The sequence below is a fragment of the Nonomuraea composti genome (assembly GCF_012034275.1).
Taxonomy (GTDB): Bacteria; Actinomycetota; Actinomycetes; order Streptosporangiales; family Streptosporangiaceae; genus Nonomuraea; species Nonomuraea composti.
The window spans coordinates 54,779-111,284 of sequence record NZ_JAATEP010000003.1; the positions used below are offsets into that span (position 1 = coordinate 54,779).

Sequence of the window (56,506 nt, forward strand, 5' to 3'; positions counted from 1 at the left end):
GGCGCACAGGATGTCGCGCAGGTCGTCGCCGGTGCGCAGCCGCTCGTTCATGGCGCGCATGGTCTGGCCCAGCGCCTGTTCGAGCGCGTCGCTCACCACTTCGGTGAACAGCTCCTCCTTGCTGGCGAAGTGGTTGTAGACGGTCACCTTGGACACGTCGGCCTCGGCGGCGATGTGGTCCATGCCGGCGCCGAAGCCGTGCTCCAGGAACTGGCGGCGGGCCGCCCGCACGATGGCGGCCCGCTTGCGTGCCGCGCGCTCTCCCGTCGGGACGCGCCTGCTCGTTGTCGTCACGCCCCCATCCTAGCTGAACTGTACTGTTGAGTTCATATGAACTGTGCTGTACAGTTCAGGTCGCTTAGCAAGAGAAGGGACCGGAGATGATGAGGCAAACCGGCTTGATGACCAGCCACGAGATCGTCCACGGCACGGTCGCCGCAGGGTTCGAGGACGTCCGGCGGGCGTTCGCGGACGTCGCCGCCGGCGAGCCCGGCCTCGGCGCGCAGCTCGCCGTCCGGCACCACGGCCGCCCGGTCGTGGACCTGTGGACCGGCCCGGACGTGCGCGGCGACTCCCTGCTGGCCCTGTACTCCTCGGGCAAGGGCGCGGCCCACCTGGTCGTGGCGTTGCTGGTGCAGGACGGCACGCTGGAGCTCGACCGGCGCGTCGCCCACTACTGGCCGGAGTTCGCCGCCGCGGGCAAGGGCGAGATCACCCTGCGCGACCTGCTGGCCCACCGCGCGGGCCTGATCGGCGTGCCGGGCGGGTTCAGCACGGCGGAGCTGGCCGACGACCGGCTGCTGGCCCGGCGCCTGGCCGGGCAGGCGCCGTACTGGCGGCCGGGCAGCGGCTACGGCTACCACGCCTTCGTCATCGGGGCACTGACGGGTGAGGTGGTCCGCCGCGTCACCGGGCGTTCGCTCCAGGAGGTGTACGACGAACGGGTGCGCGTCCCGTACCGGCTGGACTTCTTCCTCGGCCTGCCCGAGGACGAGGAGCCCCGCTACCTCCCCGTCCAGCCGCTCGCGCCGGAGCAGCGGAGCGCATCCGCCTCGCCCGCGCCGGACAGCCTGCTCGGCATCGCCTTCAACCTCAACGCGGCCCGGCCCACCGATCTGGTGGAGTTCGCCAACGACCGGCACGTACGCGCCCTGGGCCCGGCCTCGTCCGGAAGCGTGGGCAACGCCCGCGGGCTGGCCAAGCTGTACGCCGCCGCCATCGGCCCGATCGACGGGCGGACGGCGCTGCTGGAGCCGGCCACGCTGATCGAGTTCACCCGGCCGCACACGCCGGGCGTGGACCTGGTGACCGGGGAACGCGATCACTTCCTGCTCGGTTTCGAGGCCCTGGGCGCGCGCTACCCGGGCCTGGGCGCCGACGCCTTCGGCCACAGCGGCGCCGTGGGCGCCCAGTCGTTCGCCGACCCGGGCAGCGGCATCGCCTACGGCTACGCCCGCCGGCGCTTCACCGCCGGTGGGGGCGGCGCTCCGGAGAACCGCCTCCTGATCGACGCCGTCATGCGCGCGGCGGCGGCGTCCGACGGCCGCCCGTAGCCCGGCGCGGGCCGCGTCCTCCGACGAGCGCCCGTAGCCGTGTTCAGCGGACCCGGACCGGCAGGGTGTGCAGCCCGCGGATGAGGGTGCTGGCGCGCCGCTGCAGGACGGGCGAGCCCAGCTCGATGCTGGAGAAGCGGCCGAGCAACCTCCCCATGGCGGCGCCCGGCAGCGGGGAGGGGGCGGCCCGCAGCGCGGCCAGCTGGGCGGGCGCGACGATCAGGGCGAGCACGCTGCTGGCGATCAGGTTGACCGTCGTCTCGTGGCCCGCCACGAGGAGCAGGAACGCCATGGACACCACTTCGTCCCGCGACAGCCGGTCGCCCTCGTCGGAGACGCGCACCAGCTCCGACAGCAGGTCCTCGCCGGGCGCGGCCCGCTTGGCGGCGACGAGATCGGTCAGGTAGGCGTGGCATCCACGCGTGCGCCTCGCGCATCTCCTCCGCACGAGGCCGCCACGAACGGGGCGGTCCAGGTCCTGAACGCGTCGTGGTCGGCGATCTGCTCGCTGCGCGGGCGCGGCCGCGACAGCCGGCCGGGGATCGTCGAGCAGCTCCCTGGCCTCGGCGTACCTGGTGACCAGCCAGACCCTGAGCCGCCGGTTCGCCGTGCTGCACCGTTCACCTCTGCCTGGCTCAGCGGCACCCGCCGAGCTGTCTCATCCGCGGGCGGGCAGAGCCGCCGCCACCTCGTCGACGAGGCCGGCCAGCTCGCCCGGCCGCGACAAGAACGGAGAATGGTCCCCCGGCAGGTGCCTGACCACCTCGGTCATCGTGAGCTGCCGCTTGATGAACAGCTCGGGCATGATCCGGTCATCGTCGCAGACGATGAGCGCGGACGGCAGCGCCCGCCACGAGGCCCGCGTCTGCCGCTCGGTGAACGCCCGCGCGCTCTGCGGCCTGAGCCGGGCGACGGCCGCCTGCGCCCACTCGGCGGGCACGTCGTGGTAGAGCGTCTCGATCGGCTGGTCGGGAGCCGGCAGCAGCTCGGCGTCCTGGGGGAACCACGGCCCGCCGAGCGGCGTGATCACCGCCTCCCCTGTCTGCAGCATGTGGGCCGCGAGGTAGACGAGCCGCCGCACGTTCGGCACGGTCTCGGCCACCTCGCTGACGGGGACGCCGCCGTAGGAGTGCGCGAGCACGGTGACCGGCGCCTCCAGGGCAAGCAGCCGTTCCCGTACGGCCCGCGCGTCGTCGTACATCCCCACCTGCGGATCCCCCCACGTGCTCGGCAGGTCCACCGTGGACGTGCGCCAGCCGCGTTCCTCCAGCTCGGGCACGAGCCGATCCCAGCACGACGGACTGTGCCAGGCGCCGTGCACGAGCAGCAGCGTCCCCTTGTTCACCATGTTCTCCTCCGTTTTCGCAAGTCGCCCTGTCAGGGTGGTGAGCCGGTGTGAGGTCAGCGGCCCGGCGCCCGTACCGTGATCTCCTGGAGGATCCAGCCGTTGCCGTCAGGGTCGGCGAACGCGGCGAAGGACCCGTAACTGGCCCGCTGCGGGTGCGCGCCCGAGACCCGCTCGCGGCCGCCGGCGTGGTGGAAGGCGCCGGTGGCGTCGTGAAACGGCTCGGTGACCTCGACGCCCCGGCCGGCCAGCTCCTTCACGGCCTGCTCGATGTCCGCCACGATCAGGTGCAGCCCCTCGGCCGAGCCGGGCGCGGAGTCCGAGACACCGTCGCCGAAGATGATCGAGCACGCCGAGCCGGGCGGGGTGACCTGCACGATCCGGTAGCCGTCGTTGATCGGGAAGTCGGCGTCGAGGCGGAAGCCGAGCTGCCGGGTGTAGAAGTCCTTGGCGCGGTCGACGTCGGAGACGGGCAGGACGACGACTTCGAGCTTCATGTCCATGTGCTTCTCGCTTTCTGCGTGAGTGGGCCGGTGGGCGACGCGCCCGGTGAGGGGTTTTCGGGGCACCCGGTCTTGGCCGGGCCGGCGACCGCGCGCTGGGTGGTCTCGTACGCGGATCCCGGCGGTTCTCCTGACGTGAACACTCTCGGCCGCGAGGGCGTCCGTCACATCCGTCATTTGACGGTCATCCACGGCAGCCCCGAGACGGGTGGCGGCGGACTCGGCTAGGCGCGGACGAGAGGGTGGGTGTGGAGGCCGTCCGGGGTGCGGAAGACGGTGGCCCGGTGGCGGTGGCGGGCGGTGCCGCGGCAGCGGGCGGCGACCCGGATGGGCCAGGCGTCCACCCGGAGACGGGGACGGCCCAGGGGGGCGCCGCATCGCGTGCAGCGGTCCTCGGCGGCGACCGTCTCGTAGGCGGTCTCGATCATCCACTTTTCCGCGGGGCCGGGCGGCTCGTACCAGTGCCGTCCGGTCCGGGGCGGGGCGGCCGGGTCGAAGCCTGCGGTCAGGTAGGCCATGAAGGTCCAGTGCAGGAAGAACCACTCCATGTTCGTGCTCCCGTTCTCAGCGCCCGCTGCGCAGGGGTACGGCGGTGTCCCGGTGGGTTTCGAGGAGGCGGAGCCAGACCTCGCTGAGCGTCGGGAAGGCCGGGACGGCGTGCCAGAGGCGCTCCAACGGGATCTCGCCGGTGATGGCGAACGTCGCCGACTGCAGCAGCTCGGCGACGCCGCGGCCGGCGAAGGTGGCGCCCAGGAGGGTGCCGCGGGCGGGGTCGAGGAGGATGCGGGCCCGGCCCCGGTAGCCGGGGCTGTGCTGGTGGGCGCCGGCGACGAGGCCGAGGTCGTAGTCGACGACGTCCACCTCCCTGCCCAGCCGCGCGGCGTCGGCGGTGGTGAGGCCGACGCAGGCGATCTCGGGGTCGGCGAAGAGGACCTGGGGCACGGCGACCTGGTCGGCCGTTCCGGTGTGCCGGCTCCACGGGCCGCGGTCGAGGGGATGGTCGCGGGCGCGGTCGGCGATGACCGTACCGGCGATCCTCGCCTGGTACTTGCCCTGGTGGGTGAGGAGGGCGCGCTCGTTGACGTCGCCGACGGCGTACAGCCAGTCGCCGGGGACGCCGGGCACGGTGTAGGTGTCGTCGCAGGGCAGCCGGCTGCCGGGGCGCAGGCCGACGGTCTCCAGGCCGAGGTCGTCGGTGCGCGGAGCCCGGCCGGTCGCGAGCAGGAGCTCGTCGGCATGCAGCACCTCCCCGTCCGACAACGTGAGCCGGACGTCGGTGTCGCGGGTCGCGGCCGTGAGGGTCGTGTCGAGGCGCAGGTCGACGCCCGAGGCGCGGAGCGCGTCGGCGACGAGGTCGGCGGCGAAGCGTTCCATCCGGGGAAGCAGCCCGGACTCCCGGACGAGGAGGGTGACCTGTGAGCCGAGGGCCTGCCAGGCGGTGGCCATCTCAACGGCGACCACGCCCCCGCCGACGATGGCCAGCCGGGGCGGGACCCGGGTCGCGCTGGTGGCTTCGCGGCTGGTCCAGGGCCGCAGGGCGGCGAGGCCGGGCAGCGGGGGCACGGCGGGGCGGCTTCCGGTGCAGACGGCCACGGCGTGCCGGGCCGCCAGACGCAGGGTCTCGCGGTCCGCACCGGTCACCTCCACCATCCGGGGCCCGGACAGCCGCGCGTGCCCGCGGATCAGGGTGATGCCCGCCTGCTCCAGCCACCGCACCTGCGGTTGGTCGTCCCAGTCGCTGGACATCCGGTCGCGGTGCCGCAGGACGGCTTCGACGTCCAGCGGACCCGGGTCGATGCCGGGCATGTCGCGGGCCTCGGCGTGCAGCAGGACCGGCCGGAGCAGCGCCTTGCTGGGCTCGCACGCCCAATAGGAGCACTCTCCGCCGACCAGCTCGGCCTCCACGATGACGGTGTTCAGCCCGGCGGCGGCCGTCCGGTCGGCGACGTTCTCGCCGACCGGTCCGGCGCCGATGACGACGACGTCGAAAATGCGCACAGGATCTCCAATGTGGACGGGAAGGCGGCGGTCCGCCGTCCCCCATGGGGCGCTCCCACTGTCGGCCGCGCTCCTGATCGCGCACATCCGTCATCTGACGGTGAGTCGGGCGACGCCCGGCGGAGGTGGGGCCGCGCCTGACCGGCGAGCACCGCACCCGGCACAGGCCCGCGAGCGCCCCACCCGGCACAGGCCCGTGTCTCCCGGGGTGCGGCCAGGGACACTCCCTGGGGCTTCGAGGCCCCCTGCCGGGTGAAGCTGATCACCATGCAGGCCGGGGAGGAGAACGGGGAGTCAGCGATGGTGATCATCGGCAGGGATCGTGAGCGGGCGGAGCTCTCCGGAATGGTGCGGTCCACCGCCGGCCGGGTGCTCGTCGTGCGGGGCGGGGCGGGAGTGGGCAAGAGCGCGCTGCTGGAGGAAGCGGCTGAGCTGGCCGTCCGGGACGGCCACCTCGTCATCCGGATCACCGGCGGTGGAGGTCGAGTCGGAGCTGGAGCATTCCGGGCTGCACCAGTTGCTCCCGCTGAGGGACGACGACGGCCACTGGCTCGGCGGCTCCAGCGTCGACGTGCCGGGCTTCGTCGGGCGCCGGATCAGGGGCGTCCCGATGAAGCTGCAGGTCGCCGTCCGGGACGAGGTCGTCTCCCGCTTCGACACGGCGGTGCTGCCCGAGATGACGGTCGGCCCGCGCACCGGCGCGGACGCGGTGCGCCTGCTCGACGAGCGCCACCCCGCCCTGGACGGGCGGGTCCGCCGATGGGTGCTGGACCAGGCTCTCGCCAACCCCTTCGCGCTGCTGGAGCTGCCGTCCCAGGCCGGCGACGCGGGGCTGCCGCGCAGGCTGCACCAGCTGTACGGCGCCCGCATCGTCGCGCTCAGCGACCCGGTACCGGCCTCATCTGGAACGCGTCGTGGATCGCGAGCCGGCGACCGGCACCGTGGTCACCGGCCTGGTCATGCTGACCATGATCACGCTGGATCAGCCGGGGTCCGGTGACTGGGACGCCGCCGTACGGACCGGCGAACGGGCTCTGGCGCTGGAGGTCGAGCACGGCCCGCATCTGCTCGCCCACCAGACGCGTGGCCATCTGGCGCAACTCGCGGCACTGCGCGGGCAGACCCCGCCCTCGCCGCCTGTGACGCGGGCTTCGCCGAGCTCTTTCCGCGCCTGGCCCTGACCTGCTACGGGGCGCTCGCCATGACCGCGGACTCCAAGCAGGAGGCCGCCGGCATGTTCGCCCGGGCCACCTCCCATCCGGCGGCGGCGCGGTTCCCGTTCGAAACGGCACTTATCCGGCCGGCCCACGAGATCCGCCTGCGCCACGCGCGCGAACGCGCCACCGCCCAGGCGCTCCTCGCCCGCGCCGCCGAGACCTTCGAACGGCTCGGCGCCGCCGGATGGGCCGAGCGGGCCGGCGCCGAGCTGCGGATCCTCGGGGCGGCCCCGTCGGCCTCCGCCCCGTACACGTCGCTGACCTGGCAGGAGCAGCGCATCGCCGACCTGGCCGCCGCCTGGCCAGCTCAGCAAACCTCCCTCCTGACCAGAGACACAGAGATCATGGACTAGAGGCATCCTCGACAGGGCCATGGGCGCTCATGATCCACAGGGTCGGCTGCATCTGCAAAAACGTTGCCGCAAGCCCCACCAACCCAAAACCCCCAACAGTGGCGAAACGCCGCCATCGGTGCCTGACGATCCGCCGCCACGAACTGTGGCGCAAAGATTGTCCGGGTTTCCGCGAAGTCGACGCCTCCCTGGTCAGGCGTGCCGGGTGTCCTTGTAGCCACATCACAGCGGAACCGTATTATCGTCCTGAGAAATGATCGCGGCACTACGCGAGAAGGATCGTAACCGGCTAAGATTTGAGCTACCCTAACCCCCATGGCCAACGAGGGCAACGACATCGACTCAGACTTGCCCGATCTGGGCGATATAGACCTTAAGCAACTGCTGTCGCTGGACAGCACCGTGCTTGCGCACTCGATCGCGCGGATCATTGCCGAGGCAGAGGATCCGCGCGGCGCAATCGCGGGTTTCGACTCGAGTATCTAGCGACTCGCTGCCCCGGCGGCGGCCTCGGAAAGGCCGGAAAATGCTCTCCGCTGACGACGGCACGGAAGACCACGCCACAGAATGGCCGTTGCGCGGGCTCGATGTGGCGAATCTGCGACGAAGCGGTTGGGCTTCCACTCCTTTTCGGCAATTCATACTCAAGGTGCACGGTCGCTGCAATCTGAGCTGTCAATACTGCTACATCTACGCCATGGCCGACCGGAGCTGGTCGGACAAACCGGCGGCCATGTCCGCGGCCGTCGCCGGGCAGGCGGTGCGACGCATTGCGGACCACGTTTCGAAACACGGCTTAGAGCGCATCGAAGTGGTCTTTCATGGCGGTGAGCCGTTGCTGAGCGGCCCCGCGCCACTCGTGCGCATCCAAGGGGCCTTGCAGGAGTTGCTGCCGGCTCACGTAACCGTCGACTACACCCTGCAGACGAATGGCGTCCTACTGCCGGCCGCCCTGAATGTCCTGGCCGAGCACGGCTTCCGCATCGGCGTCAGCATCGACGGCACGGCGCGGACCCATGACCGCAACCGGGTGTATGCCAACGGACGCGGCAGCCACGATCAGGTGCGGCAGGCACTGACGCGGCTGCGGGAGGAACGTTACCGTCACCTCTTCGCCGGCCTGTTGTGTGTGGTGGATCTCGATGCGGATCCGATGCTCACCTATGCAGCACTTCTCGAGTTCGAGCCGCCTGCCATCGATTTCCTGCTGCCACTGGGTAACTGGGAGCACCCTCCACCGCGGCCAGTGGCTCCGGATTCGGGCACCGCATACGGCAGTTGGCTGGTACCGATCTTCGAACGCTGGTACGACGCTCCGCGCAGGGAGACCAGGATCCGTCTCTTCGAGGAGATCATCAACATGATCCTGGGCGGTGGCAGTACCGTCGAAACCGTGGGGCTGAGCCCTGTGGGCCTGGTCGTCATCGACACCGACGGCTCGATCGAACAGGTGGACACCCTCAAATCCGCTTTCCCAGGCGCTCCCCAGACCACGCTCAACGTGCTGGAGCACGACCTGGACCTGGCGCTTGAGCATCCTGCCGTGGCCGCACGGCAAATCGGGGAACTCGCCCTCTCTGATGTCTGCAAGGCGTGCCCGATCCATCATGTCTGCGGTGCCGGCTATTACCCGCACCGCTATCGCCCCGGATCCGGCTTCCGCAATCCTTCCGTCTACTGCGCCGATCTCGGTCATCTCATCCGGCACATAGCAACACGAGTGATCCGAGACCTCGCCACCCTCAGAAGCTCACAGGTATGACTGCCGACCACAATCCCATGCACGTGATCCCCGCCCGCCACTTCGCCGCCTTGGCTGCGGGAGTCGGTGGCGCCGAAACGATCGCGTTCCTCAAGAGTGCTCAGCTCAGCAAGCGGCTGCTGATGATCCGGGCAGTGCTGGAGCTGGCGCCAGAGTCACCCGGCTTGACCGCTGGCTACGCGCTTCTGGTCCGCGCGCAGGAGCGGGACCACCTTGCGGTGGCGGAGACACTCGTACGCCCCGACGTGGGAACGTGGGCCGCCCACTGTCTGAGGCGCCTGCGCGGCACCACGACCAGCTCCCAGTCTCTGGAGAAGGACCTCGGGCAATTCGCCGCCATCGCGGCCGTCGCCGCATCCATCGCAGGCCTGGATTTCAGCATTCAGGTGCCGACGCACGACGGCGTGGTCATTCTCCCGGGGCTCGGGCGGGCGGTCGTCGGCAGCGGCTGCGCCGGCGACACAGCGACGGTCAGCCGGATCGACGGGTCGATGGAGATGAGCACGGCCACGGGCTCCATCTCCGTCCCCGGCCCGGCCTGGACCGCAGCTCACCGCGTCAGAGCCACGTGTGATGACCTGGTCCTGGATCTGCTGCTGGACGACAACGATCCCTACCGGGATCCGTACAGCCTGCACGCCCAGCACCAACTCGTCGAGAGCGACGCCATCGTCTGGGCCGACATGGTGCATGAGGCCTGGCGCATTTTGGTATGTCACCACCGCCCATTCGCCGAAGGCATGTCGGCCGGCCTGCGGACCGTCGTACCGCTGCAGCGGCGGGCGAACGGTGGGGTGAACGCCACGACCACCGAAGCCTTCGGCAGCTGCGCGATCAGTTTGCCCGGGGATGCCGAAGCCCTCGCTGTCGCCCTGCTCCACGAGTTCCAGCATGGAAAACTCGGGGCGCTGCTCGATCTGGTTCCGCTCTACCAGGAGCTCCCGGGCGAACGCTTCTATGCGCCTTGGCGCGACGACCCTCGTCCTCTCGGCGGACTCATCCAGGGTACGTACGCCCATCTAGGCGTGACAAAGTTCTGGTCACAGCAGCGGCACGCCGGGCAGAACAGCGACTTCGGGCACGTCGAGTACGCGCGCTGGCTGGAGCAGACTCGCGCGGCCATGCGCACCCTGCTGGAGTCGCAGCGACTGACCCCTACGGGACAACGCTTTGTGCGCATCATGCAGAATCAGCTCACCTGCACGAACGGTGAGGACACCGACATTCCAGAAGCCGCGCGTTCGCTGGCCAGACTCGCGGCGTTCGATCACTATCTCAGCTGGCGGGCCCGCAACCTGGCACCCGACGAGTCCTTGGTGCAGAAAGCCGCGGCCGCCTGGCTGGAGGGAGCGGACGACGACCGCGGCGGCATGGGGGAAGCGACGCCGGTAGCGGCCGGCCGGGCTGCAGAGCCGAATGACCGGATCAAGCTCATGTATCTGCGGCTGCGTAAGCCGGACGACTTCGCGGCGGTGCTGGCATCGCCGGGCGACGCCGATGCCGGCGATGTGGCCTTCGCCTGCGGTGACACCGCCACCGCAGCAGCGGCGTACAACGAGCGGCTACGTCACGATCCTGACGATCGGGCGGCGTGGGCGGGCTTGATCGCCAGCATGCTGGAGCCGGGGGACGAATGGGCGCGCCCGGAATTCGCCCGCGCCGTCTACAAGCATCTTCAGGGGCTGGTTCGGGAGATGCCGGTGCCGCAGGCGTTGGTGGGCTGGCTGGCGAGGCTCGACGCCCATTAGAGATCCGACGGCTCCAGGTCGAACTCGTGTAACCGGCCCTCGCGTAACCGCCCCACCTCCGTGTGGTCCTCGCCCAGCAGAGCGGAGATGAGGTGGAGATCGTTCTCCCAGGCGAGTGAGGCCTCCTCGTCGCCCATGGCCCTGCGGATGGACAGCAGGTTCAGCGCTGAGGCAACGTGCAGCGGATGTCGTTCTCCGCGCAACGGCTTGGAGCGGGCGACGACCTTCGCGGCCGTTTCGGCGGCCTTGGGCAAGTCGCCCAGCAGGAAGTACGTGTTGGACAGCCCGCTCAGCACGCAGAGATAGTGCCGGTGTTCCTCACCTACCGTCGTCCGCATTCCCTCCAGCGCCGTCTTCTCGAGCTCCAGCGCGTGGTCGAGGAATCCAAGCTCGCGTTCTTTTATGGCCAGGTTGTGAGCGATGACCTGCGTGTAGTGATGGTTCTCCCCGTACAGTTGCCGAGCTATGACATGGGCACGGCTCTCAAGCTCCTGGGCTTCTTCCAGGTCATCGGTCAGCCGCTTGCAGTCGGCGAGCACGGTCATGGCCACGACGGTCTGCACATGCTGCTCGCCGAAACGCCTGAGGTCGGCATTCAGACAGTGCTCCACCTTCGCTGTCGCCAGCGACATTCGGCCGACTCTTCGCAGGGTGATGGCGTAGCTCGTGGTCGCCTCGATGATGACCGGATGCTCCGGGCCGAGCAGCGCCTCATATGCCGGGAGCGTGTCCTCCTGCAGACTCAGTGCCTCGAAGTAGAGACCGCAGCCCCGCAGACTGCGCGCCAGATTCGTGGCACTGAACAGGCTCGGGCGGCTCTCAGGACCGTAGAGGCGTTGCCGCCGGGCATAGGTGTCGCGGTCAAGCTCGGCGGCTCGCTCGTAGTGGCCGAGCAGGCGGTAATCCACCGCCAGGTTGTTGGCACTGCGCAGCGTGGGCCGCTCGTTCTCACCGAACACCCGCTTGTGACGTTCGAGGTTGTCCTCGTCGAGTTTGCGCGCCTCGTCGAACTCGCCGGCCACCCTCAGGTCGGCGCCGTAACTGTTGGCCGCACCGAGCGTGTGCTCGTGGTCCTCCCCGTACACTCTGCGCATACGGGCGAGAGTGTCGCGGTTGAAGGCGAGCGCCGCGTCGTGTTGCCCCAAGGCACGCCAGGTGTCGGCCAGGTGCCGGCAGGCGAGCAAGGACAGCTCGTCGTCGGGCCCATAGCATTCCCACCACCGTCGCACCGCCGTCTCACCGAGTTCCCGGCTGCTCTCGTAGTCGCCGCGCGCGTACATGTAGCGAATCTGATCGATCACCGTGAGACGAGCCTCCGAGCTCTCGGCCTTGATCAGACGAGTGGGCCGAACATGGCGATTGATTTCGGCCAGACGATCCCAGTTCTGGAGATCGTCCGGTTCGCTGGGGTTGGCGGCGGCGAGGATGCGGTGCGCCATCAGCCTGTTGCGCTGCTTCTCTTCAGGAGACAGCCGGTCCCGCAACACGGCCTGAACGAGACGGTGGATCTGAAGACTCTTACTGGTGTGATCCAGCCGTGCCAGGGCGTAACGTGACACCTCGCGGAACGTTCGGTGCAAGGTGATGGGATCGCGAACAGCAGCGGCCAGTTCGACCGGCAGCCCCTCGACGTGCCTGCTGGCCGACAGGAGCCGGAAGGCGATCGGCTCAGGCCCGAAGAAGGCACAGATGTCGAGCAGTTGGGCGGCAGCAGGGGCGCTGTTGCCGAGTCGCTCGTACGCGAGCATCCACGTGGCGGCGACCGGGCTGGGGTATTTCGTGAAATCAGTCTCACCGAGCAACTGGGCAAGCCTGTGGCGGAGCAGATCGAGGTATTCGTCGACCGCCATGCCGGTCTCGGCCTGCCACGCGGCGGCCTGCTCGACGGCCAGCGGGAGATCACCGAGCGCCTCGGCGAGCCGGTCGGCCTCCTTCCGCGAGATCTGACGGCCGCGTTGCAGGATGAGCTGAATGCTCTCCGTGCGGTCGAAAACGTCCACCTCGAGGGTCTGCGCGTTGACTCCCCATTCCTGATTGCGGGACGTGACCAGGACGTGTCCCAAGGGGATGGGGAGATAGTCCAGCACGTTCGCCGGTTGGTCGGCGTTGTCGTAGATGAGTAGCCACCGGCGATAGGGTTGCCCCTGGCGCAGAGCTTCCAGCACGCCGCGGACGGCCTCACTGATGTCGCCTCCGCTCGGCACGTTCAGGTGCGCGGCGAGATCGGCGAGCGCGGTACGGATGAAGGCCGGTTCCTCTGCCGGCACCCACCACACAAGGTCGTAGTCCGAGGCGAAGCGGTGCGCGTACTCGATGGCGATTTGCGTCTTTCCCACACCGCCCAGTCCTTGGAGGGCATGCAGCAACATGGGCGACGAAGTGGCGGACAACTGCTGCCGAAGCTGAAGGAGCATCTCCTCGCGGCCTGTGAAGTGCGGATTACGTGCAGGCACCCCACCCCATACAGCGGGCTGCCTGTCGTCGGTTGCCCATGACGGAGGATCCGTTGCACTCACAATGCCTCCTGGTTGTTCCAGCGAGGACAGGGCGGGACGTTCCGCAACTCTATCTGCGGCACCGGCTCGCTCACCATCACGTCTGTGGGGAACGGTGTCCGGACGCAAGGAAACAGTGGCTCTGGCGAGGGGTTCCTCTGTGAGTTGTGCTTCGAGTTTGTCGGCGACGCTCGCGTACCGGCCACCCAACGCCCGCAAAACCGCGTGCACGACCAGCGCGAAGGAGCGGTTGCGACCGTTGACGTCGAGGGGCTCCTCCATCGTGAGCCAGGCACGGAAGTCGAAGGACGAACCCAGCCGCCTGCTCACATATTCGGAGATGTCGTTGAACAACCGCAACACGTCCGTGCGAGGCAGACCTGCCAGAAGGAGTTGACGCACCCCGGGCAGGAAGTCGTAGCTGACGTGGTCGTCCCCGCTGACTCTCACCAGCAGTCCGCTCAGGAGTACCTCCGCGAGCAGAGTGGGCCGCGATGCGGGTTGCATGACCCGCTGCACCAGCCTCATCACCGGTAGGCTCAGCGGAGCCGCCGCGAGATGACCGGCCAGCCTGTACGCCTCGGGTGACGCGGTCGCGCGAAAGCGGAGGACCCGTTCGAGCGGCGTCAGATCCTGGTCGTGGAATTCCGGCAGCCGGACGGTCGTCTCGCTGTCCGCCACCGCATGCGAGGCGAGAGACCGAGTGAACAGCACCACCGCGGGGATCTTGGTGCTCACGGAGTCCTCGGCGAGCAGTCGCGCCCACGGCTTGAACCAGCGGCTGTTCAACTCAAGAAGAGGGATCGGATGGCCACAAGGAGTTTCGGCGGCCCGGTCGCTTCGCAGCTCGACGGTGAGGCGGGAGTTCGGCGCCCCTGCGTGCGGCGCGCTCAGCCACACGTTGTCGAGGCGGGAGAGCGAACGAGCCCAGAGCCGCTGCGGCAAGGGCTGCAGGATGGCGACGGGACCGGCCGTGGCCCACAGGTCCAGCATCGGCTGCAGGGTCTTGCCCTGCCATCCTTTGCCCACGCAATCGCTGACGATCAGAATGAGCCGTCGCCGGCAGGGGTCGATGAGCTGGCGGACATCATGCGTGCTCCTGCCCGAGTCACTACGCAGCACGACGGCCGCACTCACCAGGTCACCGTCGAACCGCCAGACTCGCACGTCCCTGAACGCACCCAGCCGCTCCATGCACAACCGAAGCTCGTCAACGGTGTCCTGCCAGATCTCCATGGAAGGACCGGTATCGACGACCAGCGCGAGGTCCAGCCATCGGCCGGGGGCGGCGCGATACACCGGGAGCCAGAGAGAGTCCTCCGCGATCCGCTCCGCCGTTTTGATCTCGTCAAGGACGTTGCGTTTCTTCAGCGGTGACGGGCGAGTCAGGGGGCGCAGAGCACGCCACAAATCCAGCATCCCTGGGAGGGCGTGGACCGCCGGCACGCCGATCGAAACGCCGGAGCTGCCCGCGTGCCGCAACTGCACCGACGAACGCGGTACTGGGGTGTCCTCATGCGTACTCGGCGTCGGACCAGCTGGAGCAGGACGCGATGCCTTCGGCCCGTGCTCCTCCTGCCTGCTCCTACCCTCGTCACGAGGAGAGCGCGATCGCGGAGGGCCAGGAGGCAGGTACTTCGCCAGCCACAGAGCGTCGGCGATCTCGGCAGCGGTGACGGGCTCGTTCATCGCGGCGACGATCCGCGCGAGGCCCGGGATCACGGCTGCTCCGCCGATTCAAGCGAACGCAGCAGGGCGTTCTCCAGCCGCTCCCAACCCTGCCCTGGCAGGCGCGCTCCGGAGGTGGCGAGGTAGATCGCGTTCAGCAACTGGTCGGTGGCGATATCTCCTTGATCACGGCGTTCAATGAACCGCTCGATCAGATCGATGCTGTGCCGGGTCTCCTCCTCGCCCAGTTGCGCCGCCACGATCGACACGAGCTGGTCGTGATCCGGCGGCTTGATATCGAGCCGCATGCACCGGCGAAGGAAGGCAGGCGGGAACTCCCTTTCCCCGTTACTGGTGATCACGATCACAGGGAAGGCGTGACATTGCACATGGCCGCGCCGGACGGGTACACGATCCGTCCCGCTGCTGACCATGACCTCGACCACCGACTGATCCTCGGGTAGCCGGCTGAGTTCGGAGATGAGGTAGCGGCCTTCCTCGAACACGTTGAGCAGATCGTTGGGCAGGTCAATATCGCTCTTGTCCAGTTCGTCGATGAGGAGCACCCGCGGGCGTGCCTGGGGCAACAACGCCGTCCCGAGCGGCCCCAGTTGGATGAACCTTCCGATGTCCGGGGTGAATTGTGTTCTGCTCAATGAGGACGCCTGGTGGAGGTTCGCCTCCTGCAATCTGCCAATCGCGTCATAGTCGTACAAGCCTTCATGCAAGGTGGACTGTGTGTTGATCGGCCAGTACAAGACGGGCCCAAGCTGTAACTCGTGGGCGATGCTGTAGGCGAGAGTCGACTTGCCGGTGCCCGGCTTCCCGGTGATGAGCAGGGGGCGACGCAGATACAGAGCCGCGTTGACCATCTCGACGACCTCATCGTCCGGCCGGTATCCCAGACCACGCGTGACCAGCCCGAGACGCCGGGACACGGCCTCATCCTCGCTCAGCTGCGGGTGCACCAGCGGTTCGCCGGTGAAGGCGCGCCAAGGCGGCGGCGGTGGCAGGCCGTCCATGCCGTCGTGCGGCTCTCCACTGCCCTGGTAGATCCACCAGTGCGGCTTCTCCTTCGCGAGCGGCTTGCCGTTGTCCTGCTCCGGGCTGGTGTCCATGTGGGGGCTCCTCGATCAGACTGGATAGCTGTTCGGCACGTAGATCTCCGGGATGCGATCGGCGTCGTCCCAGAGCACCGCGATCTTGTGCCCCGCGTGATTCGTCGGTTCGTTCGCACTTACAGCCTGCTTGCGCAGGCGGAGGACGATCTCCGGTAGCCGGTTCATGCCCTCCGCGTTGAGCGCCGCGGTCACCTGTGTCTTGAACGCGTCAGGGTTCACGTCGCTGTGCGGCCAGATCACCACCGCGATCCCCGCTGATATCGCAGTGGAGACCTCGTCGCCTTCCACGAGCCCCAGCCGCTGCTGAGGCGGGAACGTCATTCCGAGCGCGCAGACGTTCTTGTGACAGAGGCGGGCATAAAGCGTCTGGTGCGACAGCTCGCTCGGGTTCTGCACCCAGAGAATCGTGTCGGCGCCCGTCCCCGGGTCGCTGCGCATTCCGCTCCACTTGTCCTTCCAGCCGTGCCGCAACCGGCGGTCATGGGCAACCATCAGGAGCCTGTCCAGGCTCCGGACCACCACCGGATGATCTACCCCCAGGGGGTGCGCGAGTCCTGCCGAGTAAATCTCCCACTGCTCGATGTCACTATTGATCATCGAGCGCGGCAGAATGAACTCCAGCCACAGTTCCTCGGCGGGCAATGCGGCGATCGAGGTATGGGACAACAGCCTCTCGATCAGTGCGGGAACCTCCGAAAGTGCCAGCGCCTCGTCCGACCGTGACAGCGGACGCCCCAGCCCCCGGCCGTGCTGAACCCAGACAGTGACCAGGAACCTGTCCGGATTCGGGCCGTCGTTATCGAACTGCGTGATCAGATAGGAGATCGACGGATGCGGCATGCTGGAGATGCGATGTCTCAGGCGCCGTAAGGCGATCTGAGAGATTCCCTGCCGGTCGACGAAAGCGTCCACCCAAGAGCGGATCTCCTCATTGAGCCATGTGTCGACGTTGCGGGCAAGAAGCTCCAGGAAGCGGACGAGTGGCGGTATGCCGTCAGGCGACGAGGTAAGTCCTTCCAGGGACCGCAGCATGGTGATGGGGTTCGCTCCATCACCCGAAGGAGCGGGATTGGCGGGCTCTATGGCCTGCTCGTACATGATCTCGAACCGGGGGTCTTCCACATCCTCGAGCAGGTGATAGAGGTCGGCTCGTTCGTCCGTGCTCAGCAGTGGAGCCGGTACGTGGTCGTCGACCTCCCGCCTGACCTGTTCGAGCAGGTCATGATAGGGCGGTCCGGAGTGTCGCTGCTCCAGGAAGGAGAGCAGTTCATGGATCGCCCCGGGCTGATCGAGACACGCCCGTACAAGGCTGCTCATGTCGTCGATGACCTGATCCCGGTCCTCGATCACCAGGAAACGGAATCTTGCACGAAGGTAGTCCTTGTAGAGGCGGCGGGTGGACGAGTTCCGTAGCTCGGTGAAATTGAGCAGCATGGCCACGATGTCCTGCTCGCCGACTCTGGGGGCGGGAACCGGCGCCGGTGCCGTGACCTGGAGGTCGACCGGAGCGGCCGAGATCATCCTGGCCAGGCGGGTCCAGTACTTGCCGATGTGCTCCAGCGGAGCCATCCACGCCACACGCGTTTGCGGATCGTTGTCGGCGGCCACGACGCAGCCGATGACGGCATCATCGTCGTCCACGACGCCGGCTCCGCTGAACCCTTGGCGGATGCGTTGCCCGGTCAATCCGCCGTGCAGTTGGATCCACTCCCGGCCAGGCCCGGGGCCGATCATCTCCGCCTCTGCCCAGACGCCGTCGTAGCCTTTGGGATGCCCGAATGCCTTCACTGACCGGGCCCGGACCTGGCCGCACGGGCGTAACTTCGCAGGCCGTACGCGAAGGCCGGGGCCACGGTTGACGATGAGGATGGCGAAGTCTCCGCCGGTCTCATGCGCCGGGAACCATGCCTCGGGAAGGATGCGGGCGGGCCACTCACCGTCTTCGAGATGCGCCGGGAAGTCTACGATCACCGTCTGTCGGGGGAATTTCTGGCCGGACGAGCCCGCCGCCTCCGCCACGACGTGCGCACAGGTGAGCACCAGTTCCCGGGTCACCATGACGCCGGCCCCACGGACCCGGCCCGCATCATCCTTGATGCGGACCCGCCACGAGTAATCTACGTCTGCCGTCACGGCGACCGCCCCTTTACAACGTGAACACGATCAATATTGTGCCTGCGCTCCTTGCATCCCGGATCTTTCATGTATATTGCGCTTGCCTGCCGTCCACTGTCCCCGCAATTACATATCGCGACATTCGTGGAGACGTCACACGCAGGATCAAAAATGCCCTTTAAGGGCGCCCGAAAACGGTGACCGAAACGTGATCACCATTTATATGCGGCGGTAAATCTCACTCACATATTGATCCCACTGCCGAAGCAGGTGCCGATGTCAGAGCTGATGCGTTTCAATCTTGAGCGCGGCGGAGTGATACTGGTCGAGGTTGACGAGGACGAGCCCGGCATCGTCCGCGCCTCTCGAGTGGACGATGTCATCAAATCCTCTGCGTCGTCCTTCGGCGCTGCCATCGGCGCGGTCAGAGACGCAGCCGCCGAGGCCCTCCACAGATTCACCGAAATGAGCAGCCGGCCAACTGAAATCGAACTTGAATTCGGTGTCCGGCTCAACGTGCAGGCGGGAGCTGTGATCGCGAAAACCGCGGTCGACGGGCATCTCAAGGTAAAACTGGTATGGCGGGCCGAGGATTCCGCGCAGACGTAGTCCCGGCCATGCCACGCTCACACGGGGCGTGGGCCAGGCAGGAGGTTGGCCTCACCCTTCACGCCTTCCTTGCCGGGCCGGCGAGCACCCCACGGCCTGCGGTGCGTGTGGCAGTGCGGCTGTCAGACATCCTGGTCACCCGGCGCTCGACAAGGCGGTGTTCACCCGAAAAGAGAGGGTGCATTCCCCGGCGAAGTATCGCTCCAGGCCGCCGTCCGCCTGCCGGCAACACCCCCTTCGCCTGGCGTCACGCAGACCGCCAACTTTCGATCGCCGACTGCGCGGGGTAGGACACATCTGATCGGAAGATGCCTCGAATTGTTCCTTCTTTCGAATCTTGTCGCGGTGAAGGTTCAGGGTCTTCGATGTGCCGCTCCAGGGATTCGAACCCTGAACCTCCGCCTCCTGAAGGCGGCGCCTCTGCCATTGGGCCAGAGCGGCTTGGGCCCCGGGCCTGGCTGGCGTGGGCCGGCCCGGGGCGTGGGCCGGGTCCGGCCGGGGGGCGCCATTCCCGCCGGCCAGGCCGTAGCCCGCGGCCCTTTTCCCTTCAGGGCCGCTGTCTTTGAAAAAGTCCGAGTGGCAGGATTCGAACCTGCGGTGCTCCTGCTCCCAAGGCAGGCGGGCTGACCAAGCTGCCCCACACTCGGCTGGTGGAAGGGAAATGAAGAAGCCGCCTCGAAGTGGTCGAGACGGCTTTCCCGCGAACCCGTGAGCGGGTCAGCCGGAAAGCCTTCGCCGCAGCTCAGGCAGGGTGGCGGCGCTGGGTCGTGGCAGGGTCTGGGGGTGCACGTCGCCGCCTTTCCTCGTCGTTTCCTGGACGATGTCCACGGTAGGCCGGTGATCGGCCCCGTGCCACTTATTTATTCGCCGGCGCCGACGCGGCTTTCCGGGGTGTCGACGCGGAAGCGGGGCAGCGAGTCGGGGTAGTTGTCGCGGATGAAATTGACCAGGAATTCGCGTACGTCGCACTTGAGGTCCCAGGAGGACGGCGAGTCGGCGGCGCTCATGAGGGCGCGCAGCTCGACCAGGCCGTTCGGCAGCACGTCGGTGACCTGGAGGGTCCAGTCCTTCTGGTCCCACAGCGGGTTGCCCTGAAGGAACTCGTAGAGGGCGTCGCGCAGCTTCGGCACGGGGACCGACCAGTCCACGCGCAGCAGGCAGACGGCCAGGACGCGGCTGCCGTGGCGGGTCCAGTTCTCGAACGGGTTCTGGGTGAAGTAGGAGACGGGCAGCACGAGGCGGCGCTCGTCCCACAGGCGGAGCACCACGTACGTGAGCGTGAGCTCCTCGATGCGGCCCCACTCGTTCTCCACCACGACCACGTCGTCGAGGCGCAGCGCGTCGCTGAAGGCGAGCTGCAGGCCGGCGAGCATGTTGCCGATGGTGGGCTGGGCGGCGATGCCGACGATGGCGCCGGCGATGCCGGCCGAGGCGAGCAGTCCGGCGCCGAGCGCGCGCACCTGCGGGAAGGAGAAGAGCATGGCGCCGACCGCGATCACGATGATGACGGCGGCGGCGACGCGGCGGACCAGCGCGATCTGCGTCATGATCCGCCGCGCGCGCCGGTTGCGCTCCCCTTCGACCAGGACGAGCCGTTCGAGGATGACGTCGGTCAGCGCGTACGTGGCCTGCACGATGAGCCAGGTCACCGCGGCGATCGTGGCCAGCCCGAGCACCCGCTCGACGCTGCCGGCCACGCTCTTCTCGCTGGGCGAGTCGCCGAACATGCCGGGCCCGAAGACGAGGTTGAACGCCAGCACGGCGGCCACCGAGAAGGCGGCCCACGTACAGTGCTCCACCAGATGGCGGGCGAGCGCCCATTTCCGGCCCACCCTGGTGAGGACCCTCCTGGACAGCTCGACCAGGAGGACGGCTCCCACCACCGAGATGACGAGGATCGGCCAGTCAGCCGGAGACTGCACGCTCATGCCCCCAATGTCTTAGAACGTCTCGTCAAAGGTCACATTTCCCTCAACAGCCACTTGATACGCGGAAACGCGACGTTCGAAGAAATTGGCCAGCTCCTGCACGTCCTGCAACTCCATGAACGCGAACGGGTTCGCCGAGCCGTACCGCCTGGGCATACCCAGTCTGACCAGGCGCTGGTCGGCCACGTACTCCAAATACTGGCGCATCTGGTCCACGCTCATGCCGGGCATGCCCGCGCCGCACAGATCCTCGGCGAAGGCGAGCTCGGCGGCCACCGCCTCCTCCAGCATCAGCGTCACCTGCTTGGCGAGCTCGTCGTCGAACAGCGACGGCTCCTCGGCCCGCACGGTGTCCACGACGCTGAACGCGAACTCCATGTGCATGGACTCGTCCCGGAACACCCAGTTGGTGCCGGTGGCCAGGCCGCCGAGCAGGCCGCGGGAGCGGAACCAGTAGACGTAGGCGAAGGCGCCGTAGAAGAACAGGCCCTCGATGCAGGCGGCGAAGCAGATCAGGTTGAGCAGGAACTGGCGGCGCTGCTCGGCGGTCTCCAGCCGCTTCAGGCTCTCGATGGAGTCGATCCACTTGAAGCAGAACTCGGCCTTGTCGCGGATCGACGGGATGTGCTCGATCGCGGCGAACGCCTTGACCCGCTCGTCCGGGTCCGGCAGGTACGTGTCGAGCAGCGTCAGGTAGAACTGCACGTGCACGGCCTCCTCGAACAGCTGCCTGCTGAGGTAGAGGCGCGCTTCCGGCGCGTTGACGTGCTGGTAGAGGTTGAGCACGAGGTTGTTGGCCACGATGGAGTCGCCGGTGGCGAAGAACGCGACCAGCCGGTTGATCAGGTGCCGCTCCTGCGGCGTCATCCTGGCCAGGTCGGCGAGGTCGTTGTGCAGGTCCACCTCCTCGACGGTCCACGTGTTGCGGATCGCGGCGCGGTAGCGCTCGTAGAAGTCCGGGTAACGCATGGGCCGGAGGGTGAGGTCCATTCCGGGGTCGAGCAGCATGGGGGTGAAACTCCTTTACTGGCAGGCTTCGCAGGTCTCGGGGTTCTCCAGGGAGCAGGCCAGGGTCTCCGCCTCGGAAAGGGTCGACACCGTGGTCTGCGCGATGCGGGTGGCGGGGCGGGAGCGCAGGTAGTAGGTGGTCTTCAGGCCCTGCTTCCAGGCGTAGGCGTACATCGAGGAGAGCTTGCCGATGGTCGGGCTGGCCATGAAGAGGTTGAGCGACTGCGACTGGTCGATGTACGGCTGGCGCGCGGCGGCCAGGTCGATGAGCGCCTTCTGCGGCAGCTCCCAGGCGGTGCGGTAGAGCAGCTTGAGGTCGTCGGGGACGCCGGGGAGGTGTTGCACCGAGCCGTCGGCGCGCTTGAGGTCGTCGCGCAGCTGCTGCGTCCACAGGCCGCGGGCCTGGAGGTCGGCCACCAGGTAGCGGTTGACCTGGAGGAACTCGCCCGACAGGGTCTCGCGCTTGAACACGTTGGACACCTGCGGCTCGATGCACTCGTAGCAGCCGGCGATGGAGGCGATCGTGGCCGTCGGCGCGATGGCGATCATGAGGGAGTTGCGCAGGCCGGTACGGGCGATCTTCTCCCGCAGCGCGTCCCACCGTCCGGTCGTGCCCGCGCCGTAGTGGTCGGGGTGCAGGACGCCCGCCGCCGCGCGGGTCTCGTCGTACGACGGGTGCCGGCCGCGCTCGGCGGCGAGGTCGGCCGAGGTGTCGTACGCCGCCAGCGCGATCTCCTCGGAGATCCTGGTGGACAGCTCCAGCGCCCGCGGCGAGTCGAACGGCAGCCGCAGCGTGAAGAACACGTCGGCCAGCCCCATCAGCCCGAGCCCGATGGGCCGCCAGCGCCGGTTGGCCGCCTCGGCCTCGGGCGTCGGGTAGAAGCCGAGGTCGATGGTGCGGTCGAGGAAGCGGACGGCGGTACGGACGGTGCCGCGCAGCCGCGCCCAATCGACGTCGCCGTCGGCCAGGTGGGCGGCCAGGTTGATCGAGCCGAGGTTGCAGACCGCGGTCTCGGCGTCGCTGGTGACCTCCAGGATCTCGGTGCAGAGGTTCGACAGGTGGATGACGTTGCCGGGGCGGGCGGTCTGGTTGGAGGTGCGGTTGGCGGCGTCCTTGAACGTCATCCAGCCGTTGCCGGTCTGGGCGAGCGTGCGCATCATCCGGCCGTAGAGGGTGCGGGCCGGGATCTGCCTGACATGTCGCCCGGCGGCCTCGTAAGCGCGATATCTCGCGTCGAACTCCGCCCCGTACAGGTCGGTGAGGTCGGGCGTCTCCTTCGGGTCGAACAGCGACCACATCTCGTCGGCCTCGACCCGGCGCATGAACTCGTCGGGCACCCAGTTGGCCAGGTTCAGGTTGTGGGTGCGGCGGGCGTCCTCGCCGGTGTTGTCCCGCAGCTCCAAGAACTCCTCGATGTCGGCGTGCCAGGTCTCCAGGTAGACGCAGGCCGCGCCCTTGCGCCGGCCGCCCTGGTTGACCGCCGCCACGGAGGAGTCCAGCGTGCGCAGCCAGGGCACGATGCCGTTGGAGTGGCCGTTCGTGCCCCTGATCAGGGAGCCGCGCGAGCGGACCCGGGTCCAGGAGATGCCGATGCCGCCGGCGTACTTGGACAGGCGGGCCACCTGCCCGTACCGGTCGTAGATCCCCTCCAGCTCGTCGCGCGGCGAGTCGAGCAGGAAGCAGGACGACAGCTGCGGGCGGCGCGCGCCCGCGTTGAACAGGGTGGGCGAGCTGGGCAGGTACGCCAGCGACGACATGAGCCCGTACAGCTCGGCCGCCTCGGCGACGCTCTCCGACAGTCCGCAGGCCACGCGGAGGAAGAAGTGCTGCGGCCGCTCCAGCACCTTGCGCGTCTCGGGGTGGCGCAGCAGGTAGCGGTCGTAGACGGTGCGCAGCCCGAAGTACTCGAACCGGCCGTCGGCCTCCTCGCTGATCAGCGCGTCCAGCTCGGCGGCGTGGGCGGCGACGAACTCGGCCAGCCCGTCCTGGATCAGCCCGGCCGCGTGGGTGGCCGCCACCGACTCGGAGAACGAGCGCACGCCGTGCCCGGCGGCCTCGTCGGCGATCTCCTCGGCCAGCAACCGGGCGGCGACCCGCGAGTTGGCCGGGTCGGCGATCACCCGCGCGGCCGCCTCCTCGATGGCCAGGCGGCGGTCAACCTCGACGATCTGCGTCACGTTCGCTCCTCATCCCCGTGAGGGCATGCGAGAGCACGGCAGCACCCGTCGTCGTGCCGCGTCGCGCTCCGGCCCACCCTCGAGACCCTGAACACTTCATGCCGGGCGCATCCCGGCATACCGCTGGCAGGTCTTCGGGCTCGCGGGCACGCTCGATGGCACCTACTGGCCGTCGCTTCCCGGATCTCTCCAGTGCGTGTGACGGCGGTCGTTCCCGCTCACCGCTGCGGGGCAGCCCCGGAATCGCACCGGGTTCCCTCTTGCTCCGCCTCCTGCGAGGCGAACCAGCGACGAGCAGGATCCTACATCTAGTGGCCGTTCCCGCAACTACCCCAGCATGTTGTGGCTTTCGTGCTGTCGAGCAAACCAAGATCACGCAGTACGGCCCGGGTGCGGGCGATCTCGGTGCCGAGCCAGCGGGCGAAGTCGTCGCCCGACAGCGGGATCGGCAGCCAGCCGGCGGCCAGGCAGGCCGCCTCCCACGCGCCCGACCGGAGGACCTTCTCGCACATGCGGACGGCCGATTCGCGGCTCTCGTCCGGCATGTCCTCGGGGCCGAACGCGGCCGTCCAGTCGGCGAAGTCCACCCGCACGCCGCACTCCAGCAGCGTCGGCACGTCGAGGTCGGGCACGCGCTGGGCCGAGGAGATCGCCAGCGCCCTGACCCGGCCGCGGCCGATGGCGGCGCGCCAGCCGGCCAGCGGGCCCGCCGCCGCGACGACCTTGCCCGCCAGCAGCGCCGAGGCGACCTCGGCCAGGCTCGGGTAGCCGGTGTAGTCGACGCGCCTGCCGTCGGCGCCGATCGCCCGGGCGACCAGGCCGAACAGCAGGTGGTCCGGCTCGCCCTGCGGGCCGCCCGCCAGCAGCGTACGGCCGGGGTCGGCGAGGAGTCGGGCGCCGAAGTCGTCGAAGTCCTGGACGGGCGAGCGGGCGGGCACGACCACGACCTCGACCTGGCCGCTCAGCCTGGCGAGGGGGGTGGCGGTGTCGAGCAGGCTCTGGCCGTTGTTCAGCTCGGCGGCGGCCAGCGCGGGCAGCCCGCTCACCGTGACGGCGAAACCGTCGCCGGCCCCCTGGCCGTGGCCCGCCCCCGAGCCGCCGCCCCGGGAGTCGCCGGTGATCGCGGAGCCGTCGGCGGCAGCGAAGCCCGCGGCGCGGGCCGCGCCCGCGAACGCCTGCCCGACGTGCGCCCAGCGCCGCCCCGCCGCCTTGATCGAGAATCCGGTACGCAGCACGTTCCGCGCCCGCTCCGTGCCGCAGCCGGCCACGCACGCGGCGACGCCGAGCCCGCAGGCGAGGAACCGCCGCCGGCCGATGTCCTTCTCCCCCGAATCCCCCATTACTCTAGGTTATTAACCCATTACAAGACGCTCTACACTGGGGTCGCGGTCAACACCATTTATCGCGCTTTTGACTGATTTTCCGGCTTAAGTGATTTTTCTCGCCACTCCGGCCATCAAGGACGACGGCAACGACCAGTCCCCCACCAGTTTCGGCCGATCCGGCCGCCAGTCGGTCGCTTGGACGAGCCCCGGCGGCTCCAGCGGCCAGTCACCGAAGAACGCCCTGATCTGCGCCGGCGACCGGTCGGTCCCGCCGCTCGCGGACGCGCTCCGGCGGTAGGAGGCGGCCCGCTCCTCGTCCTCCACGTTTCCCAGGGTCGTGGCGTGCGAGATCACCAGGTAGCCGCCCGGCGCCAGCCGCTCCCGCAGCACCGCCACCGCGCGCTGCGGGTCCGTACCGTCCGGCAGGAAGTGCAGGATCGAGACCAGCAGCACCCCGACCGGCCGGTCGAGGTCGAGGAACTCACCGGCCCCCGCCAGCACCTCCTCAGGGTCGAGCAGGTCGGCCTGGACGAAACGGGCCCTGCCCGGCGAGTGCCGGAGCAGGGCCGTGGCGTGTGCGGCGACGACGGGGTCGTGATCGACGTAGACGACCCTGGCCTCGGGCGCCACCTCGTGCGCGCTGCCCTGGGTGGGCAGCCCGCTGCCGAGGTCGAGGAACTGGTCGACCCCGGCGCGGGCGACGTAGCGTACGGCACGCTGAAGGAAGGCCCGGTTCGCGCGGGCCAGCGGGACCGCCTCCGGGATCAGCTCGGCGAGCTGGTCGATGGCCTGGCGGTCGACCGCGAAATTGTCCTTCCCGCCGAGCATGTAGTCGTACATGCGTGCGGGATGGGGCCTCTGATGGTCGAACTGCCGCACAGTATCGAATTTATGTCGTATCCAGCCGGATAACACTACCTTGGGAAGATTGTGGCTGAATTAATCTCGGCTATTCCACCGTAACGCTCTTGGCGAGATTGCGCGGCTTGTCCACATCGCGGCCCAGCGCCACCGCCGCGTGGTACGCGAACAGCTGCAGCGGGATCGTCAGCAGGATCGGGTCGAGCTCGATCTCGTTCTTCGGGATCACGATCACGTCGTCGGCCAGCTTCGCGTCCGGCTCGCGGTGCCCCACCATGAGCACCTGGCCACCGCGCGCCCGGATCTCGCCGAGCGTCGTGAGGTTCTTGTCCAGCAGCTCGTCGTCGGGCACGATCGCGACCGTCGGCATGTCGGGGCCGATCAGCGCCAGCGGGCCGTGCTTCAGCTCGCTGGCCGGATACGCCTCGGCGTGCACGTAGGAGATCTCCTTGAGCTTCTGCGCGCCCTCGCGGGCCACCGGGTAGCCGCGCACCCGCCCGACGAACATCATGCTCGGGTGCGGCGCGTACTTCTTGGCCAGCTCAGCGATCCGCTCGCCCTGCCCCAGGATCTGCTCGATCTGGCCCGGCAGCTTGCGCAGGCCCTCCACGATGCGCCGCCCGTCGGCGGGCGACAGGTCGCGCACGCGCCCCAGGTGCAGCGCGAGCAGCGCGAACGCCACCGACGTCGAGGTGAACGCCTTCGTCGAGGCGACCGAGACCTCCGGCCCCGCGTGCAGGTAGATGCCGCCGTCCACCTCGCGGGCGATGGCGCTGCCCACGGCGTTGACGATGCCGATGACCCGGCCGCCCTTGCGCTTGAGCTCCTGCACGGCGGCGAGCGTGTCGTAGGTCTCGCCCGACTGGCTGATCGCGACGTAGAGCGTGTCGGGGTCGACGACGGGATTGCGGTAGCGGAACTCGCTGGCCGGCTCGGCGTCGGACGGGATGCGCGCCAGCTCCTCGATGAGCTGCGCGCCGATCTGGCCCGAGTAGTACGCGGAGCCACAGCCGATGATCTTCACCCGGCGGAAGCCGCGGGTCTCGCGCGCGTCCATGTTCAGGCCGCCCAGGTGCGCCACGTGGAAACGCTCGTCGAGCCGGCCGCTCATCGTGCGGGTCATCGTCTCCGGCTGCTCGGAGATCTCCTTGAGCAGGTAGTGCTCATAGCCGCCTGTGTCGTAGTGGCCGGCGTCCCAGTCGACGGTCAGCGGCTCCTTCGCCGTCTCGCGCGCGTCGCTGGCGAACGTGTGGAAGCCGTCGGCCTTCAGCACGGCCAGCTCGCCGTCCTCAAGATGCACGACCTGGCGGGTGTAGCGGACCAGCGCGGCCACGTCGGAGGCGGCGAACATCTCCTTCTCGCCGATGCCCAGCACGATCGGGCTGCCGTTGCGCGCCACGACCACCTCGCCCGGCCGCTCGGCGTCGATCACCGCGATGCCGTACGTGCCGACGATGCTCTTCAGCGTCTTCCTGACGGCCTCCTCCAGCGACTCGTTCTCGTCGACCGCGGCGGCGATCAGGTGCGCCAGCACCTCGGTGTCGGTCTCGGAGGCGAACACCACGCCGTCGGCCTCCAGCTTGGCGCGCAGCTCCCCGGCGTTCTCGATGATGCCGTTGTGGACGACCGCGATGCGCTCGTCGGCCGACAGGTGCGGGTGCGCGTTGACGTCGCTCGGCACGCCGTGCGTCGCCCACCGCGTGTGCCCGATGCCGAGGCCGCCCTTGAACCTGACCGGCACGACCTTGGCCAGGTCCGCCACCCGGCCCTTGACCTTGCGCACCTTCAAGCCCTTGTTGGACACCACGACCCCTGCCGAGTCATAGCCCCGGTACTCCAGCCGCTGCAGGCCCTCCAACAGGATGGGCGCCGCGTCCTTGGGGCCGACGTAGGCCACGATTCCGCACATCGAGGTCTCCTCTATCCGTAAACGATCCTGCGTAGCTGCCTCAGCGACAGCTCTGGAGCCGCTACCCGCCGGCTCCGTAATTCGGCGGCGATCCGGGGAAAGCTCTCGTCATTGGTGAAGCTCTTGGACTTCAACTCGCCGTGGCGGCGGCGGACGTACTCCTCCGTGGACTCCGAGAAGTACGACAGCACGTCGGCGACCACGCGGGCGGCCTCGCCCGGGCCGAGCGGGCTCGTCCGCGTGAGGTGCGTGATGAGATCTTCGTACGGATGCCGTGCCGTGGACACAGACGAGGACACTACGGCGCTGGAACGAGACACGCCAACATCCTGCCCGATATCGGGCAGGAAATGCTTCCAGGTCGTCGGTTCGGGCGTGGCTGGGGGGTGAAGTGAGGATGAGAATCGGTGCTGATCCGATGGTTCCCATCCGTATCATCCGACCCGTCTGACACATCCCTTTCCTGGGCATGGTTACGGTGAGTAGTCGTCTCGTGACGTTCCTGGGGAGATGTTCATGCAGCTCTGGCTCGCCGTCGTCCTGGCCGCCGGTGTCCTGACCGCGCCCACCGGCGTCCTGTCCCCCTCGCCCGCCATCACCTCGGCGGGCGCCGTCACTTCGGCAGGGTTCGGGCTGCCTCCCGGAAGTGTCACGCAGCCGGGCGCCGTCGCGGGGCGGCAGGCGGACTTCGCCGCCGCCGCGCGCGAGTACGGCGTGCCGGAGAGCGTGCTGCTCGCGGTGGCGTACCTGGAGTCACGGTGGGACGCGAACGGCGGGCGGCCCAGCACGGCGGGCGGCTACGGGCCGATGCACCTGGTGGACGCGTTCCCCGGCGACGTCCGCACCCACGGGCACGCCGCCGCACCCGGGGAACCTGCCCTCGGGGACGCGCTCGGCGACCCCCGGGGCGATGACGCCCGCCCCATGTCGCCCGCGCTCACCGAAGCCCTGTCCCGCTCCGCGCTGCGCACCTCGGCGGAGCCGCCGCCCCGCACCACCCTGCCCGAGGCCGGCCGCCTGATCGGCGTCGAACCCGACCGGCTGCGCACCGACCCGGCCGCCAACATCCGCGCCGGCGCCGCCCTCCTCGCCTCCTACCAGTCACGTCCCAGCGCCGACCCCGCCGACTGGCACGCGGCCGTCGCCCGGTACGCGGGGACGGACGATCCGGTGGCGTCCCGGGCGTTCGCGGACGAGGTGTTCGCGGTCATGCGCGAAGGCGCCCAGCGCCGCACCGACGACGGCCATCTCGTACGCCTCGACCCGGTGCCCGGCCTGCCTGCGACGGGAGCCCCTCCCGGCACGGCGACCTCGCCCACCGGCCAGCAACCCGCCCCCGCCCCCGCTGGCACCGCCGACACTGGCACCGCGGGCAGCGGCACCGCCGCCGGCGCCGGCGCGCCCAGCGAGCAGGGGCCCGGCCACGCCGCCGCAGCGCCCGGCCAGCAGTCGCATGTCGCCACCTCCTCGCCGGCGAACCCGCAGCCGAGCACCGCGACCGCGCCCGGCGGCGGGCAGGAGCCGGGCCCCGCCACCGCACCAGCCGACCGGCAGCCGAGCGCCGCCGATTCCGCACCGGCGAACCCGCAGCCCGCCACCAGCGCCACTGGCACCGGGATCGCCCCCGCGACCGGCACCGGCACCGGCACCGGCACCGGCCGGAACGCCGGCTCCGGTGGTTCGGCGGGTGGTGGGGGGGAGGCCGGGGACGATCCGGCGGGCGGTATGGACGGGTGGCCCGAGGCGGAGTACGGCCTGCTGGAGGGAGCCGAGGGCGGTCTCGTGGACGGGGCGGACATCGATGCCTTGTGGGACAACGGGATCAACGGGATGAGCAGGGCGAACGGGCCGAAGGGGCAGGCGGCCACGTCCGGCCAGGTTGAGTGCCCCTCCTCGCTGACCTGCGAATGGATGCCCGCCGCGTACAAACGCTTCGGCAAGAAGAAGGACCGCGACTACGGCAACCACGACCACCTGTCCCGCAAGCGCGAGGTCGACTACATCGTCATCCACGACACGGAGGGCACCTACCAGGGCATCCCGAGCCTGATCCGCAACCCGAAGTACGTGAGCTGGCACTACACGATCCGCTCCAGGGACGGACATGTCGCCCAGCATGTGCCGACGAATGACATCGCCTGGCATGCGGGCAACTGGGACATCAACACCCGTTCGATCGGCATCGAGCACGAGGGTTACCTGGCGAAGGGCGGCGCCTGGTACACGGAGGCGATGTACCGGTCGTCGGCCAGGCTGGTGAAGTACCTGGCCGCCAAGCACCACATCCCGCTGAACCGGGCCCACATTCTCGGGCACGACAACGTCCCGGGCACGAGCCCGCAGACGGTGGCCGGCATGCACGAGGACCCGGGCCCGTACTGGGACTGGGAGCACTACTTCGAGCTCATGGGCAGGCCGTTCAGGCCGGTCAAGAACGGCGACTCGGTGATCATCCGCCCGTCGTACGCGTCCAACCGCCCGCACTTCACCGGTTGCGTGCCCGCCAAGGCCGCCCAGGCATGCCCGGCGCACGGGGCGTCCACCGTGTGGCTGCACAAGGCGCCGAGCCAGACCGCTCCCCTGGTGACCGACCTGGGCAAGCATCCGGGCAAGCCGAGCACGTACAGCGTGTACGACCACAGCGCCCGCGCCTCCACCGGCCAGCGCTTCGCCGTCGCGGCCCGGCAGGGCGACTGGACGGCGATCTGGTACCTGGGGCAGAAGGCGTGGTTCCACAACCCGGCCTCGAACCCGACCGCGATCCCGGCCAAGGGCCCGATGGTGACGCCGCTGTCGGGCGAGGTGAAGGTGTACGGGCGGGCGTACCCGGAGAAGTCCGCCTACAAGCGGGCCGCGTACCAGCCGCTGACCCCGCTGAAGTACCGGATCGGGCCTGGCCAGACGTACACGGTGGGTGACACCGTCACCGGCTCCTACTACGCCGCCAACGCGTTCTCGCCCGCCAAGCACGTCACCACCACCGGCAGGACCCGCTACCACCAGATCCAGCTCGGGCACCGGGTGATGTTCGTGATGGCGAAGGACGTGCGCCTGATCGGCTGAATTTCGCTCGCATTTCCCCCCACGGGCCGCGCAGTGCGCACGGGCACTCTCCGAAGACGATATGGTTTTCCCGTGGCCCGGCGCCGACGCCGGAGACTCACGCGGAAGTGGCTCAGTGGTAGAGCATCACCTTGCCAAGGTGAGGGTCGCGGGTTCGAATCCCGTCTTCCGCTCGGAGCAAGACTCCTGGTGGAGTGGCCGAGAGGCGAGGCAGCGGCCTGCAAAGCCGTCTACACGGGTTCAAATCCCGTCTCCACCTCGGCGATCTGCGGAGCCTCCGGGATCCGCTAAAGTAAGTGCGGCGCCATGCGGAAGTGGCTCAGTGGTAGAGCATCACCTTGCCAAGGTGAGGGTCGCGGGTTCGAATCCCGTCTTCCGCTCTGAGTTCACAACTCAACACGGACGATTAGCTCAGCGGGAGAGCGCTTCCCTGACACGGAAGAGGTCACTGGTTCAATCCCAGTATCGTCCACCACACTCCATGTGAGATCCGGTCGAACCGGAGTTATGGCCCCGGCTCACGGCACACGCCGAGGGTCTGGGGCTTCTTGTTGTTCCGGGTTGATCGCGGTTGCCGTCAGCACCGGTGCCGACGTTGTGCTGACCCCGCGACAGACACTTCTCCAGGCGAGGAGTTGACGTTCCCGGGCAAGGTGCCCGACCCGTGACGACGTCCGGGCACTGCGGCTCAGGCGTCGGCGGGCCTTCCAGGGACTCCTACGGCGTCGAGGACGAAGAGGGACCGTTCCGCAGGTGGCTCCTGGGCGAAACGGACGACCACCAGCGGCGCCAGTCCTGGTTGTCCTTCACTCCCGGATCGCCGGGGCACGGTCATCCAGCGGACTTTGATCAGCTCGCGGCATCAGCGGTATATGGGGCGGGCGATGGCTGGCCAGTGCGGCGAAGGCGGCGTTTCGCTCTGTCGGCCCATCATCTCGAACCCGCCTCCTCGATGGCGTCGCCCGGCCAAGCGCTGCGCCTGCGCCATTTCCCGGCCTCACCCTTTTCGCGGACACCGGCTGGCGCACGCTCGGGCAGTTCCTTGCGCGGGCCGGCCCCGTTCACAGCGTCATCCCGCCACCGGGCTCGCGGGCGTGGCCGCGAACAGCCCGCCGCAGGTCATCGCAGGGACCAGCGGGTCTGAGGGAGCGGTCGGGAGCCATCACGGCGTAGCGAGTCACGACATTCCGGAATCAACCACCGGGCCCCACCGCTCCACCTTTTCCAACAACTCTATTATACCACAAAAGGGAAAAATAGCATTTCGGCGTTGAATGGCGAATTTTCGCTATATTGATTGCCATGGCTGCCCGTGAAGCGAAATTCATCACGTCAGGGAATGTGCACCTGTGGAGCGAGCGGTTCGGCGAGCCGGCCGAACCGACCGTGCTCCTGATCATGGGGACCTCCACGCCGGGCCTGGGCTGGCCGGACGAGCTCGTGGACAGGCTCGTGTCCGGTGGGCGGCACGTCATCCGCTTCGACCATCGCGACACCGGCCGCTCCGACTGCGTCGATTTCGCCGCGCATCCGTACACGCTGGGCGACCTGGCCGGCGACGCCGTCGCCGTGCTGGACGCGTACGGCATCCCCGCCGCCCACATCGCAGGGGCCTCCCTCGGCGGCGCGATCGCGCAGTGGCTGGCCGTGCACCGGCCGGAACGGGTGCGGACGCTCACCTTGATCATGACGGGGCCCATGGGCGCGGACGCCGGCCCGGCCTGGGCGCGCGCCCTGTCGGGGCAGGAGCCCGACCCGGACGACCTGCCTCCACCGGCCGCGCGATTCCTCGACCACATCATGCGCTCGGCGGCCGTGCCGCGCACCACCTGCGAGGAGCACCTGGCCGCCGGCCTGGAGACCTGGCGGGTCCTGAACGGCGAGGCGCTCCCCTTCGACGAGGAGGCGGCGCGGCGGCTGGTCCAGGAGTCCTACGACGTCACGCGCGACCCCGCCGCCGCGGCCAACCACGACCTGGCCGGGCGCGCGATGACGGCCGACCGGCTGGTCCCGCTCTCCTCGGTCAAGGCTCCGACGCTGGTCGTCCACGGCACGGAGGACCCGCTGCGCCCGCTGCCGCACGGTGCGGCGGTGGCCGCGCGGATCCCGGGAGCGCGGTTGGAGACGATCCCGGGCATGGGGCACTCGTTCCTGTCGCCGGGGCTGCCGCGCCGGATCGCCGACCTCATCCTCCGGCACACCGCGGCCTGATGGAGTGCCGCGGCGCCTGCTCACGGCCGCTCATGCCTCCTCAGTGGCGGACGGGCTCGCCGTCGCCGGGCAGGCGCACGTCCGGGGCCTTGCCTTCCAGCAGCCGGAGCAGGTGGGCACGGCGTTCCGGCCACTCGGCGGCGATGATCGAGAACATCGCCGAGTCGCGCAGCAGGCCGTCCTCCCCCGGCGCCCACGACGGCGACCACTGGCGCAGCACCCCCTCGAACTGCGCGCCGACCTTCGCCAGCGCGGCCCGGGAGCGGGCGTTGCGGGCGTCGGTCTTCATGTCGACCCGAGCCACGCCCCACGTCTCGAAGGCGTGGCGGAGCAGCAGGAACTTGGCCTCGGTGTTCACCCCGGCGCCCTGCGCGGAGCCGGCGAGCCAGGTGAAGCCGATCTCGACCGCGCACAGCCGCTCGCCGTCCGGCCACAGGCGCGGGTCCCAGTAGGCGGTGACGCCGACCGCGCGGCCCGACGCCAGGTCCACCTGGGCGTACGGGGCGAGCCGGCCCTCCGCCTGCCGTCCGAGCTGCGCGTCGATGTACGAGGCGACCTCGTCGGCTCTCGGCACCCAGGTGAACGTGTACGCGCCGCGATCCTCCTCGGCGGCCACGGCCAGGTCGCGGGCGTGCTGGTGGCCCAGCGGCTCAAGGCGGACGCGCGTGCCTTCGAGCGCGGGCCCCGTAAGCTTGAATGTCATCGATACCTCCCCAAGGCGAGCATCCTCGCCGGGCTTCGAGGCAGGCGTCAACGGGGTTACACGGGTCCAGGTGCGGCGGTGAAAGCCTCCGGTCCGAGGGTCATCTCGGCCCTGTCCGTCTTCCCTCCTTGCGCGCCGGCCTTCGCCACGTCCGGCCCGGTCGCTTCGGATGGCGCCGGCCGGCATTGTGCATTCGTTGCAGGCGGAGTTATGTCGCCTTGTGCGAAGTTTTGGCTTCTGTGCGTGTATAGACCGTTTCGGAGCGGGTAGCGCCGATGCATTGGCTCCTCGGAGGGGGAAACCGTGGACATCAACATCGGCCAGGGCCTTTCAGATGCCTGGCGGCAAATAGCGACGTTCGTGCCCAGGCTGGTCGCGTTCCTGGTGATCCTGATCATCGGATGGATCGTGGCCAAGGCGCTGGAGAAGATCGTCGACAAGGTGCTCGAACGGGTCGGCTTCGACCGCGCGGTGGAGCGCAGCGGCGTGCGCCGCTGGCTCGAACGCAGCAAGTACGACGCCAGCGACCTGCTCGCGAAGATCGTGTTCTATGCGATCCTGCTGGTCACCCTGCAGATAGCCTTCAACGTCTTCGGCCCCAACCCGGTCTCGGCACTGCTGGCCGGCGTGGTCGGCTGGCTGCCCAAGGCCCTCGTGGCCATCGTGATCATCGTGGTGGCCGGGGCCGTGGCCAGGGCCGTCAAGGACATCGTGGACGGCATGCTCGGCGGGCTGTCGTACGGCCGCTGGGTGGGCACCGCCGCGGCGGTGTTCATCTGGGCGCTGGGCATCATCGCCGCGCTCAACCAGATCGGCGTGGCCACCACCGTGACGACGCCGGTGCTCGTCACGGTGCTCGCCACGATCGGGGCGATCGCGGCGATCGGCATCGGGGGCGGGCTCGTGCGGCCCATGCAGCAGCGGTGGGAGCGCTGGCTGGGTCGGATCGAGCAGGAGGCTCCGCAGGCCAGGGCGCACGCGGAGGCGTACCAGCGGGGGCGTGAGGACGCCCGGTCCATGACCGCGGAGACGGAGCCGATGCGGACGTCGTCCCCCGGCGGATCGCACCGCTCCGACCTGCCTCCCGGCTGAGCCTCCGGCCACCCCGCCCGCCGCGCCTGCCGGCACCGAAGCGGGACGGCGCGGTCAGGCGGGGCGGCCGTCCGGCAGAAGGCCGGGTGCGGTCAGGCGGGGTGGCCGTCGGCCAGGAGGTCGAGCTCGCGCGTCAGCCAGCACACCGCCGTCAGCCGCAGCGAAGCCGCGTCGGGCTCGCCGGTGAAGGCCCAGCCGCGGTGGCGCAGCTCGTCGAGGAAGCCCAGCAGGTAGTCGCCCAGCGTCTCGCGGTCGAGCGGGATGGCGTCACGCAGCACGGCGGCGTGCTGGTCGACCGCCGCCACCAGCCCCGGGTCGCCGGACATCCGGGCGAGCTGGGCGTCGCCCAGGGTGTGCATGAGCCAGCGCAGGGGCGAAGCCGCCCATCCCTCCTCGAAGACCACGCGCCAAGGTTAAGGCATCCTGCGAGGTCATCGGGCGCGCCGTCATCGGGCGCGCGGTCATCGGTCGAACGGCAGCCCCACGTAGTTCTCCGCCAGCGTCGTGGCCGCCGCCTCCGAGGAGGTCACGTAGTCGAGGTAGGACAGTTGCAGCTTGCGCGCGTACGGGTCGTCCTCCTCGAACGTGTGCAGCAGCGTCGTCATCCACCACGAGAAGTGCTGCGCCCGCCACACCCGCTTCAGGCACGCGTCGGAGTACCCGTCGAGCAGGCCGGTGGAGCCGTCCGCGAAGTAGGCGGCCAGCGCCTCGGTGAGCACGCGCACGTCGGCCACGGCCAGGTTGAGCCCCTTGGCGCCGGTGGGCGGGACGATGTGGGCGGCGTCGCCGGCCAGGTAGAGCCGCCCGTACTGCATGGGCTCGGCCACGAACCCGCGCATCGGCGTGATGCCCCGCTCCATGATCTCGCCGGTGGCCAGCGTGAAGCCGGGCACGGTCTCCAGCCGGGTGCGCAGCTCGGCCCAGATGCGCTCGTCCGTCCAGTCCTCGAGCCGGGCGTCGGCGGGGACTTGCAGGTAGAAGCGGCTGACGGTGGGCGAGCGCATGCTGTGCAGGGCGAAGCCGCGCTCGGTCCTGGCGTAGATCAGCTCCTCGGACGACGGCGCCACCCGGGCCAGGATGCCGAGCCAGGCGAAGGGATAATCGCGCTCGAAGACGCTCAGAACGCCCTCGGGGATGGCCGGCCGGGAGACGCCGTGGAAGCCGTCGCAGCCCGCGATGACATCGCAGTCGAGCCGCTCGCCGCCGAACGTGATGTACGGCTGCGACTCCAGCGCGTGCAGGGCCACGTCCTCGACCTCGAACCGCACGTCGCCGCCGGCCGCGAGCCGGGCCGCGATGAGGTCCTTGACCACTTCCTGCTGCCCGTACACGGTGATGGAGCGGCCGGGCACGAGCTTCTCGAACGGGATGCGGTGGCCCGCGCCGCCGTACCTGAGCTCGATGCCGTGGTGCGGCAGCCCCTCGCGCAGCATCCGCTCGCCGACGCCGGCTTCCACCAGCGTGTCCACCGTGCCCTGCTCCAGGACGCCGGCGCGGACGCGGCGCTCGACGTACTCGCGGCTGCGCTTCTCCAGCACCACGGAGGAGATGCCGCGCAGGTGGAGCAGGTGTGACAAGAGCAGTCCAGCGGGGCCTGCCCCGATGATCCCGACCTGAGTTCGCATGAGGGAAGCATCCAGCCTCGAGCGGGATTTGGCCGAGCCCCCTCTTCCGCTGAGTGGAAGAACGGTGCAGGATTGCGGCATGTCTGGCGGAGCCCGCGAGCCGGGGCGGTCGGTGACGTCCAAGGTCCTGGCCATATTGGGGGCGTTCGACGCGGCGCGCCCGCAGCTCACGCTCACCGAGCTGGCCGCGCGCAGCGGCGTGCCGCTGAGCACGGCGCACCGGCTGGTCGGCGAGCTTGAGGAGTGGCAGGCGCTCAGCCGCTCCCCCGACGGGCGGCTGCGGGTGGGGCCGCGGCTGTGGGAGCTGGGCCAGCTCGCCCCGAACCGGCTGCAGGAGCTGGCGCATCCGTGGCTCCAGGAGCTGTTCGGGTCAACCGGGGAGAACGTGCATCTCGCTGTCAGGGACGGCCTCGAGGTGCTGTACGTGGACAAGGTGTACGGGCGGCGGGCCGTGCCCATCGTGTCGAGGATCGGCGGCCGGCTGCCGATGCACCCGACGGGCGTCGGCAAGGCGCTGCTGGCGTACGAGCCGGACTGGTTCGTCACGTCCTATCTCGCGCGCAAGCTCGAACGGCCCACCTCGCACACGATCACCGAGCCGGGGCGGCTGGCCAGGGAGCTGGCGGCGGTGCGGGCGCAGGGATACGCGCTGACGTACGAGGAGATGACGCTCGGCTCGTGCTCGGCGGCGGCGCCGGTGCTGGTGGAGGGGCGGGCGGTGGCGGCGCTCGGCATCGTGCTGTCGTCGCGGCGGGCGCGCGAGCTGCCCCGCCTGGTGGAGCCGCTGCGCGCCGCCGCCGCCGGCATCGCCACCGCGTACGCGAGCCAGCGAGCCAGTCCCCCAGCTTGAGCTAGCCAGCCAGTCCCCCAGCTTGAGCTGGCGAGCTAGTCCCCCAGCTTCTGGATGCGGTCCTTGAAGAGGGTGGTCGCGATGGCCGCCTTGTGCGGCTGCCCCTTGAGGAACGCCTGGGCGAAGCTCTTGGCCTGGTCGTAGGAGACCTTGCCGGGCATGGGCGGCTCGTTCGGGTTGACGTCCACGTCCACGAGCGCCGGCCCGTCGTGGGACAGGGCCTGGCCGATCGCGTGGGCCACGTCCTCCGACTTGGTGACCTTGGCGCCGAAGCCGCCGCACGAGCGCGCCCAGGCCGAGAAGTCGGCCTCGGGCTGCGCGTAGCGCACGCCGTGCTCGGGGTAGCCGAGGACCATCTGCTCCCACAGGATCTGCCCGAGCGAGTTGTTGTTGTTGATGATCACCTTGACCGGCAGCCGGTGCTGCACCGCCGTCAGGAACTCGGCCATCAGCATCGAGAAGCCGCCGTCGCCGACGTAGGCGATGACCTGGCGGCCGGGATAGGCGTGCTGCATGGCGATCGCGTACGGCAGGCCGGGCGCCATCGTGGCCAGCGTGCCGGACAGGTAGAACTCGCGCCCGCCGCGGATCGTCCAGTGGCGGGCCGCCCAGGTGGCGATGGTGCCGCTGTCGCAGGTCATGATGGCGTCGTCGGTGGCGAGCTCGTCGATGATGGACATGACGTACTGCGGGGCGATGGGGTCGCGGTCGGGGTTCTCCAGGGCCTCCATGTCCGAGCGCCACTTGGCCATCATCTTCTGATATTTCGCCAGATGGCCGTTGCTCTCGCGCGGGTGCAGCAGCGGCAGCAGCGCCCGCAGCCCCTCCTTGGCGTCGCACACCACCGGCACGTCCGTCGCGATCCGCGCCCCCGCCCTGGTCGGGTCCGCCTCGAACTGCACCACCCGCGTGTCACGCACCTCGGGCAGGAACTTGGAGTAGGGGAAGTTGGTGCCCACCATGAACAGCACGTCCGCCTCGTCCATCAGCTCCTCGCTCGGGCGCGTGCCGAGCAGGCCGAGACCGCCCGTCGTGTACGGCGAGTCGTCGGGGATGACCGCCTTGCCCGGCAGCGTCTTGACGACGGGCGCCCCGAGCGCCTGCGCGACGGCCAGCACCTCCTCCCTGGCGTGCAGCGCGCCCTGCCCGACGAGCATGGCGGGCCGCTCGGCCCGGTTGAGCAGCTCGGCCGCCCATTCCACGTCCTCCTGCCGGGGCGCGCCGGACGGCTGCAGGTAGACGGGCGCCGTCTGCGGCGCGCGCACCGGCGCCACGCTCTTGTACGGGTCCGCCCCCGCCTCGGCCACCTGGATGTCGTTGGGCAGCGTGAGGTGGGAGACGCCGCGCCGCGCGTACGACGTCCGGATCGCCAGGTCCACCAGCGAGGGAAGCTGGGCCGGGTTGGTGACCATCATGTTGTACTCGGCCACGTCGGCGAAGAGCTTGTCCAGGTGCACCTCCTGCTGGTAGCCGGTGCCCAGCACGGACGTCTCCTGCATGCCCGTGATGGCCAGCACGGGCACGTGGTCGAGCTTGGCGTCGTAGAGGCCGTTCAGCAGGTGGATGCCGCCGGGCCCGGACGTGGCCAGGCAGACGCCGATGCGGCCGGTGGCCTTGGCGTAGCCGGTGGCCATGAAGGCGGCGGCCTCCTCGTGGTGGACGAGGACGAAGCGCACCCGGTCGCGGTGGCGCCGCAGCCCCTCCATGATGCCGTTGATGCCGTCGCCCGGCAGGCCGAAGACGGTGTCGACGCCCCATGCCGCGAGCCGTTCGATCAGGGATTCGGATGCGATTCGAGCCATGTGTGCGGCCCTACCCCGCTCGCCCGCCCGCAGACGCGGAAGCGGGATTCATTGACATTTCTCGAAATTGGCGGGTAGGGGACCCGGCATGCGCATTCTGGTCACGGGAGCCACCGGCACGCTGGGCGGCGCACTGGTGCCCGCGCTGCTCAAGGCGGGTCACGAGGTGCGGGCGCTGAGCCGTACCAAGAGGGACGGGCGCGGCAACGTCGAGTGGGTGTGGGGCGACCTGATCTCGGGCAACGGCGTCAGGGACGCCGTGGACGGCGTGGACGCCATCGCCCACCTGGCCACCAGCGGGCGCAGGGGGCGCGGCGCGGTGGACATCCCCGGCACCAGGACGCTGATGATCCTCGCGCACGCGGCCGGGGTGCCGCACGTGCTGTTCACCTCGATGGCCGGCGCCGACCGCGCGCCCTACGGGCATCTGCGGCACAAGCTGGAGGCCGAGCGGATCGTCGAGGAGAGCGGGCTCGGCTGGACGATCCTGCGCGCCACCCCGTTCCACCAGTGGCTGCACGAGCGGCTGCGCGCGCACGCGTCGCTGCCCGCGCTGCCCGTGGACCGCGCGCTGCCCTGGCAGCCGGTGCACACGGGCGAGGTCGCCACGCGCGCCGCCGCCCTGCTCAGCGCGGGGCCGACGCACCGGCGCCTCGAGTACGGCGGGCCGCAGGTCCTCGGCACCGAGGAGCTGGTCAGGACGTGGTTGCGCGCCACGGGGCTGCGCCGCCCCTGCCTGCCCGTCCGCTATCCGGGCCGCCTGTACGCCGCCCAGCGCGCCGGCCACCTCACCACCGACGCGGCGCCCAAGGGCGAGATCACCTGGCACGACTACCTGATGCCGCCCGCCCCGATCCTGTCGGACGACTTCGCCTCCGAGCACACCGCCTCCCCCACGAGCCCGGCCACCCAGCCGGAGCAGGACCCTGACCTGCGCGTATACGGGGGCGACGAGGGGTACGAACGCCCGACACGAAGCTAGCCGGACGTCCAGTTTTATTACACTTCGCCGCCTTGTTGCTTTCTGTCTGTTATTAGAAGATGTGTCCGGTGATGAGAGGCATCCCGCTGACCGAGGACTTCGCCAACGGCGGGGTCTCCTTCTGGTACCGGCAGATCGGCCTGCCCACCCGGCGGCCCGCGCTGCCCGGGCCGCGCACGTACGACGTCGCCATCGTCGGCGGCGGCTACACCGGCCTGTGGACCGCGTACTACCTGAAGCAGGCCGACCCCGGCCTGCGGATCGCGATCCTGGAGAAGGAGTTCGCCGGGTTCGGCGCGTCCGGGCGCAACGGCGGCTGGCTGTCGGCCGAGTTCGCCGGCTCGCGAAAGCGGCACGCCAAGGCACGCGGGCGGCAGGCCATGATCGACCTGCAACACGCCATGTTCCGCTCCGTGGACGAGGTCATCGAGGTCACCCGCGCCGAAGGCATCGACGCCGACGTCCACAAGGGCGGGCTCATCCACGTCGCCACCAACCCCGCCCAGCGCCGCCGCCTGCGCGCCGGCGTCGCCGACCTGCGCGCCTGGGGCTACGGCGAGGACGACGTACGGCTGCTCGACCGCGACGAGCAGCGCGAACGCGTCCAGGTCGCCGGGGCCCTCGAAGCGTCGTACTCGCCCCACTGCGCCCGCATCCAGCCCGCCAAGCTCGCCGTCGGGCTCGCCGCCGCCGTCGAACGCCTCGGCGTCGACATCTACGAGGACACCACCGTCACCGAGATCCGGCCCCGCCACCAGGGCCTCGCCGCCGCCGTCACCGCCCGCGGCATCGTCTCCGCCGAGTACGTCATCCGCGCCACCGAAGGCTTCACCGCCAGCCTCGCCGGCCAGCACCGCCAATGGCTGCCCATGAACAGCTCCATGATCATCACCGAGCCGCTGCCCGCCGACGTGTGGAAACACATCGGCTGGCAGGGCAACGAACTCCTGGAGGACGAGGCCCACGCCTACGTCTACGCCCAGCGCACCGCCGACGACCGCATCGCCATCGGCGGGCGCGGCGTCCCCTACCGCTTCGGCTCCCGCACCGACCGCCGCGGCGCCACCCAGGCCCAGACCGTCGCCCTCCTGTGGCGCATGCTCGTCACGCTCTTCCCCGCCGCCGCCGACGTCCGCGTCCAGCACGCCTGGTGCGGAGTGCTGGGCGTGCCCCGCGACTGGTGCTCCACCGTCCACCTCGACCACGCCAGCGGTCTCGGCTGGGCCGGCGGCTACGTCGGCAGCGGCGTCACCACCACCAACCTGGCCGGCCGCACCCTACGCGACCTGCTCCTCCGCCGCGACACCCCGCTGACGGGGCTGCCGTGGGTGGGGCGCCAGGTGCGGCAGTGGGAGCCGGAGCCACTGCGGTGGGTGGGGGTACAGCTCATCTACGCGCTGTTCCGCGCCGCCGACCGCAACGAGAACGAACGCTTGGCCACGACCTCGGCGTACGCACACCTCGCGAACCTCATCTCCGGCCGCTGACCTGAGCACGCCTTGACCTCAGGACGCTGAGCCGGGGTCGCGGCCCCAGGGGTCGTAGTCGACCTCCAGGGGCTCCTGCGGTGGCCGCTCCCCCTCCGGGACGTGTTGCAGGTTGACGCGGATGCGGTACCACACGCTGCTGCGCCCCCGCATGCCGTCGACCAGCACGTCGGCGGGCTCCAGCCGGGCCGCGACCTCCGGGTGGCGGGCCTTCCACCGGTCGAGGCCCGCCATCGCCTCGTCCTTGTGCTCGGCCCTGGCGATCTCGATCACCGGCATCGTCTGCTGCCTGCGCCCGCTGCCCTTCGGGGGCTTGGGGGCCGGGCCGAGCTCCTCGGCGAGCTCCAGGAGGCCGTCGAGGGAGCCCGGGTGCAGGTCCATGTCCTGCCACGGGTCGCCGCGCTCGGCCAGCCGCGCGGGCACCGTGTCGATGGTGAACGCCTCAGGGCGGCAGCCCGGCACTTCGTCCCAGGTCAGCGGGGTGGAGACGCGGGCGTCGGGGACCGCGCGCACCGAGTAGGCGGAGGCCACCGTGCGGTCGTAGGCGTTCTGGTTGAAGTCGACGAACACGCCGTGCCGCTCCTCCTTCCACCACCTGCTGGTCGCGAGGTCGGGGGCGCGCCGCTCCACCTCGCGCGCCACCGTCTCGGCCGCCTTGCGCACCTTCGCGAACGGCCAGCGCCGCTCGATGCGGGCATAGACGTGGAACCCGCGCGAGCCGGACGTCTTCGGCCAGGCGACCAGCCCGTGATCGGCCAGCACCTCCCTGGCCACCTGAGCCGTGCGCAGCACGTCGGCCCACTCCACGCCGGGCACCGGGTCGAGGTCGATGCGCAGCTCGTCGGGCCTGGACAGGTCGTCGGAGCGCACCGGGTGCGGGTTGAGGTCGACGCAGCCGAGGTTGACCACCCATACGAGCTGCGCCAAATCAGTGCAGACCACCTCTTCGGCGCTGAGCCCGGACCGGTACTTCAGCTCGGCCACCTCGATCCAGTCGGGCCGCTTGGCGGGGGCCCGCTTCTGGAAGAACGCCTCCTGCTCGATGCCGTGCACGAACCGCTTGAGCACCATCGGCCGCCCGTGCACGCCGCGCAGCGCCGCCTCGCCCACGGCCTGGTAGAACCGGACCAGGTCGAGCTTGGTGTGCCCGGACTCCGGGAAGACGACCTTGTCGGGGCTGGTGATCCGGACCTCGCGCCCGGCGACCTCGATGTCAGGCATGAAGGTCACACTACGCGGGCCGACCGACAACCCCCGGGACCCGCCGACCAGGGGTCCGGGAAGGAGGCGTGGCGCCTGGTCATCGGCCGGTCAAGGGGCCGCGGTCAGTGGTCGGTGAAGGGGCCGCGGTCAGTGATCCGTGAAGGGGCGTGGTCAGTGGTCCGTGAAGGAGCCGTGGCGGCCCGCGCCCGCCGCGAAGCGGGCCGCGCCGTCCGACGCGTCGGGCAGTGACACGAGGCCGTGCCGCAGCTCGTTCCGCATCGCCTCCCCCTCCTCCAGCCCGTCCTGCTCCAGCACCGACATCCGGTCGCCGCGCAGGCACGCCTGCGGAAACCCCGCCAGCTCCCTGGCCAGCGACTCCGCGTGCCGCCTGGCGGTGCCGCTGGGGACGATCCGGTTGGCCAGCCCCCACTGGTACGCCTCCGGCGCCTCGACGGGCCGTCCCGTGAGGATCATGTCCATGGCCCGGGAGGCGCCGATGAGCCGCGGCAGCCGTACGGTGCCGCCGTCGATGAGCGGCACCCCCCACCGCCGGCAGAACACCCCGAACACCGCGTCCTGCTCGGCCACCCGCAGGTCGCACCAGAGCGCCAGCTCCAGCCCGCCGGCCACGGCGTGCCCGGACACGGCGGCGATGACCGGCTTGGTCAGCCGCAGCCGGGTGGGCCCCATCGGCCCGTCGCCCTCCTCGCCGACGTGGTTGTCGAGCGCCTTGAGGTCGGCCCCGGCGCAGAACGTGCCGCCCTCGCCCCACAGCACGGCCACGGCGGCGTCGGAGCCGTCGAAGTCACGGAACGCCTCCGTCAGCGCGTCGGCGGTCTTGCGATCGACGGCGTTGCGCGCCTCGGGCCTGCTGATCACCACGGTGGCGACCGGGCCCTGACGCTCCACGCGTACGGTCATGCGACCCTCCTCGGGGAACATGCTGGGTGTCCTCGGGGACGTGCAGAGCGTACGTCGATGCGGGGACGCGGGCCAGGCGCGCGCCCCGGGTTCTGTCGGACGGCGCTGCTAGAGATGGGCGTGATCATCCGGCACGACGACGGGACGAGGACGGCCGATGGACGCTTGGGGCGGGCTCCGCGAGGCGGACGAGCGGGAGTTCGCGCGGCTCGACGCGGCCTTCGCGGCCGGTGCGCCGCTGAGCGGCGAGTGCGATGCGGTGTTCGGGATGTGGGCGCAGGTCAGGCTGTGCGAGGCCCCGGCCGACGAACGGCGGCAGGCGGTGCTCGGCCAGGCGATCGAGAGCGTGCCGGAGTGGCCGAGGAGCGCGGTCGCCGGCCTGTGGCGGCTGGCTTTCGGCACCGCCGACGCGTCCGACCCGCGCCTCTACCGGCTGCCGCTGGCGGCCACCGCCGCGCTGCCCTATCCGGAGCGGCGGCGCGTGCTGGAACGCGATCACGTCTGGTTGCGCCGGTACCGGGGGCCGGTGTGGGATCTCATCGGCGACGAAGTGCTGGCGCTGCTGGCCGAGCCGGAGGCGGTCGACCCGGCCGAGGCGGCCCGCAACGTGCTGTGGGACGACGACCCGTTCACGACCCGGCTGCTCGGCGCGTTCGCGGCGCGGCTCGGCCGCCCGGAGGTGCTGCCGCTGCTGCGGCACTGGGCCACCGCCCGCGACTCCAGACCGGGCCCGCGGTGGATGTGGGACGCCAGGGAGCTGCTGACCGCGCAGGCGGTGGAGATGATCCCCGGCGTGCTGCGCGAGCTGGCCGCCCACCGCGAGACGCGGGTCCGGTCCCCGTACGCGGGCACCGAGACCGTCTTCCTGCGGGAGCCCACCGCCACGGCGTTACGCGGCGTGGTGTGGACGTGCGAGCTGATCGACCGGCCGTGGGTGACGCCGCTGCTCGGCGACGTGGCCGTGACGACGGGCACGGGCATCGGCGGCTCGGGCGCGAACGCGCGCAGCGAGCTGCTGGCCAACGCCGCCATCGGGGTGCTGGCCAGGCGCGGTGGCCTCGACGTGGTGGCGCAGCTCGCCCGCGTGCAGGCGAAGGTGCGCAAGAAGACGATCCTGGCCGCGGTGGAGCGCACGCTGAACGAGGTGGCCGAGCGGGCCGGGCTCTCCCCCGAGCAACTGCTGGACCGCACGGTGCCCACGTTCGGGCTCGGCCCCGACGGCACCCGTAGCGAGCAGGGGCTGTGCCTCTCGCTCGACGGCCGGATCACCTACGAGGGCCGCAAGACCATCCCCAAGACGGCGGACCGGGAGCTGCTGGCCGAGCTCAGGTCCACGGCCAAGGAGCTGAGGAAGGCCGTGCCGGCCGAGAGGTTCAGGGTCGAGCGGGCGCTGGCCACCGAGCGGATCTGGCGGTGGCGGGACGTCTGCGAGCACTTCCTCGACCATCCGGTGACCGGCTCCATCGCCCGCAATCTCATCTGGGAGATCCTCCAGGGCCCCGCCGGGCTGCCCGTCCGCAGCGAGGGCGGCTGGGAGCTGACCGACCCGGAGGGGCGGCGCATCCAGCCGTTCCCCGACACGCCCGTCCTGCTGTGGCATCCCATCGCGCACACCGTGCAGGAGGTGCGCGGCTGGCGCGACCACCTCATCGCGAACGACCTGCGCCAGCCGTTCAAGCAGGCCTTCCGCGAGGTCTACCTGCTCACCCCGGCCGAGGAGCGCACCCGCGACCACTCACGCCGCTTCGCCCGCCACCTGCTGCCCTACGGCCAGGCCAAGGCGCTGCTGACCGAGCGCGGCTGGCGCGACCTGTCGCTCGGCCACTGGGGCTGGGTCTACGGCTCGGGCCAGGCGACGGCCACCAAGGAGCTGCCCGGCGGCCTGACCGCGCACTGGGACTTCCACCTCGACGAGCACTCCTTCGACCGCGACGCCGGCGGCACCGCCTCGATCTGCGTCACCGGCGACCTGCGCTTCACGGCCGAGGAGCGCACGGTGCCGCTGGCCGAGGTGCCGCCGCTGACGTTCTCGGAGGTGATGCGCGACGCCGACCTGGCCGTCGGCGTCACCTCCACGGGGCTCGACCCCGACGGGCACGGCGAGTACTGGGAGTCGTACGGCTTCGGCGAGCTGAGCGAGTCGGCCGAGATGCGCCGCGACGCGCTGGCCCGGCTGCTGCCCCGCCTGTCCATCGCCGCCCGCTGCACGCTGACCGGCCGGTTCCTGCACGTCAAGGGCGACCTGCGGACGTACAAGATCCACCTGGGCTCCGGCAACATCCTCATGGAGCCCAACGACGCCTACCTGTGCATCGTCCCGTCCGGCGACGGCGACCAGGTGTTCCTGCCGTTCGAGGAGGACGGCGGCATGCTGTCGATCATCCTGTCGAAGGCGTTCCTGCTGGCCGCCGACACCGCGATCACGGACGCGTCGATCACCCGGCAGCTTCGCTGAAGGCTCCGGCGAGCAGTTCGTCGAACGGGTCGGTGGCGGGGCGGTCGAGGCCGCGGAGGGGGCCCTGGTCCGCCAGGTGGGCTTCGGCGTACAGGCGGGCCACCAAAGACTTGCGGGTGTCGTCGAGACCCCACGTGGCCTGGTCCTCCAGGAGGGCGGCGGCGTAGACGTCGGCCATGAACTGGGCGAGCGGGTAGAGGCGGGCCTCGGCCGTCGCGGGGTCGAGGGCCGACCAGGCCTCGATGGCCTTGGTGAGGTCGTCGATGCGGGTCTGCACGAGGTCGGAGGTGGCCAGGGCGCGGACGTGGTCGAGGAAGGGCAGGTGGGCGCGTTCCTTGAGCATGGCGCGGCGGACGTCGAGGCAGAGGATGTTGTCGCCGCCCTCCCAGATGGGGTTGACCTGGGCGTCGCGCAGGAGGCGGGCGACGGGCCACTGCTCGATGTAGCCGTTGCCGCCGTGCACCTCGACGGCGTCGGTGGCGGCGGTGACGCCGAGGCGGGCGGTGCGCAGCTTGATGAGGGCGGGGGCCAGGCGGAGGCGAGGGCCGACGTGCCCGTCGAAGACCATGGCCTGCGCGGCCTCGACCTCGACGATCAGCTCGCTGAGCTTGCGGCGCATGAGCGGCTGCTCGATGAGTGGCCGGCCGAACGCCTCGCGGGCACGGGCGTAGCAGAGCGCCTCGACGAGCGAGCGCCGGGCGATGCCGGCGCCCATCATGGCGACGCCGAGCCGGGAGGCGTTGGTGAGCTTCATCATGGTGCCGAGCCCGGAGCCCGAGCCCTCGCCGGCCAGCAGGAACGCCTCGGCGCCGGCCAGCTCGACCTCGGCGGAGGCGACGGACCTGGTGCCGAGCTTGTCCTTGAGCCGGCGGATGCGGATGCCGTTGCGGCTGCCGTCGCGCCGCTCCCACAGCACGAGGAACGGCGCCACGGCCCCGCCGGGCAGCCGGGCCAGCACGACGAAGGCGGAGCCGTTCGCGTTGGAGGCGAACCATTTGAAGCCGGTCAGCAGCCACGCGTCGCCGGCGGGCACGGCCTCGGTCTCCAGCGCGGCGAGGTCGGAGCCGCCCGTGCGTTCGGTGAACATCTGAGCGGCTTCGCCGGAGTAGAAGCCGTTGGCGAAGATCTCCCGTACGCGGTCGCGGACGTCCGGTGGCGCGTGCTTCTCGGCGAGGGAGACCACCATGTCCCCGCCGGTGCCGAGTGCGCAGCCCATCCCGATGTCGGCCTGGTCGAGCAGGTACGTCCACGCGGCGCCCAGGGCGGCCGGGTCGGCCCCGTTCGCGCGGGCCTGTTCGGCGAAGGCCGGGGAGGTGAAGTTGTCGGCCATCAGCGCCTGGCGGGCGGTGTGGAAGGAGGGCGGCATGACGACCTGGCTGACGTCCCTGCCCCACTTGTCGTACTTCTCCAGCCGTGGCGGGTTGCGGTCGGTCTCCTCGGCGCATGCGGCGACGAGGCCGCCCATGAGCGCGCCGAGCCGGTCGAGGTGCGGCTCGGCCCAGGCGTAGCCGTCGCCGAGGTGCCGCCGCATGAGGAGGCGGAGCGTGGGGTCGCAGCGCCACCAGTTGCGCCCGGTGGCGCCTTGGTACTGCTCGGTGGCGTAGCGGTCGCTGCGGTCGAACGGTTCGATGAGGTACCGGCCCATACCGGCGAGTGTTACATATACTCAACACGCGATGGAAGAGCGTAACAGCAAGACGTTGAGCGCCCGGTCGGCCGTGCTGAGCGCGCTGCTGGGCAGCCATCCGCCCCGGCTGCCCGCCCGCCACCTGGTGCGCATCGGCGCGTTGTTCGGCATCGCGGAGGGCACGGTCAGGGTGGCGCTGTCGCGCATGGTGGCAGCCGGCGACCTGTCGCAGGCGGGCGGGCACTACACGCTGTCGCAGCGGCTGGTCGAGCGCCAGGCCAGGCAGGACGAGAGCCGCGACCCGCACACCCGCCCGTGGGACGGCACGTGGGAGGTGGCGGTGGTGACCGCCGAGCGGCGCGCGCCCGCGGACCGGGCCGCGCTGCGGCACGCGATGACCGCGCTGCGCCTGGCCGAGCTGCGCGAGGGCACCTGGCTGCGCCCGGCGAACCTGGTGCGGGCCTGGCCGGAGATCGTCACCGCGCAGTGCACGCTGATCGACGGCCGCCCGCACGCCGACCCCACTCCCCTGCTGTGGGACCTGGACGGCTGGGCGGCCGAGGCCCGCCGCCTCGAACGCGCTCTCGACGGCGCTCTTGACCGGGCGGACGGGCTGGCCGAGGGCTTCCTCGTCTCGGCGGCCGTGCTGCGCCACCTGCTGGCCGACCCGCTGCTGCCCGCCGAGCTGCTGCCGGACGACTGGCCGGGCGCCGAGCTGCGGGCCCGCTACGACGCCTTCGACCGCCGCTACCGCGAGGTGCTGCAGGAGCACCTCAAAGGCTGACGCCGAAGACGGTCCGCTTGTTCCTGAACTCGCTGACGCTCCACAGCTTGCCGGCCTGCACGGTCAGGTCCTCGGGGCCGATCGGGAACGGCCGGGTCTGCAGTTCCTGCCCCGAGTACACCAGCAGCTTGCCGTTGGCGGTGGAGCCGGCCGCCTGGCTCAGGTACCACTTGCCCCGGTACGACATCGCGCCCTGGATCTTCGGGTGCCCCATGACGAACGCCTCGGCGGGCTCCCCGCCCTCCAGGTCGAGCGGCCAGCGCCCCACCCAGCCGTCGGGGGTGTGCTCCTGGTACTGGCCGGTGATGAGCATCGGCGTGTCGCCGCTGCGGTCGATCGAGACGAACGAGAACAGCGGCCCGGTCCGGGCCACCTTCCAGAAGTCGGTCTGCGGGGTGATGTAGCGGTAGCCGAAGGCGTGCAGCTTGCCGCCGTTGCGGCCGACACGGTGGCCGTCGCCGAGGTCGTTCTGGACGGTGCGCAGGTCGAGCACGTTGTTGAGGTCGAAGACGCGCAGGCCGCGCTTGGTGTCGGCGACGTAGAGCAGGTCGCCGTAGCAGGCGATGCCGCCGGCGTGGATGTTGATCGGCCCGTACGACCCGTCGGGCTTGGCCTGCACCAGCAGCGCGTGCTGGTACTTCAGCGACCTGGGGCTGAGGAAGGAGACGCGGATGCCGCGCTCGCCCGCCTCGGGCTTGAAGTACCAGCTCACCATAAACGCGGGGATGCCGATGGTGCCGGAGTCGTCGCTGCCGGTCAGCCCTTGGGGGTACCAGTCGGCGGTGTCCTGGTCCTTGTCGTCGAAGGCGTACCACTCGGTGGGCCTGGGCCGCATGGAGCCCATCGCCGCGGCGGCGCCCTTCTTCTGCCCGGTCCTGTTGGCCTGCGCCAGCACCGCCTCGACGGAGGTGCTGCCGATCTCGCTCGCCAGCTTGGCCGCGCCCTCGGCCAGGTCGCCCGTCTCCCGGCTGAGGGCGTACGCCGCCTTGTCGGTAGGAACCATCCCCGTACCCGCCATATCCCCGCCTCTGCTTTTCCGTCTCTTGACCAGTTTGACGGAGAGGAGATGCGCAATGTTGGCGATCACTTCCACAAGTGCACGGGTGTCCCGGAAAGCGCCAGTTCGCGGTAGCGCCGGACGAGCGCGCGCCGGTCGCCGCCGAGGCGGGCCAGGGTCTCGCGCTGCCAGAGCGCGCCGGTGCGGCGCAGCCGGGCCCGCTGGGCGATGACGTCGAGCGCGCGGTCGGCGTCGTTCGGCGCCACCCCTGCCTGGAGCAGCCCCTTCCTGGCTTCGGGCAGCAGGTAGAGCACCAGCTCGGCGGCGTCGTGCTCGCCGTCCATGCCGGGCCAGGAGAGCTTGGCGTCCAGGCCGTGCATGGCCGCGTGGTAGAAGTTCTGGTACGCCGTCGCGAAGCGGTAGCCGGTCAGGTCCCGCTCGGCCTGCGCCAGCGTCAGCCCGAGCAGGAAGGCCGTGTTGGCGGCCATGTCGGCGCAGGAGGGCCCGGCGGGCAGTGCGCGCAGCTCGATGCGCAGGTGGCCGCCGTCGACCGGGTCGTAGACGGGGCGGTTCCACTGCCAGATCGTGCCCTGGTGCAGCCGCAGCTCCGGCACCTCGTGCCGCTCGGCGTCCTCGGTGAGGTCGGGCACGATCGGGTCGTAGTCCTGCACGTACCGCTCGAACAGCTCGTGCGCGCCCTCGTGCACCCAGTCGGAGCCGAACGTGACGCGCCCGTCCCTGCGCTCGGGCCGCTGCACGTCACGGTCGTCGGCGGCCTCCTCCATGAGCGCGATGCGGGTCTCCTCCCACAGCTCGCGCCCGAGGAAGAACGGCGAGTTGCCGCACACCGCGAGCACCGGCCCGATGGCGAGCTGGGCGGCGTTGAACAGCCGGGCGAAGCGCTCGGGCGGGGTGCGGATGTGCACCTGCCAGGAGGTGTTGGCGCTCTCCAGGATGACGTCCTCGACCGACAGCTCCAGATCGTCGATCTTGACGAGAAACGGCTCCAGCCGCAGCCTCCTGAGGCCCCTGCTCATGGCCCGGTACCGGTTCTGGTCGCTCATCGCGCCGAGTGTGAAGTCCTCGGTGTCGAGCGTGGGCAGGATGCCGATCGGCAACGCTCCCCCGCCCTCCACCGCCCCGTCCACCTTGGTGATCATCTCCTGCACCTCGGCGCTCAGCGCCTCGAAGGGCCGGCCCGCGAGGGGCAGCGGGGTGAGGTTCGCCTCGATGTTGTAGCGGCCCAGCTCCAGCACCACGCGGTCGTCGTCGAGGGCGTCCCGTACGCGGTCGTTGCGCGGCAGGGGGCGGCCCTCTTCGTCGATCAGGAACAGCTCCAGCTCGGCCCCGATCGTGACCGGGCCCTGCCCGAAGCCGGGGGTGTCGAGCAGCTCGCGGAGCACTCCGAGCTGCTCCCGGATGCGCTCCCCGAAGCGGGTGTACTCCGCTTCGGTAAATCGCTCCTTATCCAGATCTCTTCCCATCACCCCAATCTGTCCCAAAAGTAAGCCTTGACACCTTCACCAGCGAACCGGTCCCGCATCCTCCAGGAACGCTCCAGAAGGGCCGCTCTCGTCCAGCGTCGCCAGCCGCACGGCGATGGCGGCGCCCTGCTCGGCCGTGCGGAACCCCTGGTGCTGGTTGAGGTCGGTGGCGCAGTAGCCGGGGTTGGCGGCGTTCACCTTGATCGGGGTGTCCTTCAGCTCCTTGGCGTAGGAGACGGTGACCATGTTGAGCGCGGACTTGGAGGAGTTGTAGGCCAGGAGGTTGACGTCGGCGAACGGGCTGTCCGGGTCCGCCGCCATGGCCAGCGAGCCGAGCTCGCTCGACATGTTCACGATCCGCCCGGCCGGCGAGCGGCGCAGCAGCGGCAGCATGGCGTTCGTCACGGTCACGACGCCGAACACGTTCGTCTCGTAGACCTCCCGCAGCTGCCCGGCCGTGGCGGCGGTGGGCAGGTGGGCGGCGGTGTCGCCGGCGATGCCGGCGTTGTTGACGAGGATGTCGAGCCGGCCGTACTCGCCGTCGATCCACTTCGCGGCGGCGGCCACGCTCTCCTCGTCGGTCACGTCGAGCCGCACGTACGGCTGCCCGAGCCGCTCGGCGGCGGCCCGCCCGCGCTCCTCGTCGCGCGCCCCCACGATCGTGGTGACGCCCTGCCCGGCCAGCAGCCGGGCGATCTCGTAGCCGATGCCCTTGTTGGCGCCCGTGATGAGTGCGATGTTCGTCATGCCTCCACGTTCGCGCTGGTCAGCGGGGCGGCGGGAGAGACCTGGAGAGGCTGGGATCAGCGGTACCACCCACGGGGGCACGTCCAGGGCCCAGGATGGACGCATGAACCGCGACGAACTCGCCGAATTCCTCCGGGTCAGGCGCGCCCGGGTCACCCCCGCCGACGTGGGCCTGCCCGCCGGGGGCACCCGCCGCACGCCGGGCCTGCGCCGGCAGGAGGTCGCGCAGCTCGCGGGCATGTCGATCGACTACTACATCCGGCTGGAGCAGGGCCGCGGCCCGCACCCGTCCAGGCAGGTGCTGAACGCGGTGGCCAGGGCCCTCATGCTCGGCCAGGACGAGCGCGCCCACCTGTTCCACCTGGCCGGCCAGCCCATGGACCCGCCGCGGATCAGGGAGGACGTGCCGCAGAGCATGCTGCACCTGATCGCGTTCCTGGACGAGGTGCCCGCCTACGTGCTCGACGCCCGCTACGACCTGCGGGCCTGGAACCCCATGGCGACCACCATCATGGGCAACCTCGACTGCCTGGCGCCCGACCAGCGCAACGTCCTGCGCTGGATCTTCATGTCGCCCGACATCAGCCTGCACTTCGACGACGAGGAGAAGGGCGCCTTCGCCCGCGCCTCGGTCGCCGACCTGCGTGCCGCCGCCGGCCGCTACCCCGGCGACCGGCGGATCCAGGCGCTGGTGGCCGAACTGCTCGCGCTCAGCCCCGAGTTCGCCGAGCTGTGGGGCAGGCACGAGGTCCAGGTACGCAGGGAGCAGCGCAAGCGCATCCACCATCCGGTGGTGGGCACGATCGACACGATCTGCCAGGTCATGCCGGTGCCCGACCGCGACGACCTGCGCCTGGTGCTCTACACCACAGAGCCCGGCTCGCCGTCGCACCGGGCCTTGCGCGAGCTGCGGCAGCACACCCTAAGCTCATGAGATGCGAGCGGTTGCCTTTGACATCTTCGGTGGGGAGCTCGACGTGCGCGAGCTGCCCGATCCTTCCCCTGCCCCGCACGGTGCGGTGATCCGAGTCGAGGCGACCGGGTTGTGCCGCTCCGACTGGCACGGCTGGCAGGGCCACGACCCCGACATCAGGGTGCTGCCTCACGTGCCGGGGCACGAGCTGGCGGGCGTGGTCGAGGCGGTGGGCTCCGACGTGCGCGGCTGGCTGCCGGGGGCGAGGGTGACCGTGCCGTTCATCTGCGCGTGCGGCTCGTGTGCCGCCTGCGCCACGGGCGAGCAGCAGGTCTGCGAGCGGCAGACGCAGCCGGGCTTCACGCACTGGGGCTCGTTCGCCGAGTACGTCGCCATCGACCACGCCGACGTCAACCTGATCGCCGTGCCCGAGGACATGGCCTACGCCACGGCGGCCGGTCTCGGCTGCCGGTTCGCGACCGCGTTCCGCGCCGTCGTGCAGGTCGGTGAGGTACGCCCGGGCGAATGGGTGGCCGTGCACGGCTGCGGCGGCGTCGGCCTGTCGGCCGTGATGATCGCGACGGCGGCGGGCGCCCGCGTGGTGGCCGTCGACATCAGCGGCGACGCGCTGCACCTGGCGGAGCTGGCCGGGGCCACGCACTTCGTCAACGGCTCCGATGGTGACGCGGCGGCCCAGGTCAGGGAGCTGACCAGGGGCGGCGCGCACGTGTCGATCGACGCGCTGGGCAGCCCCGCCACGTGCGCCGCCTCCGTCGAGAGCCTGCGCCGCAGGGGCCGGCACGTGCAGGTCGGCCTGCTGCCGGGCGGGGCGACGCCGGTGCCGATGGGCCGCGTGATCGCCCACGAGCTGCGGCTGCTGGGCAGCCACGGCATGGCCGCGCACGCCTACCCGCCCATGCTGGAGATGATCAGGGCCGGGATCCTGCATCCCGATCAGCTCGTCACCCGCACGATCGGGCTGGCCGACGCCGGCAAGGCACTGGCCTCGATCGGCTCGGTGCCGGGCGTCACGATGATCACTCCTCGGTGATCGGCGGCTCCGGCCGCACCCTGAACGTCCTCAGCACCAGGGCCAGCATGCCGTGGTGGGCCACGAGCATGACCAGCTCGATCCGGCCCGCCTCGTCGTAGCGGTCGCACAGGGCCGCCCAGGTGGCGTCGGTCAGGTCGCCTGCGTAGTAGAGGTCGTCGGCCACCTGGAGCACGAGCTGGTCCTCGACGGACCACAGGGCGTCCGGCCGGCGCACCAGCTCCACCTCCTGCGGGGTCAGGCCCGCGTCGAGGGCGAGGCGGGCGTGCCTGGCCCACTCGTAGGCGCTGTCGCAGTGGTGGGCGGTGCGCAGGATGGCCAGCTCCCGGTCCCTGGCGGGCAGCGTGCCGTCCTGCAGCGCGCCGTGGAAGTCCCGCCAGCCCCGGTAGAGGGCGGGGTGGCGGGCCAGCGTGGCGAACACGTTGTACGGATGGGCCTTCGTGAACTCGTCCCAGTGTTCGGGCGGAAGGGGCCGCACGCGGGGTTTCATGTCCGCCAGCATCTCCCAATCGGCCGGACGCTTGGTAGGCCGTCATCGGGGTACGGGCATTCCCCGGTAAACAATTGACGACCAAATACAAGTCCTTTTCAGGATTGGGTCAATACGGCAGGATTAAGGAGCCCGCAGACGTTGCAAGCCTGTCGACCGCAAGGACGCATGGTGATTCGAACGTTGCTCGCTGAGGACATGCACCTGGTACGTGGGGCGCTCGTGGCGCTGCTGGCCTATGAAGAGGACATCGAGGTCGTGGCCGAGGTCGAACGCGGCGACCGCATCCTGGCCGCCGCCCGCGCCTGCCGCCCCGACGTCGCCGTGATCGACATCGCGTTACCCGGGCAGGACGGGCTCTCCGCAGCCGGGGAGCTGCACGAGAAATTACCCGAGTGCGGCGTGCTCATCCTCACCGGCGTCGGCACGCCGGGGCTGCTGAAGAAGGCCCTCGACGTCCACGTCCGCGGATTCATGGCCAAGGACGCGCCACCCGGACGGCTCGCCGACGGCATCCGCAGGGTCGCCGAGGGCGAGCGGGTCATCGACTCCGAATTGGCGATCGCGGCCATGCGGCCGGCGGAGGCGCCGCTGACGCCCCGCGAGCTGGACGTGATCGGCGCCGCCGCCGACGGGGCGTCGGTCGGGGAGATCGCGGCCTCGCTCTACCTCGCCGAGGGAACGGTCCGCAACTACCTGTCCAGGACGACGGCCAAGCTCGGGGCGCGCAGCAGGATCGACGCCATCCGCATCGCCAGGGAGTCAGGCTGGATCTGATGCGCGATCTGATGGGGGCAGGTCCAGGCCGGTGTGCTCGGCCAGGAAGGCCAGCACGTCCGCGGCCAGCGCGACCGAGCGGCTGACCGCCCGCGCCCCGTGCCCCACATCCGACTCGTAGCGCAGCAGGACCGGCCGGTCGCCGCCGCTCGCCCACTGCAGCGCCGCGCACATCTTGCGGGCGTGCATCGGGTCGACGCGCGTGTCGGCCGCCGCGACCGTGAACAGCGTCGCCGGGTAGTCGACGCCCTTGCGCACGTGGTGGTAGGGCGAGTAGGCGAGCAGCCAGCCGAGCTGCTCGGGGTCGTCCGGGTCGCCGTACTCGCCGGTCCAGGACGGGCCGAGGCCGCTGAGGTGGTAGCGGGCCATGTCGAGCAGCCCGGCCGAGCACACCGCGGCGGCGAACAGGTCCGGCCGCTGGGTGAGCGCGGCGCCGACGAGCAGGCCGCCGTTCGACTCGCCCCAGATGCCGAGCTGCTCCGGAGTCGTCCAGCCGTCGGCGATCAGCTTCTCCGCCGCCGCCACGAAGTCGTCGAACACGTTCTGCTTGCGCTCCCGCATGCCGTCGCGGTGCCAGCCCTCGCCCTCCTCGCCGCCGCCGCGCAGGTTCGCGATGGCCAGCACGCCGCCCGCCTCCACCCAGGCCAGGGAGTCGGCGGCGTAGCCGGGCATGAGGGGGATGCCGAAGCCGCCGTACCCGCTGAGGATCGCCGGGCGCGGGCCGCCCGCCGAAGGGCGGGCGACGACGATCATGCGGATGACGGTGCCGTCTGCGGAGGCGTACTCGACGTGGTGGCTGCGCACCTCCGGCGGCGTGCCCCGGCCGGGCGCGGCGGACCAGCGCGTGGTGGCGTCCGTACGCGCGTCGTAGCGCCAGATCTCGGCCGGCGTGACCGCGTCGGTGTAGGCGAACCACGCCTCGGGGCCGCCCTCGGGGCGCGAGGTGAGCGAGGCGATCGAGCCGTTGCCGGGCACCGGCACCATGCCGATCCGCTCCCCCGTGCGGGCGTCGTGCACGGCGATCTCGCCGACCGCGTGCCGCGTCCTCGACACCAGCAGCCGGTCCCCGTCCAGCAGCGTGAACGCCCCCAGCACCGCCTCCCCGTCCTCCGGGATCAGCTCCCGCCAGGCCGCGGGCGCCTCCGGATCGGCCACGCAGAGCCTGCGGCGCGGGGCGTCCCGGTCGGTGAGCAGGTACAGGCGGCCGTCGCGGGCCACCGCGCCGGCCGTGCGGGCGTGCGAGCCGTCCTGTACGGGACGCGGCGCCGGGTCTTCACCGGCCAGGTCGGCCAGCCAGAGCCCGTTGCCCGACGCGGTGCCCGCCGAGATCGTCAGCCACCTGCCGTCCGGGCTGATCTGCACGCCGTACGAGATCGCGCCCCTGGTGAACATGGGCACGTCGGCCTCGGCCGAGCCGATCCTGTGCAGGAAGACGCCCTGCTGGAAACGGACGTAGTAGAATGCCTCACCGCCCGGCAGCCAGGCGACCGCCGAGTAGCGGCAGCCGCCGATGGGGCCGTCCACGACCGCGCCCGTGTCCAGGTCC

Annotated in this window: 47 protein-coding genes, 6 tRNA genes and 1 riboswitch (2 of these 54 cut by a window edge); of the genes, 23 read left to right on the top strand and 30 right to left on the bottom strand. The window is 70.3% G+C overall.

What is annotated here, in order from left to right; translation table 11 throughout:
• A protein-coding gene (locus tag HCN51_RS62150) for a TetR/AcrR family transcriptional regulator C-terminal domain-containing protein (RefSeq protein WP_168007521.1) crosses the window boundary here: on the bottom strand, window positions 1–294 show its start. Its footprint begins 333 nt before the window's first position; only the first 294 of its 627 coding nucleotides appear in the window; it begins with the start codon at window positions 292–294; its stop codon lies beyond the left edge, outside the window.
• Window positions 295–401: 107 nt separating this feature from the next.
• Here HCN51_RS62150 and HCN51_RS05655 point away from each other — a divergent pair, with 107 nt between their 5' ends.
• Window positions 402–1,553, top strand: coding sequence for a serine hydrolase domain-containing protein (locus tag HCN51_RS05655; protein ID WP_168007522.1), 1,152 nt, complete (start codon window positions 402–404; stop codon window positions 1,551–1,553).
• Between the two features lie 43 nt (window positions 1,554–1,596).
• Here the strand turns inward: HCN51_RS05655 and HCN51_RS57985 are convergent, their stop codons facing one another.
• The 5 genes from HCN51_RS57985 to HCN51_RS05680 all read right to left on the bottom strand — a co-directional run bounded on the left by HCN51_RS57985 (window position 1,597) and on the right by HCN51_RS05680 (window position 5,399).
• Window positions 1,597–2,001, bottom strand: coding sequence for a cytochrome P450 family protein (locus HCN51_RS57985; RefSeq protein ID WP_206066618.1), 405 nt, complete (start codon window positions 1,999–2,001; stop codon window positions 1,597–1,599).
• 210 nt (window positions 2,002–2,211) lie between these two features.
• The gene (locus tag HCN51_RS05665) at window positions 2,212–2,901 is read right to left on the bottom strand and encodes an alpha/beta fold hydrolase (RefSeq protein ID WP_168007523.1); all 690 of its coding nucleotides are present in this window, start codon (window positions 2,899–2,901) and stop codon (window positions 2,212–2,214) included.
• Between the two features lie 53 nt (window positions 2,902–2,954).
• On the bottom strand, window positions 2,955–3,395 hold the full coding sequence (locus HCN51_RS05670) for a VOC family protein (RefSeq protein ID WP_240972495.1): 441 nt from the start codon (window positions 3,393–3,395) through the stop codon (window positions 2,955–2,957).
• 230 nt (window positions 3,396–3,625) lie between these two features.
• Window positions 3,626–3,949, bottom strand: coding sequence for a hypothetical protein (locus HCN51_RS05675; RefSeq protein ID WP_168007525.1), 324 nt, complete (start codon window positions 3,947–3,949; stop codon window positions 3,626–3,628).
• 16 nt (window positions 3,950–3,965) lie between these two features.
• Window positions 3,966–5,399 (bottom strand): dihydrolipoyl dehydrogenase family protein, encoded by a 1,434-nt coding sequence (locus HCN51_RS05680; RefSeq protein WP_346433543.1) that lies wholly within the window; start codon window positions 5,397–5,399, stop codon window positions 3,966–3,968.
• Window positions 5,400–5,874: 475 nt separating this feature from the next.
• On the opposite strand from HCN51_RS05680, the gene HCN51_RS05685 reads away from it, so the two are divergent.
• The 6 genes from HCN51_RS05685 to HCN51_RS05710 all read left to right on the top strand — a co-directional run bounded on the left by HCN51_RS05685 (window position 5,875) and on the right by HCN51_RS05710 (window position 10,479).
• On the top strand, window positions 5,875–6,399 hold the full coding sequence (locus HCN51_RS05685; RefSeq protein ID WP_240972497.1) for a hypothetical protein: 525 nt from the start codon (window positions 5,875–5,877) through the stop codon (window positions 6,397–6,399).
• Window positions 6,368–6,580: a hypothetical protein gene (locus HCN51_RS05690; RefSeq protein ID WP_240972498.1), complete on the top strand. Its 213-nt coding sequence runs from the start codon at window positions 6,368–6,370 to the stop codon at window positions 6,578–6,580. Before HCN51_RS05685 ends, HCN51_RS05690 begins: the two co-directional genes overlap by 32 nt.
• 20 nt (window positions 6,581–6,600) lie before the next feature.
• A complete protein-coding gene (locus HCN51_RS05695) occupies window positions 6,601–6,969 on the top strand; it encodes a hypothetical protein (RefSeq protein WP_168007529.1) in 369 nt (122 codons plus the stop codon).
• A 315-nt stretch (window positions 6,970–7,284) separates the two neighbouring features.
• Window positions 7,285–7,455, top strand: a complete 171-nt coding sequence (fxsA, locus tag HCN51_RS05700; RefSeq protein ID WP_168007530.1) for an FxSxx-COOH cyclophane-containing RiPP peptide — start codon at window positions 7,285–7,287, stop codon at window positions 7,453–7,455.
• A 40-nt stretch (window positions 7,456–7,495) separates the two neighbouring features.
• Window positions 7,496–8,731, top strand: a complete 1,236-nt coding sequence (locus HCN51_RS05705; RefSeq protein ID WP_168007531.1) for an FxsB family cyclophane-forming radical SAM/SPASM peptide maturase — start codon at window positions 7,496–7,498, stop codon at window positions 8,729–8,731.
• Window positions 8,728–10,479 carry an HEXXH motif domain-containing protein gene (locus tag HCN51_RS05710; protein ID WP_168007532.1) on the top strand — a complete coding sequence of 584 codons (1,752 nt, stop codon included), beginning with the start codon at window positions 8,728–8,730 and terminating at the stop codon, window positions 10,477–10,479. Before HCN51_RS05705 ends, HCN51_RS05710 begins: the two co-directional genes overlap by 4 nt.
• On the opposite strand, the gene fxsT is transcribed toward HCN51_RS05710, so the two are convergent.
• The 3 genes from fxsT to HCN51_RS05725 are packed head-to-tail and all read right to left on the bottom strand — an operon-like array spanning window position 10,476 to window position 17,896.
• Complete coding sequence (gene fxsT, locus HCN51_RS61115; RefSeq protein WP_168007533.1) at window positions 10,476–14,696, bottom strand: FxSxx-COOH system tetratricopeptide repeat protein; 4,221 nt, start codon at window positions 14,694–14,696, stop codon at window positions 10,476–10,478. The genes HCN51_RS05710 and fxsT overlap by 4 nt on opposite strands.
• Window positions 14,693–15,760, bottom strand: a complete 1,068-nt coding sequence (locus tag HCN51_RS05720) for an AAA family ATPase (protein ID WP_168007534.1) — start codon at window positions 15,758–15,760, stop codon at window positions 14,693–14,695. The genes fxsT and HCN51_RS05720 overlap by 4 nt, the downstream gene beginning before the upstream one ends.
• A 15-nt stretch (window positions 15,761–15,775) precedes the next feature.
• On the bottom strand, window positions 15,776–17,896 hold the full coding sequence (locus HCN51_RS05725; protein WP_168007553.1) for a VMAP-C domain-containing protein: 2,121 nt from the start codon (window positions 17,894–17,896) through the stop codon (window positions 15,776–15,778).
• 258 nt (window positions 17,897–18,154) lie between these two features.
• Here HCN51_RS05725 and HCN51_RS05730 point away from each other — a divergent pair, with 258 nt between their 5' ends.
• On the top strand, window positions 18,155–18,487 hold the full coding sequence (locus HCN51_RS05730) for a CU044_2847 family protein (protein ID WP_168007555.1): 333 nt from the start codon (window positions 18,155–18,157) through the stop codon (window positions 18,485–18,487).
• 368 nt (window positions 18,488–18,855) lie between these two features.
• Here HCN51_RS05730 and HCN51_RS05735 read toward each other — a convergent pair.
• The 9 genes from HCN51_RS05735 to HCN51_RS05775 form a co-directional block, all read right to left on the bottom strand.
• Window positions 18,856–18,928, bottom strand: a tRNA-Leu gene (locus tag HCN51_RS05735).
• Between the two features lie 130 nt (window positions 18,929–19,058).
• Window positions 19,059–19,134: transfer RNA gene (locus HCN51_RS05740), tRNA-Pro, on the bottom strand.
• Window positions 19,135–19,347: 213 nt separating this feature from the next.
• Window positions 19,348–20,415: a mechanosensitive ion channel family protein gene (locus HCN51_RS05745; RefSeq protein ID WP_168007564.1), complete on the bottom strand. Its 1,068-nt coding sequence runs from the start codon at window positions 20,413–20,415 to the stop codon at window positions 19,348–19,350.
• 12 nt (window positions 20,416–20,427) lie between these two features.
• Window positions 20,428–21,423 (bottom strand): ribonucleotide-diphosphate reductase subunit beta, encoded by a 996-nt coding sequence (locus tag HCN51_RS05750; RefSeq protein WP_168007566.1) that lies wholly within the window; start codon window positions 21,421–21,423, stop codon window positions 20,428–20,430.
• A gap of 15 nt (window positions 21,424–21,438) precedes the next feature.
• Window positions 21,439–23,601, bottom strand: coding sequence for a ribonucleoside-diphosphate reductase subunit alpha (locus HCN51_RS05755; RefSeq protein ID WP_168007576.1), 2,163 nt, complete (start codon window positions 23,599–23,601; stop codon window positions 21,439–21,441).
• 108 nt (window positions 23,602–23,709) lie between these two features.
• A riboswitch (cobalamin riboswitch) is annotated at window positions 23,710–23,905 on the bottom strand.
• Between the two features lie 4 nt (window positions 23,906–23,909).
• Window positions 23,910–24,941, bottom strand: a complete 1,032-nt coding sequence (locus tag HCN51_RS05760) for a Bug family tripartite tricarboxylate transporter substrate binding protein (protein WP_168007578.1) — start codon at window positions 24,939–24,941, stop codon at window positions 23,910–23,912.
• An 87-nt stretch (window positions 24,942–25,028) separates the two neighbouring features.
• Window positions 25,029–25,841, bottom strand: coding sequence for an SAM-dependent methyltransferase (locus HCN51_RS05765; protein WP_346433544.1), 813 nt, complete (start codon window positions 25,839–25,841; stop codon window positions 25,029–25,031).
• A 34-nt stretch (window positions 25,842–25,875) separates the two neighbouring features.
• Window positions 25,876–27,696, bottom strand: coding sequence for a glutamine--fructose-6-phosphate transaminase (isomerizing) (gene glmS, locus HCN51_RS05770; protein ID WP_168007582.1), 1,821 nt, complete (start codon window positions 27,694–27,696; stop codon window positions 25,876–25,878).
• An 11-nt stretch (window positions 27,697–27,707) separates the two neighbouring features.
• Window positions 27,708–27,983: a hypothetical protein gene (locus tag HCN51_RS05775; protein WP_168007584.1), complete on the bottom strand. Its 276-nt coding sequence runs from the start codon at window positions 27,981–27,983 to the stop codon at window positions 27,708–27,710.
• A 229-nt stretch (window positions 27,984–28,212) separates the two neighbouring features.
• Here HCN51_RS05775 and HCN51_RS05785 point away from each other — a divergent pair, with 229 nt between their 5' ends.
• From HCN51_RS05785 to HCN51_RS05810, 6 genes are all read left to right on the top strand, one after another.
• A complete protein-coding gene (locus HCN51_RS05785) occupies window positions 28,213–30,759 on the top strand; it encodes an N-acetylmuramoyl-L-alanine amidase (RefSeq protein ID WP_240972500.1) in 2,547 nt (848 codons plus the stop codon).
• Window positions 30,760–30,860: 101 nt separating this feature from the next.
• Window positions 30,861–30,932 (top strand) — tRNA-Gly (locus HCN51_RS05790).
• A 15-nt stretch (window positions 30,933–30,947) separates the two neighbouring features.
• A tRNA-Cys gene (locus HCN51_RS05795) sits at window positions 30,948–31,018 on the top strand.
• 49 nt (window positions 31,019–31,067) lie between these two features.
• A tRNA-Gly gene (locus tag HCN51_RS05800) sits at window positions 31,068–31,139 on the top strand.
• 20 nt (window positions 31,140–31,159) lie between these two features.
• A tRNA-Val gene (locus HCN51_RS05805) sits at window positions 31,160–31,234 on the top strand.
• A gap of 827 nt (window positions 31,235–32,061) precedes the next feature.
• Window positions 32,062–32,970, top strand: coding sequence for an alpha/beta fold hydrolase (locus HCN51_RS05810; protein WP_168007586.1), 909 nt, complete (start codon window positions 32,062–32,064; stop codon window positions 32,968–32,970).
• 40 nt (window positions 32,971–33,010) lie between these two features.
• Here HCN51_RS05810 and HCN51_RS05815 read toward each other — a convergent pair whose 3' ends face one another.
• Complete coding sequence (locus tag HCN51_RS05815) at window positions 33,011–33,673, bottom strand: GNAT family N-acetyltransferase (RefSeq protein ID WP_168007588.1); 663 nt, start codon at window positions 33,671–33,673, stop codon at window positions 33,011–33,013.
• A gap of 309 nt (window positions 33,674–33,982) precedes the next feature.
• On the opposite strand from HCN51_RS05815, the gene HCN51_RS05820 reads away from it, so the two are divergent.
• Window positions 33,983–34,765, top strand: coding sequence for a mechanosensitive ion channel family protein (locus HCN51_RS05820; protein ID WP_168008024.1), 783 nt, complete (start codon window positions 33,983–33,985; stop codon window positions 34,763–34,765).
• A 92-nt stretch (window positions 34,766–34,857) separates the two neighbouring features.
• On the opposite strand, the gene HCN51_RS05825 is transcribed toward HCN51_RS05820, so the two are convergent.
• Window positions 34,858–35,169, bottom strand: coding sequence for a DUF6401 family natural product biosynthesis protein (locus tag HCN51_RS05825; protein ID WP_230465969.1), 312 nt, complete (start codon window positions 35,167–35,169; stop codon window positions 34,858–34,860).
• Window positions 35,170–35,226: 57 nt separating this feature from the next.
• Window positions 35,227–36,390, bottom strand: a complete 1,164-nt coding sequence (locus HCN51_RS05830; protein ID WP_168007590.1) for a 4-hydroxybenzoate 3-monooxygenase — start codon at window positions 36,388–36,390, stop codon at window positions 35,227–35,229.
• Window positions 36,391–36,469: 79 nt separating this feature from the next.
• Here HCN51_RS05830 and HCN51_RS05835 point away from each other — a divergent pair, with 79 nt between their 5' ends.
• On the top strand, window positions 36,470–37,240 hold the full coding sequence (locus tag HCN51_RS05835; RefSeq protein ID WP_168007592.1) for an IclR family transcriptional regulator: 771 nt from the start codon (window positions 36,470–36,472) through the stop codon (window positions 37,238–37,240).
• A gap of 35 nt (window positions 37,241–37,275) precedes the next feature.
• Here HCN51_RS05835 and HCN51_RS05840 read toward each other — a convergent pair whose 3' ends face one another.
• Entirely contained in the window at window positions 37,276–39,042 is a 1,767-nt protein-coding gene (locus tag HCN51_RS05840; protein ID WP_168007594.1) for a thiamine pyrophosphate-dependent enzyme, read from the bottom strand.
• Window positions 39,043–39,130: 88 nt separating this feature from the next.
• Here HCN51_RS05840 and HCN51_RS05845 point away from each other — a divergent pair, with 88 nt between their 5' ends.
• Together HCN51_RS05845 and HCN51_RS05850 are read left to right on the top strand one after the other, a co-directional pair.
• Window positions 39,131–40,024 carry an SDR family oxidoreductase gene (locus HCN51_RS05845; protein ID WP_168007596.1) on the top strand — a complete coding sequence of 298 codons (894 nt, stop codon included), beginning with the start codon at window positions 39,131–39,133 and terminating at the stop codon, window positions 40,022–40,024.
• Between the two features lie 71 nt (window positions 40,025–40,095).
• On the top strand, window positions 40,096–41,511 hold the full coding sequence (locus HCN51_RS05850) for an NAD(P)/FAD-dependent oxidoreductase (protein WP_168008026.1): 1,416 nt from the start codon (window positions 40,096–40,098) through the stop codon (window positions 41,509–41,511).
• Between the two features lie 18 nt (window positions 41,512–41,529).
• On the opposite strand, the gene ligD is transcribed toward HCN51_RS05850, so the two are convergent.
• Both ligD and HCN51_RS05860 read right to left on the bottom strand, forming a co-directional pair.
• The gene (ligD, locus tag HCN51_RS05855) at window positions 41,530–42,732 is read right to left on the bottom strand and encodes a non-homologous end-joining DNA ligase (protein WP_168007598.1); all 1,203 of its coding nucleotides are present in this window, start codon (window positions 42,730–42,732) and stop codon (window positions 41,530–41,532) included.
• A 153-nt stretch (window positions 42,733–42,885) separates the two neighbouring features.
• Window positions 42,886–43,635 (bottom strand): crotonase/enoyl-CoA hydratase family protein, encoded by a 750-nt coding sequence (locus HCN51_RS05860; RefSeq protein ID WP_168007600.1) that lies wholly within the window; start codon window positions 43,633–43,635, stop codon window positions 42,886–42,888.
• A 157-nt stretch (window positions 43,636–43,792) separates the two neighbouring features.
• Here HCN51_RS05860 and HCN51_RS05865 point away from each other — a divergent pair, with 157 nt between their 5' ends.
• A complete protein-coding gene (locus HCN51_RS05865) occupies window positions 43,793–46,090 on the top strand; it encodes a DUF4132 domain-containing protein (protein ID WP_168007602.1) in 2,298 nt (765 codons plus the stop codon).
• On the opposite strand, the gene HCN51_RS05870 is transcribed toward HCN51_RS05865, so the two are convergent.
• On the bottom strand, window positions 46,071–47,735 hold the full coding sequence (locus tag HCN51_RS05870; protein WP_168007604.1) for an acyl-CoA dehydrogenase family protein: 1,665 nt from the start codon (window positions 47,733–47,735) through the stop codon (window positions 46,071–46,073). The genes HCN51_RS05865 and HCN51_RS05870 overlap by 20 nt on opposite strands.
• 31 nt (window positions 47,736–47,766) lie before the next feature.
• Here HCN51_RS05870 and HCN51_RS05875 point away from each other — a divergent pair, with 31 nt between their 5' ends.
• Window positions 47,767–48,501 (top strand): PaaX family transcriptional regulator C-terminal domain-containing protein, encoded by a 735-nt coding sequence (locus HCN51_RS05875; RefSeq protein ID WP_080036661.1) that lies wholly within the window; start codon window positions 47,767–47,769, stop codon window positions 48,499–48,501.
• On the opposite strand, the gene HCN51_RS05880 is transcribed toward HCN51_RS05875, so the two are convergent.
• The 3 genes from HCN51_RS05880 to HCN51_RS05890 all read right to left on the bottom strand — a co-directional run bounded on the left by HCN51_RS05880 (window position 48,491) and on the right by HCN51_RS05890 (window position 51,729).
• The gene (locus HCN51_RS05880; protein WP_168007606.1) at window positions 48,491–49,504 is read right to left on the bottom strand and encodes a hypothetical protein; all 1,014 of its coding nucleotides are present in this window, start codon (window positions 49,502–49,504) and stop codon (window positions 48,491–48,493) included. The genes HCN51_RS05875 and HCN51_RS05880 overlap by 11 nt on opposite strands.
• 80 nt (window positions 49,505–49,584) lie before the next feature.
• Window positions 49,585–50,982, bottom strand: coding sequence for a glutamate-cysteine ligase family protein (locus HCN51_RS05885; protein WP_168007608.1), 1,398 nt, complete (start codon window positions 50,980–50,982; stop codon window positions 49,585–49,587).
• Between the two features lie 36 nt (window positions 50,983–51,018).
• A complete protein-coding gene (locus HCN51_RS05890) occupies window positions 51,019–51,729 on the bottom strand; it encodes an SDR family oxidoreductase (protein WP_168007610.1) in 711 nt (236 codons plus the stop codon).
• Between the two features lie 103 nt (window positions 51,730–51,832).
• Here HCN51_RS05890 and HCN51_RS05895 point away from each other — a divergent pair, with 103 nt between their 5' ends.
• On the top strand, window positions 51,833–52,663 hold the full coding sequence (locus HCN51_RS05895; protein WP_168007612.1) for a helix-turn-helix transcriptional regulator: 831 nt from the start codon (window positions 51,833–51,835) through the stop codon (window positions 52,661–52,663).
• Between the two features lies 1 nt (window position 52,664).
• On the top strand, window positions 52,665–53,693 hold the full coding sequence (locus tag HCN51_RS05900) for a zinc-dependent alcohol dehydrogenase family protein (RefSeq protein ID WP_168007614.1): 1,029 nt from the start codon (window positions 52,665–52,667) through the stop codon (window positions 53,691–53,693).
• Here the strand turns inward: HCN51_RS05900 and HCN51_RS05905 are convergent.
• Window positions 53,680–54,183, bottom strand: coding sequence for a carboxymuconolactone decarboxylase family protein (locus tag HCN51_RS05905; RefSeq protein WP_168007616.1), 504 nt, complete (start codon window positions 54,181–54,183; stop codon window positions 53,680–53,682). The two genes, HCN51_RS05900 and HCN51_RS05905, sit on opposite strands and share 14 nt — an antisense overlap.
• 171 nt (window positions 54,184–54,354) lie before the next feature.
• Here HCN51_RS05905 and HCN51_RS05910 point away from each other — a divergent pair, with 171 nt between their 5' ends.
• A complete protein-coding gene (locus HCN51_RS05910) occupies window positions 54,355–54,960 on the top strand; it encodes a response regulator transcription factor (RefSeq protein WP_080046452.1) in 606 nt (201 codons plus the stop codon).
• Here the strand turns inward: HCN51_RS05910 and HCN51_RS05915 are convergent.
• Window positions 54,946–56,506: the 3' portion of a prolyl oligopeptidase family serine peptidase gene (locus tag HCN51_RS05915; RefSeq protein ID WP_168007618.1), read on the bottom strand. It continues 449 nt past the right edge of the window; only the last 1,561 of its 2,010 coding nucleotides appear in the window; its start codon lies off the right edge, out of view; its stop codon occupies window positions 54,946–54,948. The genes HCN51_RS05910 and HCN51_RS05915 overlap by 15 nt on opposite strands.

Excerpts from the sequence above, each read along its gene's own strand:
- HCN51_RS05655 (WP_168007522.1), top strand. The coding sequence starts at position 402 with ATGACCAGCCACGAGATCGTCCACGGCACGGTCGCCGCAGGGTTCGAG.
- HCN51_RS05665 (WP_168007523.1), bottom strand. The coding sequence starts at position 2,901 with ATGGTGAACAAGGGGACGCTGCTGCTCGTGCACGGCGCCTGGCACAGT.
- HCN51_RS05670 (WP_240972495.1), bottom strand. The coding sequence starts at position 3,395 with ATGAAGCTCGAAGTCGTCGTCCTGCCCGTCTCCGACGTCGACCGCGCC.
- HCN51_RS05675 (WP_168007525.1), bottom strand. The coding sequence starts at position 3,949 with ATGGAGTGGTTCTTCCTGCACTGGACCTTCATGGCCTACCTGACCGCA.
- HCN51_RS05690 (WP_240972498.1), top strand. The coding sequence starts at position 6,368 with ATGATCACGCTGGATCAGCCGGGGTCCGGTGACTGGGACGCCGCCGTA.
- HCN51_RS05695 (WP_168007529.1), top strand. The coding sequence starts at position 6,601 with ATGACCGCGGACTCCAAGCAGGAGGCCGCCGGCATGTTCGCCCGGGCC.
- fxsA (WP_168007530.1), top strand. The coding sequence starts at position 7,285 with ATGGCCAACGAGGGCAACGACATCGACTCAGACTTGCCCGATCTGGGC.
- HCN51_RS05705 (WP_168007531.1), top strand. The coding sequence starts at position 7,496 with ATGCTCTCCGCTGACGACGGCACGGAAGACCACGCCACAGAATGGCCG.
- HCN51_RS05710 (WP_168007532.1), top strand. The coding sequence starts at position 8,728 with ATGACTGCCGACCACAATCCCATGCACGTGATCCCCGCCCGCCACTTC.
- HCN51_RS05720 (WP_168007534.1), bottom strand. The coding sequence starts at position 15,760 with ATGGACACCAGCCCGGAGCAGGACAACGGCAAGCCGCTCGCGAAGGAG.
- HCN51_RS05730 (WP_168007555.1), top strand. The coding sequence starts at position 18,155 with ATGTCAGAGCTGATGCGTTTCAATCTTGAGCGCGGCGGAGTGATACTG.
- HCN51_RS05745 (WP_168007564.1), bottom strand. The coding sequence starts at position 20,415 with ATGAGCGTGCAGTCTCCGGCTGACTGGCCGATCCTCGTCATCTCGGTG.
- HCN51_RS05750 (WP_168007566.1), bottom strand. The coding sequence starts at position 21,423 with ATGCTGCTCGACCCCGGAATGGACCTCACCCTCCGGCCCATGCGTTAC.
- HCN51_RS05760 (WP_168007578.1), bottom strand. The coding sequence starts at position 24,941 with ATGGGGGATTCGGGGGAGAAGGACATCGGCCGGCGGCGGTTCCTCGCC.
- glmS (WP_168007582.1), bottom strand. The coding sequence starts at position 27,696 with ATGTGCGGAATCGTGGCCTACGTCGGCCCCAAGGACGCGGCGCCCATC.
- HCN51_RS05785 (WP_240972500.1), top strand. The coding sequence starts at position 28,213 with ATGCAGCTCTGGCTCGCCGTCGTCCTGGCCGCCGGTGTCCTGACCGCG.
- HCN51_RS05810 (WP_168007586.1), top strand. The coding sequence starts at position 32,062 with ATGGCTGCCCGTGAAGCGAAATTCATCACGTCAGGGAATGTGCACCTG.
- HCN51_RS05815 (WP_168007588.1), bottom strand. The coding sequence starts at position 33,673 with ATGACATTCAAGCTTACGGGGCCCGCGCTCGAAGGCACGCGCGTCCGC.
- HCN51_RS05830 (WP_168007590.1), bottom strand. The coding sequence starts at position 36,390 with ATGCGAACTCAGGTCGGGATCATCGGGGCAGGCCCCGCTGGACTGCTC.
- HCN51_RS05835 (WP_168007592.1), top strand. The coding sequence starts at position 36,470 with ATGTCTGGCGGAGCCCGCGAGCCGGGGCGGTCGGTGACGTCCAAGGTC.
- HCN51_RS05840 (WP_168007594.1), bottom strand. The coding sequence starts at position 39,042 with ATGGCTCGAATCGCATCCGAATCCCTGATCGAACGGCTCGCGGCATGG.
- HCN51_RS05845 (WP_168007596.1), top strand. The coding sequence starts at position 39,131 with ATGCGCATTCTGGTCACGGGAGCCACCGGCACGCTGGGCGGCGCACTG.
- HCN51_RS05850 (WP_168008026.1), top strand. The coding sequence starts at position 40,096 with ATGAGAGGCATCCCGCTGACCGAGGACTTCGCCAACGGCGGGGTCTCC.
- ligD (WP_168007598.1), bottom strand. The coding sequence starts at position 42,732 with ATGCCTGACATCGAGGTCGCCGGGCGCGAGGTCCGGATCACCAGCCCC.
- HCN51_RS05860 (WP_168007600.1), bottom strand. The coding sequence starts at position 43,635 with ATGACCGTACGCGTGGAGCGTCAGGGCCCGGTCGCCACCGTGGTGATC.
- HCN51_RS05865 (WP_168007602.1), top strand. The coding sequence starts at position 43,793 with ATGGACGCTTGGGGCGGGCTCCGCGAGGCGGACGAGCGGGAGTTCGCG.
- HCN51_RS05870 (WP_168007604.1), bottom strand. The coding sequence starts at position 47,735 with ATGGGCCGGTACCTCATCGAACCGTTCGACCGCAGCGACCGCTACGCC.
- HCN51_RS05875 (WP_080036661.1), top strand. The coding sequence starts at position 47,767 with ATGGAAGAGCGTAACAGCAAGACGTTGAGCGCCCGGTCGGCCGTGCTG.
- HCN51_RS05880 (WP_168007606.1), bottom strand. The coding sequence starts at position 49,504 with ATGGTTCCTACCGACAAGGCGGCGTACGCCCTCAGCCGGGAGACGGGC.
- HCN51_RS05885 (WP_168007608.1), bottom strand. The coding sequence starts at position 50,982 with ATGGGAAGAGATCTGGATAAGGAGCGATTTACCGAAGCGGAGTACACC.
- HCN51_RS05890 (WP_168007610.1), bottom strand. The coding sequence starts at position 51,729 with ATGACGAACATCGCACTCATCACGGGCGCCAACAAGGGCATCGGCTAC.
- HCN51_RS05895 (WP_168007612.1), top strand. The coding sequence starts at position 51,833 with ATGAACCGCGACGAACTCGCCGAATTCCTCCGGGTCAGGCGCGCCCGG.
- HCN51_RS05900 (WP_168007614.1), top strand. The coding sequence starts at position 52,665 with ATGCGAGCGGTTGCCTTTGACATCTTCGGTGGGGAGCTCGACGTGCGC.
- HCN51_RS05905 (WP_168007616.1), bottom strand. The coding sequence starts at position 54,183 with ATGAAACCCCGCGTGCGGCCCCTTCCGCCCGAACACTGGGACGAGTTC.